The sequence below is a fragment of the Cesiribacter sp. SM1 genome (genome assembly GCF_020178975.1).
Taxonomy (GTDB): Bacteria; Bacteroidota; Bacteroidia; order Cytophagales; family Cyclobacteriaceae; genus Cesiribacter.
In genome coordinates this window covers 57,672-115,342 of sequence record NZ_JAHXBU010000040.1, presented here as the reverse complement: position 1 = coordinate 115,342, position 57,671 = coordinate 57,672, and the positions used below count along the sequence as shown (strand labels likewise).

Here is a 57,671-nt window from a genome sequence, read left to right as displayed (position 1 = left end):
AAATACTTTTTTAGCTGTCTGTACGTCTGATGGGTTCTGCTGCATTTTAGGACCAAAGTTCTTCTCTACAAAGTCGCAGTCAACATTCACCATTTTAATCAGGAGATTGTCCACAATGCCTTTGTACTTATCAATAGTCTCTGCCTGCTCAGGCTGTGCCTGCAGTGCATTATCAAGCGCTTTCATCACGATATCGTACTGATCAAGCACCTGCTCGTCTGTAAGCGCATTAGGATTGGCCGCTTTGTAACGCTGCATGGCTACCATATAACCTACCGCGTTGGCAAACGACATTTTTTCCTGGTTCAGCTCTGCAGTACGCTTCAGTGTATTATATAGTACCGGCAGGCGATCTTTATCTGCAGCAAAGTATTTGTAAGCATAGTATGCTTTACGCTCCATATTCTCTGCTTCGTTGCAGTAGTGCTTAATGCGCAGATCGTAGAGGGTAAGTACTGAGTCCTGGTACACCTTCTGCTTTGCAGGATCTTTCTCAGCGTTAGCTAACTCATCGTATATAGTAACGCCATTGATGTAAATAGCAGGGTTGAAGGTTGGTGCGTTTTTGAGTAACCAGTGTAGCGCAGTTGCGGCAGCACGGTAGTTACCAAGCTTCATTTCATCGTTATACCTGGCATTTTTTTCTGAAGCAGTTTTCTTGTCTTCAGGGTAATTCCAGGTTGTTGCAGGATCGCCGCATGGCTCCTGAGGGGACTGCTGAGCGTTAACGGTACCTATAGCACCTACGAAGAACGCTAATCCCAAAAGTGCATTTTTCATCTTCATCTTTCTTGTTTTTCTTAATCGTACTTATACCTTTCAAACCAACGCTCGTTAAGGGTAACCCCTAAACCAATCCGGAAATAGCGCTCCCGAATCAAATCATTGTCGGTTTTGCCCCGTTGCCCCAGCGAAAAGCTGGTATGCACACCAGAAGCACCTACAGGAAAGGTAAAGCCAAAATTTATGCCAAACTCGTTAATTTCTTCACCATTTATTAAAAAAGGCGTTTTTTCTACCTGAACCCCCGTACGATACGTCACCCTGTTGAAATAGTTTCTGGAGACATAATTAGGGGTCCATTCACCGCCTGCAGAAACCCTGTAGCTGTTTCCCAGGCCACTTTCGGCCCCGGACTCAAAATTGCTGTAACGGCTCCAGTCCTGCATTCGTACATCGGCACCTACAGTGTAGTGGTATAAGCGGCCAAAAGATGCACCAACACCTATAGCAGCAGGTAAAATTAATGATCCTTTGTAATTATTAGCCAAGGTATCATTTACTAAAATCCCACCACTACTTAGGGGCTGCGTGCGTGATCTGTTAAAAGTAAGCGTGGCATTTACATCGGTTTCTAAATCATAGGTGAAACCGGCCATGATATAAGTTTGTTTTTCCCTGTTCAACTCTTTTCTGTAGGCAAGGCCACCGCTGATCAGGATGTCGGAATAATTGCTTCTCTCGTTAAAAACCGTGGTGTAACCAGGGGCACTAACCGAGTCGCTGGAAAAGGTAGTAGAAATTTGCTCGCTAATGCTACCAAAGAGGTAAGATACCCTTACACCAGCACTAATACCTTTATATAAATTGATACCTGTGGCAGCATAGGCCTGCGTGATACCGCCACTACCTTCGTATAAGGCAGTAGACATGCTGTTAGGCAAGCCCTGAACAGGATCGGTAGCCAGCAAACTATAACTAACAGTGCTATAGGGTGCCAGGCCAATATTAAAACCAATTTTATTTCTCAAGAGTGGAAAAGACACCGACAGATAATCGAAGCCTCCGCTGCTGAGCCTGTCCTGGGTTTCGGTTGTAGCCAGGCGCCTCGATTCTACACTTAAGCCGGCAAGGGCTGTGGTATAGTAAGCATTGTATGCCAGTAGGGCCGGGTTCTGGATGGAAAGAAAAAGTGGGTGTGTGTTCCCTATACCTACACCACCCATGCCTGCTGTGCGGGCGGTAGCCAGGTTATTAATACTTCCAATACCACGAACGGTGTATGGTGACTGCCCTACCTGTGCCGTTGCGCCAGTGGCAGCAATGAGGCTAAACAGCAGGAGCAGAACTTTTCTTCTGCAAAACATTGTATCGTAAAATCTCATTGAGCCCGAATAGCACCAATTCTGAAACCACAAAGATGCTTCCTTTTAATTTGTTTTCAAAAGTTTTAGCATCTCCCCCACAAAGAATTACACTCAAATGAGGAGAGATTTTTCTATAACGCAGTATTGTGCTTTCTATTTCACCAAGCATACCCCAATATGCTCCGCTCTGTAAACATTCCGCAGTGCTCTGCCCGGTTATGGGTGGTTCTTCTCCCTGCTCAAGTGCTATCAGTGGTAAACGAGCCGTAAAACTGTGCATTGCCCGGAGCCGCATGTGCAAACCGGGAGAAATTGCTCCCCCTAAATAATTTCCTTCCTGTGTAACAAACTCATGGGTAAGGCAGGTTCCGGCATCAAACACCAGCACTGGCTTACCGGCACAGTAGGCAGCGCCTCCCACGGCTGCAGCTATTCTGTCGGCCCCAAGTGTTTGCGGTGTTTTATACGCTACCTGAATGGGCAGGGGGAGGCCTGGCTGCAACAGCAGTGTTTGCAAAAATGGACTAAGCGAAGCGACCACCGGCTCGGGCGAGACCCCTACTGACGCCACAATAGCATATTGAGCCTGCTGCCGGCGGCACCAGTCTGTAATGGCGCTAATTTCCAGCCCGCTTTCCAGCCGAACAAGCTTTGTATCTTCAAACAGGGCAACTTTTGCCCTTGTGTTCCCTAAATCTATGGCGATGCTCCGCATATTGAACTAATGAAAAGGGGTTAACATATAGGTGGCGGTATACAGTTTTGGCACAAACACTCTCCTCAGCAAGCCGTTGTGCGTAAAGCTGCAAAGGTATAATTTAATGCAGGGATCGCGCCTAAACGCCTACTGCCATAAAAATAACTTATCTTTGTGCAATTCTAACAGGGTTCAGCGCAGATCATTCATCGTGAGGCTCGTTAACAGTAGTTTTACTCACGGGATTAAAGACTGGGTAATGATAGCAGCCGGATGTGTGCAATTTCACCTGGATCTACCCGCCCTGTTATAGCGTAAAATACTAAATACCTTATACGTTGTACTGTACTTGTTAATTGCAATGGCGTTTAATCAAGAAATCAAAGTGGGTGTACTGGGCGGCGGCCAGCTGGGACGTATGCTCATACAATCGGCAGTAGATTATAACCTGGAGCTGCACATGCTCGATCCCGACCCACAGGCTCCCTGCCACCAGCTGGCAAGCTCTTTTACACAGGGCTCCCTTACCGATTACAATACTGTTCTGGAATGGGGCAAACAGTTTGACCTGCTAACCATAGAAATCGAAAATGTAAATGTAGAAGCACTCAAAGCCCTGCAGCAGCTGGGCAAACAGGTATTCCCACAACCGGAGGTGATAGCGCTGATTCAGGATAAGCGTACCCAAAAGCAGTTCTTCACGGATAAGGGCATCCCTACTGCAGATTTTATTCTTACAGAAAACCGGCAGGAGGTTAGCAAGCACCTCGATTTTTTGCCGGCAATGCACAAACTGGGCAGGGAGGGTTACGATGGCCGCGGGGTACAAAGACTCAATGATGCCCTGGATCTGGAAAAAGCTTTCGATAAGCCCGGTTTGCTGGAAAAGCTGGTCCAGTTCCAGACAGAGATTTCAGTGATTGTTGCACGTAATACCCTGGGTGAGGAAAAAGCCTTTCCTGCCGTAGAAATGGTGTTCCACCCCGAACATAACCTGGTGGAGTACCTTTTTGCGCCTGCCCGCCTGGCAGCCGGGGTGGTTCAGGAAGCAGAACAAATAGCGCTGAAAGTAGCCCGTGAACTGAATATTGTTGGCTTACTGGCAGTAGAAATGTTTGTTACCACCGATGGCGCTGTGCTGGTGAACGAAGTGGCCCCGCGTCCGCACAACAGCGGACACCAGACCATAGAAGCAAATTTAACTTCGCAGTATGAGCAGCACCTGCGGGCCATTCTGGGTCTGCCACTGGGCGATACTGCAGCTAAAATACCTTCGGCCATGGTAAACCTGCTGGGAGAGGCTGGTTACAGCGGTACGGCACGCTATACCGGCATGGAAGAAGTACTGCAGCTAAGCGGTGTGCATGTGCATTTGTACGGTAAGAAATTAACCAAGCCATTCCGCAAAATGGGCCATGTTACCATTGTTGATACCGACCTGGACCGCCTGCGGGAAAAAGCAACTTTTGTAAAAGACACTTTAAAAATTATAGCATGAGCAAGAGTACTCCAATAGTTGGCATTATCATGGGCAGCCAGTCCGATATGCCTGTAATGCATGAAGCTGCCCAGATGCTCGAGCAGTTTGATATTCCCTATGAGATGAGCATTGTATCAGCTCACCGTACTCCTTTGCGCATGATCGAATATGCACAGCAGGCAAGGGAACGCGGAATAAAAGTAATTGTAGCCGGCGCCGGCGGTGCAGCCCACCTGCCAGGTATGGTCGCAAGCTTAACTTCCCTGCCCGTTATTGGCGTGCCGGTAAAGAGCAGCAACTCTATAGATGGCTGGGACTCAGTATTAAGCATTCTGCAAATGCCGGGTGGTGTACCGGTGGCTACCGTGGCCCTTAACGGGGCAAAAAACGCCGGTATTCTGGCTGCCCAGATTGTTGGCTCCAGCAATAAAGAAGTAGCCAAGCGCCTGGATGAGTATAAAGAAGAGCTGCGCCAGAAGGTAGAAGAAATGGCCGCTAAAGTTGAGAGCCAGAACTACAAAGGTGGCAAAATAGGCTTTACCCACAGTTAGTTTTACCTCTGCTAAACTTTGGGCAAGTTAACATTGCCTCTTTAACAGAAGGGCCTGCTAATAAAGCAGGCCCTTCTGCTTTTTAGCAGACTACTAAAATATAATATACCGGTTTGGCTAAAGTTGGTTGTGCCGAACCCCCGCCTGGCTTACTCTGCCCTGCTCCGGAAGCTGTCTCTTTTCCTATTTTGTACTTTAGAGGAAAAACATCACTACACCTGTAAAAAGGTAAACAAACATTTCGGCCCCACTAACTGCCCTACAACCTGCCTGTAAGTAGTATAAATACCTTGTTCAGGTGTATTTGAGCAGGAATTATTAAAGTAACACTTTATCATCAGCACCTAAAATGCTGTTAATAAATTGGTTATTCTATCTCTTTATCACAGCAATTTTTGCTTTTAACTTACCTCTGCCCCCTGTTTTTATAATAAACTACTCATTAATAGTAATATTGCAGTAAATCTTAAAACATGAAAGGCTCAGCTAAGTACTTATCAATATTGATGCTTGCATTGCTCTGCAACACCCTAAGTTTTGCCACAGACACCACTCATGTAGCAGCTCAGTTCAAAAGTGGTAAGCTTAGCCTGTATGGTAAACTGCTGCTGCCTGTTAAAAACGAAAGAGTACCGGTTGTAATATTACTGGTTGGTTCGGGGGCAAATTCGTCGTACCGTACAAATTATAAAGAGTGGGGGCAGGAAAACTTAGAAGATTTACTGCTTCCCGAGGGCATTGCTGTTTTCTACTTTGATAAGCGGGGCATTGGCTCTTCTGAAGGAAGCTGGTTTAAGGCAGATTTTAACGACCGTACAGCAGATGCAAAGGCGGCAATTGATTTCTTAAAGCAGCATCCTGCCATAGATTCGAGCCGCATTGGTGTGGTTGGGCACAGCCAGGGAGGATGGATTGCGCAGCTGGTTGCCAGCCGCTACCCCTATGATGTTGCTTTTGCCGTTAGCCTGGCCGGACCAACCTTTGGTGTTAGAAAGCAATTGCTCAACGATCATATGGGCAACCTGATGTGCAAACAGTACGACCCTATTGAGGCACTGCAAACAGCCGAAAGAAAAACCAATAATATCCTTTTGTTTACCTCTGTTTTTCCCCTGAAAGAAAACTGGAAGCAACTAAGGCGCATCAGGAAGTTTGAACCCGCTGCTGATATCAGAAATATACAAGTACCCTTCCTTTTCCTGTTTGCTGAAAATGATAAGCTCGTAAATCCTGAATGGAGCGAACAGGCGCTGTCTGAAATTTTTCCCGATGGCATTCCTCCGCATATTCAGCATCAGACAATACCTGAGGCAGACCACAGCTTTAGAAAGCTACCTTTCTGCTACGATGACAGCCTGGAAGACATTCCCTATTCAGAAGTTTATCAGCAGGCATTTAAAGATTGGGTGGTTAATGCCATACAGGTAGGGACACAAGTAGCAGAGGAATAGATAAGCCCTTAAAATTATTTGCCTGTAACAGGCGGGCTAATGTACAATGTATAACTAAAGGCAGAACCTATTCGGGCTCTGCCTTTAGTTTATACCGAACAATGCTGCTTCATAATTATACCAGCATCCTGAATACTTCCTCCAGCTTGCTAACGGCATGCACTTTGATCTGGTAATCTTTTATGTTCAGACCTTTTTTGTTGAATTTACTGATGTAGATTTCTTGGAAACCCAGCTTTTCGGCTTCGCTGATGCGGCTTTCAATCCTGTTTACCGCCCGCACCTCTCCTCCCAGGCCTACCTCTGCAGCAAAAGCAACACGTCCGCTGATGGACACATCCTTTAAGGAAGAGATGAGCGATGAACATACTGCCAGGTCTATAGCAGGATCTTCTACTTTTAAACCACCGGCAATGTTCAGGAATACATCATGCACGCCAAGCCGAAAGCCCCCTCTCTTCTCCAGCACTGCCAGTAACATTTGTAACCTCTTGTTATCGTAGCCTGTACTGCTACGCTGTGGGGTACCGTAGGTAGCGGGGCTCACCAGGCTCTGAATTTCTATCATGAGCGGGCGGTTGCCTTCCAGCATAGCGCCAATGGTTACGCCGGCAAGATCTTCTTCTCTTTGCGAGATCAGGATCTCGGATGGGTTGCTTACTTCCCGAAGCCCATCGCCTGTCATTTCGTAAATGCCCAGCTCAGAGGTAGAGCCAAAGCGGTTTTTGATGGTGCGCAATATACGGTAACTCATATGCCGGTCGCCCTCAAACTGTAGCACGGTATCTACCATATGCTCCAGCACCTTTGGTCCGGCCAGTGAGCCTTCTTTGGTAATATGGCCTATTAAAAACACCGGCACATGACTTTCTTTCGCAAAGCGCATCAGCTCCCCGGTACATTCCCGCACCTGCGATACACTGCCCGCAGCCGATTCTGCCCTTGCCGTCTGCAGGGTCTGAATAGAGTCCACGATCAGCAGATCCGGTTTCATTTCCTCTATCTGCACAAAGAGGTTCTCCAGGTTTGTTTCTGAAAGAATATAGCAGTTGGGGCTGTTGCGCTGCATGCGGTCTGCCCGCATTTTAATTTGCTGCTCGCTTTCCTCCCCGCTCACATACAGCACCTTTAACTGTTTCATGGAGGTGGCTATCTGGAGCATAAGCGTAGATTTACCAATGCCTGGTTCGCCACCGATGAGCACAAGGGAGCCCGGTACTATGCCGCTTCCCAGCACCCGGTTTAATTCTGCATCTGCTGTTTCAAACCTTTCTTCTGCGCGGGGCTCAATAGCCGTAATGGCCATAGGCTGGTTTAGGCGCGAATAGCTTCCGGTTCCTTCTTTAGCTGGCCGCCAGCTTTTGGTGGTCTTATCTTCTTTTTGTAGGATTTCTTCTACGTAGGTATTCCATTGTCCGCAGGCCGGGCATTTCCCCAGCCATTTGGGCGACTGAGCTCCACAGTTCTGGCAGAAATAGCTAGATTTTAATTTTGCCACTGATTATAGGTTAAGGCTAAAAACATATCTTTTTTTCCCTTATAAAACAATTTTCAGGCTCTATAAGTGCAAAAAAAGGCACCTTCTGCTACTGCAAAAGGTGCCTTGCTTTTAAATTTTATATATCAATTATTCATTGATTAGTGGCCAGCAGCTCATCGAAGCGCTGCATCTGCTTTTGGTCGTGGCTATAAATATCCTTGGCAAAGGTTACGCGTCCGTCGTCATCAACCCATGCGGTACGGTAATCCAGAATAACTGGTATTTTTTCATTTAGCTTTACATTTTCAGGTTCGGGAAGGTGCATGGATTGCTCAACCCTGGCTGTAGTCCAGCTTGGGTCGTCCAGCAGGTACACTGCAAGATCTACAGGCCGCTCTACCCTGATACAGCCATGGCTGAAATCACGTTCTGCTTTCTTAAAGAGATAGTCTGCCGGAGTATCGTGCAGGTATATGTCCAGATCGTTCGGGAACATAAACTTAATATGGCCTAAAGCATTATGATCTCCAGGTTGCTGTACAATCCTGTATGGGAAGTTATCGGCCGATACTTTGTTCCAGTTAATAGATTCTGCATTCAATTCTGCAGCATCTTCATCCCAGCCCTCATATAATTTAAAGTTGTTCTTACTCAGGTACGACGGATCGTTTTTGAGCTTTGGCAACATTTCTTCTGTGGCAATGCTGTTTGGCACCGTCCAGGTTGGGCTAAAGACAATGTACTCCAGCGTATCGTTAAACAGCGGTGTTCCCGACTTGTAGGCTTCTCCTACAATAACTTTCATATCCATGGCCTTTTTATTACCCTCATAAATATAGAGCATGTACTGCGGTACATTTACCAGCAGATAGCGTCCTTCGGGCCTTTCGCCACTCCAGCGCATACGCTCCAGGTTTAATTGTATCTGAGTAATGCGCTGTTTCAGTGTAGTATTGAACATCTCTAAGGTTTTTCCGCCTACTACACCATCTGGTTCCAGGCCATTTTTTGTCTGGTAAAGCATAACCGCTTTTACAAGCGTGCTGTCATATACCTGCTTAATACTATCAGGCTCAGGGGAATCAAAATAACCATCGGCAGCAAGGCGCTCACGCAGCGTTGCCACATACTGGGTACTGTCTCCTGCTTTAATTGTAAGGTCAGCAGGCAGTTGTGGCCACTCTCCTTTTTCTTCCAGAAGTTTCTTATACTTGGCATAAGCCTGCTTCAGGGCATCATACTGAGGATCCTGTGGCTGGAGTTGCTGAAGCGATGCTTCTATATTACCTTGCTGCAGCGCATTTTGCAGGTGTGCTGCCAGGTCTTTTTCTCTGGGATCTGATCTCCACTGTGCATCCAGCCGCTCCGGATTTACACGTCCGCTTAGTTTGTGGCTGGCAAATTTCAGGTAAGCAGCCGTTAGCTCTTTATCGAGCTTGGTAATGTCTTCTACTGCTGTTTCTTTACCATCTTCTACCTTTTTCTTAAGGTGATAGAGATACTGCAGCTTATAGTCTTCGCTGTTAAGCCCATCCTGGCCTGCCTGCTCAATGGCAGCCAGCAGTTCTTCAGCTTCATCATTTAATCCCCTTTTTTCTACCCAGGCGGTCTGGTAATTACGCTTACTGTAAAAATCTGCAAAGCTTTCCTGCAGGTCTTTTGGCAATTCAAGCTCTTTCAGGTTCCTAAGCATTGCCGTACTGTCAGAGAGTTCATCAGACATGGCAAGATTGATTTCTTCCACATCAAAGCCGCCGCCAAACAAGCCTGCGAACATTCCTCTCTGGCTTCCGGAGCCAGAGTTGCAACTGATCCCCATCAGGGTAATGGATATCAGCAGCAGTGTAAATACATTATTATTAATTCTTACTTTCATTTTTCTCCTTCTATAATAAAAATTTTGCGCACAGCTTATCAATTACCCTTTGCAGGGTAGCATACATAACTGAATAAAATTTTAGGATTTTGGCTGTTAGGGAGTAAAGGCTTATACGGAAGCTTTATAAAAAAGTTATAGAAGAAGAAGGAACAGACACTGTAGTATTATAAGACCGTCTATCAGGCCTGTATAGTACCAGTAAGGGCGGGTATCATGAGCCCCAGTCAATAGCAGAATTGTAAGGGCACACAGCAATATTGTTGCTGCTACGGTTGCGGTAAACCACAGCCCCATGAGCAGTGTATACAGTACCATCAATGCAATAGAAAGCCAGCGGGTTTGTTTAATTCCTATCAGGCCGGGAATCGTAAGCAGTTCGTTCTTTTCATCTCTCCAGTAATCGCGAATATCGAAAGGCAGTGTAATGGCTGTGATGAAAAGCATCTGCACTATAAATAACCGTACTGCATCGGCCAGCGCTATCTGTAGCATTAGTGCCGGCAGCCAGCTGCCTATCGCCGCCCACACATAAGCAATCAGAAAAACCTTGATGAGCGGAATACTTCTGATGGAGCGGTAGTGTTGATGGATGTACTTATCGGGCACATTGTACAGAAGCGACACAATGCCCAGGTGAGCAAAAAAAATGATAACACTAAAAGGCACGAACCAGAGCGAAAGCAGCAGTAGAATCAATGCGCCTGCCAGCAGCGGGTACATGATGTAATTCCAGCGCTTAAACCACTGCACCCTGGTAGTAGCAGTGGTACGGGCAGTGCGTAGTTCTACCAGAAAAATACTAAGGTTATAAATCAGGAAAGTAGCACTGCCTACAATGGCAATTACAGCAGGAAGCCGTTCATCAGCAGCAGCACTGTTCAATATATGATAGCCTGTTAGTACAATGGCCATTGCACAAAGAGCAATAAAAATATTGCTCTTTATTAAAAAGGCAGATATGTACTTTAGGTACTTCATGCATGAAAAAAGCCCGTATGAGGTACATACGGGCTTGTATTATTTTTGAGCAGAGAAGTTTTAGATTTATCCGTTACTAAGTGCTTCGGCACCACCCACAATCTCAAGAATTTCCTTGGTAATAGCAGCCTGGCGGGTACGGTTGTAAGTAAGCTTAAGCTCCTTAAGCAGCTCACCGGCATTGTCAGTTGCTTTATCCATGGCTGTCATCCGGGCACCTTCTTCAGAAGCCCTTGAGTCCAGCAGCATCTTATAAAACTGTATTTTGATAGACTTCGGGATCAGCTCGGTTACAATTTCTTCTTTTGTAGGCTCGAAAATGTAATCGATATTGGCTGCGGCGGTGTTGGTTGCAGGTTCTGCAGGCAGCAGCGGTAACAGCTGTTCTACCCGTACAATTTGTGTAGCAACGTTTTTAAATTCGTTATACACAACTAAAACCTTATCGTAGCGCTTTTCCAGGAAGCCATCCATGGCATACTCTGCCGTACGGCGTGCCTCATCGAAGCTAAGGTTTGGCCACAGACCACTAAACGTAGTATTTGACTTTACATCACGGCGCCTATAGTATTCAAGGCCTTTCTTACCGATAGGCATCACCTCAAGGGTACCCTGTGCCTGGTAGCCACGAAGCTCCTCATCAAGCAATATTCTTATCCTTCTGAAGATATTAGCATTGAATGCGCCACTCAAACCACGATCAGAGGTAACCGCAATCAGGAGCACCCGCTGAACATCCCGCTGCTCTGCAAAAGGGGTTTCAACCTGGGCAGTAGATACATTCTGCAGGATTTCATTCAGCTTTTGCGCATAAGGGCGCATTTGCGTAATTGCCTCCTGCGCCCTGCGCAATTTCGCTGCCGCCACCATTTTCATGGCTTTGGTGATCTGCTGAGTAGAGGTAACAGAAACAATCCGGTTTTTTACTTCCTTTAAGTTAGGCATGCTTGCAGTTTTAAAGAATCCACTCCGGGAAGCACTTGCTTCCCGGAACAGACTATATCAAGCTATTTTAAGCTGTGTAACGCTTCGTTAATTCACGGGCTACCTTTGTGAGCACATCGGTAATTTCATCTGTGTAGGCTCCGGCTCTAAGCTTATCCAGCACACCACGATGCTGTGCACGCAGCAGACCAATGAATTCTTTCTCAAACTCCTTCACACGATCAACAGGTACCTTATCCACCAAACCTTTGGTAGTGGCAAAGATAATAGCCACCTGCTCTTCTACCGGTACCGGAGAGAACTGCGCCTGCTTCAGGATTTCCAGGTTAGCACGGCCACGGTCAATAGTACGCTTGGTAGCAGGGTCAAGGTCGGAGCCGAACTTGGCAAATGCCTCCAGCTCGCGGAACTGGGCCTGATCCAGCTTAAGGGTACCAGCTACCTTTTTCATTGACTTGATCTGTGCTGAACCACCTACGCGTGATACCGAAATACCTACGTTGATGGCCGGACGGATACCTGCGTTGAAAAGGTTGGTCTCCAGGAATATCTGACCATCGGTAATGGAGATTACGTTAGTCGGGATATAAGCCGATACGTCACCGGCCTGTGTTTCAATGATTGGAAGTGCCGTAAGCGATCCGCCACCTTTCACCAGCGGACGGATAGACTCCGGAAGATCGTTCATTTGCTTTGCAAGCTCATCGGAGCTGTTGATCTTCGCAGCACGCTCCAGCAAACGGCTGTGCAGGTAAAATACGTCACCTGGGTAAGCCTCACGTCCCGGAGGGCGGCGCAGCAGCAGCGACACCTCGCGGTATGCTACGGCCTGCTTGGAAAGGTCGTCATAAATAACAAGTGCAGGACGGCCTGTATCGCGGAAGAACTCACCAATGGCAGCACCGGTAAATGGTGCAAAGAACTGCATTGGAGATGGATCGGCTGCCGAAGCTGAAACTACCACGGTATAATCCATGGCGCCACCTTTTTCAAGGGCTGCCACAATACCGGCTACGGTAGATGCTTTCTGGCCACAGGCCACATAAATACAGAACACAGGCTCACCTTTTTCAAAGAACTCGCGCTGGTTCAGGATGGTATCAATTACTACAGCGGTTTTACCAGTCTGGCGGTCACCGATGATCAGCTCGCGCTGTCCGCGGCCAATAGGAATCATGGCATCGATAGCCTTGATACCTGTCTGAAGCGGCTCGTTTACCGGCTGACGATAAATTACACCCGGTGCTTTACGCTCCAGTGGCATTTCGTACAGCGGACCCTGGATAGGGCCTTTGCCATCAATTGGTAAACCAAGTGTATCTACTACACGGCCAACCATGCCCTCGCCTACATTGATAGAGGCAATGCGGTTGGTACGCTTTACAGTATCACCCTCTTTAATGTTGCTGTAGTCACCCAGTAACACAGCACCCACATTATCTTCTTCAAGGTTTAGCACCATGCCAATGATACCGCCCGGAAACTCCAGCAGCTCACCCGATTGTGCACTTGAAAGTCCATATATACGGGCAACACCGTCACCTACCTGCAGTACGGTGCCTACCTCTTCAAGCTCTGCCTCTGTTCTGAATCCCGACAGTTGCTCTCTTAATATTGCCGAAACCTCGTCTGGTCTTACTTCTGCCATTTTGTAGGTTTTTAATCTGGTTTATGATAGACGCCCCTTTGCAGGAGCACCTTTTTAAAATTGTTTTACGTAAGGATTGTGTTTGAACTCTGCTTCGAGTTCTTCCAGCTTAGTACGAATACTTTCGTCTATCTGCTTATCACCAATGCGTAGCACATAGCCGCCAATAAGTGTAGGATCAATCTTTTCTATCAGCTCTACCGTACCACCTGCAATTTCAACAACAGTGGCAATAAAACGTTCACGCAGCTCGGGTGTAAGCGGAAAAGTGGTTACTACCTCTGCCCTGGTGATCCCTTTCACAGACCTGTACTGCCTCAGGAATTCAGTAGCAATTGCCGGAACATAATTCTCACGGCTTTTGCTGCTGATGATTTCCAGGAACTTGCCTGTCATCATGTGGATCTTATTGGTGAACAGGGCACGCAATATTGCCTTCTTCTTTTCACTCTTTACTATCGGATTTCTAAGCAACAACTCAAACTCCCGATTATCTTTGATCGTTTTGTTCAGGAGCGACATATCCTGATACACAGCCTCTAAAACGCCTTTTTCCACTGCCAGGTCCAGCAGGGATTTAGCGTATCGTGAGGCTACTCTTGCTTCTGCTGCCATAATTACTGAACGTTCAGATTGCTAACATAATCCTGCACCAGTGCTTTCTGGGCACTTTCGTTGCTTAGTTCGCGGCGCAGCAGTTTTTCGGCAATCTCCAGCGAAAGCTGGGCCACCTGCCTTTTTACATCAGCAAGTGCAGCCTGTTTTTCTGTATTGATGGCAATGCGCGCTTCATCCAGCTGGCGCTGTGCCTGCTTTTGTGCTTCGCCTTTTGCCTCTTCAATAAGATTCTTGGCTGCCACATTAGCTTCACGAATTATTCTTTCACGCTCAGCACGGGCTTCATCCAGCAGGCGCTCGTTTTCTGCCCTAAGGTTGGCCATTTCTGCTTTGGCATTCTCAGCAGCACGAATAGATTCATCTATAAAATCTTCACGCTGACGCAGGCCTTCCATGATTGGATTCCAGGCAAACTTGCGCAGCAACAGCAACACAATGATGAATGTAATGGCGGTCCAGATAATTAAACCTATGCCGGGATTTACTAATTCCATTTTTTAAACAACTTTTAGGTGTTACTCCTCAATCACAATTAAAAAGAGAAAAACCGGCCCCGCCCTAATGGCAGTGGCCGGTTCTTTTTCTTACTGGGCTATTACTTCAGCACCAATACCAGCTACGTTCAGGGCAATCAGCAGACATACTACCACACCGAAAAGGGCAACACCCTCAATAAGTGCAGCAGCAATAATCATGGCAGTTTGGATACGACCACCAGCCTCAGGCTGACGAGCGATTGATTCCATGGCCTGACCACCGATACGACCGATACCAAGACCTGCGCCTAACGCTACAAGACCGGCACCAATACCAGCACCCATCACGGCTAAGCCTACGTTTAACAATAGAGCGAGTAACATAGGTAATTGTTATTTATTAAAATATAGAAATGGTTTCTTATACAAGTGCTTTATCAACCTGAGCTTCTTCTACTTTTTCATGCTCCTCGTGATGGTGCTCTTCTACCGCACCGCCAAAGTACATGGCCGCCAGCAGCGTGAAAATATACGCCTGCAGCAGGGCAACAAATAGTTCCAGGAAGTACATGAAGGTAGCAAACGCCACGCTGATTGGACTTACTGCAACACTCTGGAAGATAAAGATCAGAGAGAAAAGACTAAGAATGATAATGTGGCCCGCCGTTATGTTCGCAAACAAACGAACCATCAGAGAGAAAGGCTTTGTAAAAATACCGATAAATTCTACAATCGGCATGATTGGCAGCACAGTTTTCAACCACCAGGGCACACCAGGTGTATTAAAGATGTGGCCCCAGTACTCTTTGGTACCGCTAAAGGTTGTAATGATAAACACAATGGCCGCCAGCACAAGGGTTACTGCAATATTTCCCGTTACGTTTGCTGCACCGGGCAACAAGCCTAAAATGTTGTTGATCCAGATAAAGAAGAACAGGGTAAGCAGGAATGGCATAAAGCGGCGGTACTTATGACCAATATTAGGCCTGGCTATATCGTCGCGTATGAATACAATAATTGGCTCCAGGAAAGACTGCAGGCCTTTAGGAGCCGAAACAGCACCTTTTTTATAGCGGCTGGCAATGCTTGAGAAAATGATGAGCATCAGAACCGCACTTAGCAGCATGGAAGCCACATTCTTGGTTATGGACAAGTCCAGCACATCGCCACCACCCACACGCTCAATGTGGCCATGATTGATCTGGTAACCATTATAAGATACCAGCTCATGATTATCGTTGTAAAACCTGGAAGACATGAAAGCCTCCAGGCCACGATCCTGAGAATAAAGTATTACAGGAAGATAAAGCGTTCCGTAAGGTCCATCCCAAAAATGCCACTCATGGGCATCAGAAATGTGGTGCAGAATCATATCACCTGCACTAAAGGGCTCTCCTTCGCTTGAAGCAGCTGACACCTTAGCGGTGTTCAAACCCAGCAACAGAACAACTAAAAGACTGATTTTAAGAACTTTACAGAGATATTGAGCCGTTTCAGATACTTTCATCTTGGGGGTTTTCCAAATGCGCCCGCAAGTTAGTCACAAGTGATGTAATTTCAAACACCTGAAAACACAAATACAGCACAAAGAAGTTGGCCACAAACAGCAGAACTGCCTGTATTCCTGCCACTACCGCCACTGTAATAAAGATTACGCTGGCAAAAAAACGAATGATCATGGCTGTAAAGAAAAAGGCTGTAAAGCTCTTTTTGAACTTTCTGGCACCCCACAGCACAAAAATACCGGTCAATAAAGTAAGTACTGCAAAGAATAAAAGTACCCACCACACCAGCTCGTGTATAGCCTGCGGAGCCGCTGTTCCAATTGCCCACACCAAAAGGGCAAGCCCTGCGACCATAAAGAATAGGCGCAGGGCATGCTGTTTATATAAATTCATTTAGTAACAGATCTCTTCAGTAGTTTGTAGCCCTCCCCGATCAATACTGCCTTAGCGCAAAGCCGGGACAGACGAACAGGATTAAGTACAAAGTAAATGAATATTAAATTCATTATTTACAGACTACCTGCCATTCCGTATAGGAATCATTCTTTTGGCAGGCTTTTGATGGTGATAACGAGCGTTGCCGCCACAGACATAAGGGTGAGCGTTACCAGGCATACCGGAAAGCGCATACCAAGCCATGCATCCAGCTTCATGCCCCCCCAAACTGCCAGGCCAATAACGGCCATCATCTGAAAGGCCAGGCCCGAGTACCTCAGGTAGCTGTTAAGCTGACTTTGCTTTTGCTGATTGCTGGATTCGCTCTTCTTCTTTGGCTGATCCATCCAAGCTGGTGTTTATTTTGATTTCTTTTGCCTTTGCCTGGTCACCTACATTACAGCTTGCGGTAAACACAGCACCGGCTTCCACTACAATTTTATTGGTGATAATATCACCATTGATCTTGGCAGTTGGCTTTAGAATAAGCAACTCTGCAACCTCTACACGACCAGTCACTTCGCCTTCAATTTCAGCATTCTGTGCAAGAATGTTACCATCTATTACAGAAGTACTCCCCAGAACAAGCTTATTTTTGGTGGTAATGTTTCCCTTCACTTTACCATCTATGCGAATGCTGCCAAAGGTTTCCACATCACCAACAATGCTGGTACCGTTGCTGATACTGTTATTGCTGTTGGCTAATTGCTCTACTGCTACTTTTTTCTCCTGCTTGTTAAACATAACACCACTTATTTTAGAATGAAACAAATTCTTCTGGATTAACCGGATTACCGTTGTACCACAATTCGAAATGCAGATGAGGGCCGGTGGTAAGTTCTCCTGTATTGCCAATGATAGCTACTATTTCACCCGCCCGCACAAAATCTCCTGCTTCTTTCAGCAGGGCAGAATTATGTTTGTATAAGGTAACTACATTTGCACGGTGCTGAATTGCCAGCACATATCCTTCCTTCTGAGTCCAGGAAGCAAACAAAACAGTTCCGTCTGCAGCAGCCTTAATGGGCTCGTTCTGCTTAGATACAATATCAATTCCCAAATGCTTTATTTTTGCATTATAGGCAGATGTAACCAGGCCGCTGCCAATAGGAGCTATAAAATACAACTCCTGCAGCTCGCTTGATGAGTTCCCCATGAGCAGCCGCTCATCTACCCCGGTTCCTTCAAACTCTGCCCGCAGTACAGAATCTACCGTGGCCAGGTTATACAGTTCGTCTTCATCTGCCTTGGATTCTGCTATTTCCACTTCCTGCTCCCGGATGAGTGTATCGTTGGCAACCGCACCCGTGGTAAGCTTCTGAAAAGACTCTATAAACGCATTTTTACGGTTCACTTCTGTTTCCAGAGAATCTACGGCAAGCGTTAGCTCAATAAGCTGGCGGTTAGCCTCCACCTCTACATGCCGGGGGTCGAGCCAGGCTGCCAGCAGGGTAGTTACTAAATACAAGCTAACCAGTAGCATAATGAGAAAAATGGCAACTAAAAAAAGTATACCTTTGGCATAGGTAAAACTTAAAGTAGTACGCTCGGCAAAGTTTTCCTCATTGCGCAAGATCAGCAAATAACGGTTAGACAACCACTCTGATAATGTTTTGCGATTCCTCAAGAGCGCATTAATTTAGAATTACTAAAATTACAGCAAAAGTACCGGATTCGCATAATTGCATTAAAGCGATGTACTAAAAATCCGGAGATTGTCGTTTTATTGGATTAAAAAGATATTTGTCTTGCTAAAGGTTCATATTCATATAATTAAACTGCTATCTCTGGCGGTTGGGCTAATTGTAATAGTAAGTGCTTGTTCTCCGGAAGGAACAGGCTTTATGAGCAAGAACTGGCATAACACCACAGCCCACTACAATGCCTATTTTCTGGCCGATCAGAAGTTAAAGGAAATTGAACAACAGATTGAAGATGCTCACCAGCGTAACTTCAACGACCTGCTCTATATTGAGCCGCCGCTCGATACTATAATGGCCCAGCAATATGCCGAGCCCCTGGAGGAAGCTATGAAAATGGCCTCTTTGGCCATTGAAAGACACAAAAACAGCAAATGGGTAGATGACAGCTACCTGCTTGTAGGCAAAGCAAGGTTCTACGGCCGTGAGCTTGAGCACGCCATAGAAACCTTTAAATATGTTAATACCAAAAGCAAGGACGATAACGTACGGCACAAGGCGCTCATACACCTGATGCACACCTTTATGGACGATACCGCGCTGAACAATGCAAAGGGTGTTGCTGATTTTTTACGAAAAGAAAACCTGAACAAGGAAAATACCCGGGACTACAACCTGGCACTTGCCTCGCTGTACCGCCACCGCCAGGAATGGGATCAGATGGCTGCCGTACTGGAAAATGCAGTAGCCGATACCAAGAAGAAAGATGGCCGGGCCAAATTACACTTCATCCTGGGCCAGCTGTACCAGAGAATGGAGAACCAGGAAGAAGCCTATAAAAACTTCAGGCAGGTGCTTCGCAGCAATCCTGACTATGAACTTAGCTTTTTTGCCCGCCTGCACATGGCCCAGGTAGCCAATCTCACCGAAGAAGGTGATGAAAAACAAATACGCCGGTATTTCAGCAAGCTGCTCCGGGACCGTAAAAACAAGGAGTACCGCGATAAGATCTATTACGAAATGGGCAATTTTGAGATGCGGCATGGCAATATCAAAGAGGCCATTGATAATTATAAAAAATCCGTTGCAGTAAGCACCAATAACCCCCGCCAGAAAAGCTACGCCTACCGCAAGCTTGCAGAGTTTTACTATACTGAAGGCAGGTACAAACTCTCCAAAGCTTATTACGACAGTACTGCAACCACTACACCCCAGGACGAAACCGACTATGCCTTTCTGCAGAACAGGCAGCGTATTATGGCAGACCTGGTAGAGCAGATTACGGTGATTGAACAACAGGACAGCCTGCTACGGCTGGCCAGCATGGACCCTGCTGCCCTGGATGCTTATATAGAAGATGTAGTAAAGCAGGAGGAGCAGGCCAGGGAGCTGGCCCTGCGTAAAGGAGCCGAAAAGATAAACCAGGTAAATGTACGCACAGGCTTCAACACCATACAGGATAAGTTTGGTACTACACAGGAAGATGGCAGCGGTGTCTGGTATTTTTACAACACCTCGCTTGTAAGCATTGGGCAAACAGAGTTTGTGAAGCGCTGGGGCAACCGCCCTCTGGAAGATAACTGGCGGCGCAGTGACCGCGGCCGCGAAAGTACAGGTGTTACAACCCAGGCGCAGGCGCGCGAAGAGTTTGAAGATCTGGCTGAAGATGCCATAAGCAATGAAGAACGCATTGCCGCACGCCGCTCGCAAATGATTGAAAACCTACCCATGGCGCCCGAGCAGCAGGCAGAAGCGCGCCTGCAGATAGAAACAGCCTACTACAACCTGGGAAGAATCCTCAACTACGACCTGAAAGAGTTTTTACCCACAGTAGATGCCTATACCACATTGCTCAGCCGGTTTCAGGAATCGGAGTACCGGCCGGAAGTGCTCTATAACCTCTACCTGCTGTACCTGCCAAGCGACGAGGCAAAGGCAGCACAGTACCGGGATGAACTGATCAGGATGTACCCTGAAAGCACTTTTGCCCGTACCCTGATCAATCCAAATTACCAGCGCGAAGAAGACCAGGCTACAGCACAGCTGAAGCAACTCTACTCACGGGCTTATTCGCTTTATCAGCGCCAGGCTTATGCCCGTGCAGACAGTGTTCTGGCACAGGGACAGCAACTATACCCCAATAATACTTTTCAGAGCCATCTGGACCTGCTGCGCATACTCATTATGGGACAAACCGATGATGTGCAGCGTTACCAGTCGTCGCTGGAGCAGTTTATACAGGCTAACGAAAACGAAGAGCTAGACCGCTATGCCACTGAGCTGCTGCAGGCAAGCCATAAGTTTTCTGCTGATAGCACATTATCTCAGGGCACTGTTTACGAGGAAAACTTCAATCAGCCTCATTACTTTATAGCCCTCTACAACTCAGGCCAGACAAAGGCAAATGAACTTATACGCATTATAGATCAGTACAATGCCAAGCAGGAGGCAGGCCGCAGGCTAAAAGCAACTACCATAATTCTGAATGACAGAAAATCGATGGTTTTTGTAAGCCAGTTTCCTGATAAAACCGCTGCAATGCAGTATTTTAGAGCCCTGGAAAGAAAAACTCCTTTTGGAAGTGATTTTGAGAACGCTGATCTGGAATACTTTGTTATTTCTAAAGATAATTTCGGCATCTTGTATAATACTAAAGATGTGGGAAGATATTCAGCCTTCTTCCAGAAGTTCTACTATTAAATCAGCGATCATTTAACACGAATAAAACTGTATGGCCACTACTGAGAAGCCTGCCAAGAAAAAGAAAAAGAAAGCCACGAGTGGAACCAAGCAAAAAGTACTTAAAGGAATTGTAATTGCCCTGTGGGTGATGTTCTTTGGTGTTGTTGTTGGCTTGCCGCTCTACATTTATACGGTTAGCATTAACTTTCTTGGTCTCTATGGGGGCATGCCTGGCTTCAGCAGCCTCGAAAACCCCGAAAACGACCTGTCAAGTGAGCTTTACAGTTCCGATGGGGTACAGTTGGGCAAGTACTACCGCAAAAACAGGGTTAACGCAACCTACGAAGAGCTCTCGCCAAACCTGGTAAAAGCCTTAATTGCCATTGAAGATGTACGCTTCGAGGGCCACTCCGGCATTGACCCCGAAAGTATGGGGCGTGTTGCCTTTGGTGTTGTAAAGTATGCTGTTACCGGTAATAAAGGTAACCTGGAAGGCGGCGGCAGTACCCTTTCGCAGCAGCTGGCTAAAAACCTCTTTAGCCTTCGCAGCGACGAAAGATACGAAGGCAAGCTCTATGGCATTAGCCGCAACATTGATATGCTCTTTAATAAAACCAAGGAGTGGATCACTGCAGTGCGGCTGGAGCGTTCTTATACCAAAAAGGAAATCCTGGCCATGTACCTCAACACGGTTGAGTTTGGCAGCAACTCTTATGGTATTAAAACAGCCTCTCAAACCTTTTATGGTAAAAACCCTAATGAGCTCGATGTGCAGGAAGCTGCAACCCTGGCCGGTATTGTACAGGCACCTTCACGCCTAAGCCCTATTTACCATCCCGATGCAGCCCAGCTTAAGCGTAACACTGTAATTCTGAAAATGGCAGAGCATGATTACATCAGCCAGGCTACTGCCGATAGCTTAGTGCAGCAGCCTTTAGCCCTGAAGTACAGTGTAGAGAGCCATAACCAGGGCGTAGCGCCTTACTTCCGCTCTGTAATTAAAGACTTTTTAACCAGCTGGGCCCGTGAGCATGGTTATGATATTTATGAAGATGGCCTGAAAATATACACTACCATCGACAGCCGCCTGCAGAAATATGCCGAAGAAGCCGTTTCCGGCCATATGAATAAACTGCAGACCAAATTCGAAAAAGAATGGTCTGGCAGAAATCCCTGGGTAGACGAAAGCAACCGCGAGATAAAAGGCTTTATTGAGCAGGAAGCAACAAAGTCTGAGCACTACAGGAAACTGGTGCGCAAGTACGGCAAAGGTGCTGATTCTGTTGCTATAGTAATGAATGCCAAGCGCCCTATGCGTATTTTCTCTTACAAAGGAGAAATAGATACGCTGATGTCGCCAATGGACTCTGTTCGCTACTATAAGCGCTTTTTACATACCGGCTTTATGGCCATGGACCCTTATTCCGGCGCTATCAGGGCCTGGGTAGGTGGCATAGACTTCAAGCACTTTAAGTTCGACCACGTAATGCAGGGTAAGCGCCAGCCAGGCTCTACCTTTAAGCCTTTTGTATATGCTACCGCTATAGAAAACGGTTACTCACCCTGCTATACTGTTTATGATGTACCCCGCAGTTACCCAACCGGAGGAGATCCCCCAAGCTGGTCACCTTCAAACTCAGATGGCAAGTTTACCAACCAGCCTATGAGCCTTCGGGAGGCCATGGCCCAGTCCATCAACTCTGTAACTGCCGATATCATGTATAAGATGAAGCCCGAGAACGTAATTTCTCTGGCAAGGCGCATGGGCATTAAGAGCGATCTGGAGCCTGTACTGGCACTGGCACTTGGCACCAGCGATGTATCGGTATATGAAATGGTAGGTGCCTACAGCACCTTTGTAAACAAAGGAGTGTACACCCAGCCTTTCTTTATTACCCGCATTGAAGATAAAAACGGAAACGTGCTTTTCCAGCCACAGCCTAAAACCGTAGAAGCCCTTAACGAAGAAACTGCCTACCTGATGGTGCACATGCTTAAAGGTGGTACAGAACTGGGCGGCGGTACAGCACTTGGCCTGAGTCGTGAACTGCGCCACAATATTGAGATTGGTGCAAAAACAGGTACTACTCAGAATGCTTCTGATGGCTGGTTTATGGGTATTACCCCTGAGCTGGTTGCAGGTGCCTGGGTTGGCGGCGATAACCGCAGTATTCGTTTCCGCAGCTGGCTTTCCGGCCAGGGTGCCCGTACGGCCATGCCTATCTGGGAAGACTTTATGCTGAAAGCCTATAACGCCCCGGAGCTGGATATTGACCAAACCAGCTTTGAAACGCCACGTGAACCACTTAGCATCGAAATTAACTGCGCGCAGTATAACCAGAACTATGGCGGAACCCCTACGAGTGAACCAGACACTTCTGGTATCAACACACAGGCGCCTATAGATCCGGGTGATATATTTTAAATAACTTTTAAAGCGTATTTTAGTAAACTTTTACAGCTGGTTACCTGCCAGCTGTAAAAGTTTTTCTTTTTTTAGGCTTCTGTATGCAAGCATCTTACTACACCCCCGACCAGATTGGCCTGCTGCCTCTAGAGCCGGGCATTTATAAATACTATGATGAAGACCGCCGGCTTATTTATGTAGGTAAAGCCAAAAGCCTGAAAAAGCGGGTTAGCAGTTATTTCTCTAAACAAACCGGTGTAGACCGGAAAACGCGCAAGCTGGTATCAGAAATACGCTTCATCGAGTTCACCATAGTGAACAACGAGTTTGAGGCGCTGCTGCTCGAAAACACACTTATCAAGGAAAACCAGCCCAAGTACAACATTTTGCTGCGCGATGATAAAAGCTACCCCTACATCTGCGTAACTAGCGAGCGTTTTCCGCGCATTATAGCCATCAGAAGGTTTGAACCTGGCCTCGGCACCTACTACGGCCCCTTTGCCTCTGTAAAGGCCATGAATAATGTATTTTACCTGCTCCGGAGCCTCTATCATATCCGTACCTGCAGCCTTAACCTTTCAGAAGACAATATCCGGAAAGGAAAATTTAAAGTATGTCTGGAGTACCACATTGGCAATTGTAAAGGCCCCTGCGAAAACCTGGTTTCGGAAGAAGAGTATAACAGAGATATAGAGCAGGCCGAGTACATTTTAAAAGGCCACCTGTCGCAGCCCCGCCAGTACTTTAAAGAGCGTATGCAGGAGGCTGCCAGCCAGCTTGAGTTTGAGCAGGCCCAGCGCTACAAAGAAAAGTATGAGCTGCTGGAAAAGTACCAGGCTAAATCGCTGGTGGTAAATCCTAACATTGCCGATGTAGATGTTTTTGCCATTACTTCTGATGAGAAATGTGCCTTTATCAATTACCTCAAGGTAATTAACGGTGCCATAACGGTAACCAAAACCGTGGAGGTTAAGAAAAAGCTGGAAGAAACAGATGCAGATATTCTGGCCCTGATCATGGTAGAGATGCGCAGCCGCTACAACAGCAATACCCGTGAGATCATTACCAACATACCACTGGAAATAGAGGTGCAGGACCTCCATATATCGGTACCTAAAATAGGCGATAAGCGCAAGCTTGTAGAGCTTTCGCTCAAGAACGTAATGTACTTTAAGAAGGAGCGCATGAGCACCCTGGAGGATCAGCGCAATAAGCCTCACCGCGTTGTACTGCAGCTCCAGAAAGACTTATCGCTGAAGAACGCTCCGCTGCGGATTGAGTGTTTCGATAACTCTAACATACAGGGCACCAACCCGGTAGCTGCTATGGTGTGCTTTATTAACGGTAAGCCCGCTAAAAAAGAATACAGGCACTACAACATTAAAACTGTAATAGGCCCCAACGATTTTGCCTCCATGCACGAGGTGGTTGGGCGCCGGTACAGAAAGCTGGTAGAGGAAGAAATGCCCCTGCCCGATCTTATAGTTATTGACGGTGGCAAAGGCCAGCTCAGTGCAGCAACAGATGCCCTGAAGGAGATTGGTGTTTACGGGCAGATACCCATTATAGGCATTGCAAAAAGGCTGGAGGAACTGTACTTCCCCGAAGACCAGTACCCCCTTCACATTGATAAAAAGTCTGAATCGCTTATGCTGTTACAGCGCATACGCGACGAAGCACACCGCTTTGCCATTACGCACCACCGCCAGAAAAGGAGCAAAGCTGCCTTTACCAGCCAGCTGGAGAGTATATCAGGCATAGGCGAAACAACTGTTACCCGGCTGCTGCAGCATTTCCGCACCGTACAGCATATACGCGAGGCCCCTTTTGAAGAAGTAAGCAAGATTGTTGGCAAAGATAAAGCCCAGCGTGTAAAAGATGCATTAACACAAGCACCCGGTGAGGTGCCATCCGAAGACAGTAAATAATACCCTACTTTAATGTAATGTGCGTTAAGGATTAGCATCAGCGTTAATTGCTCCTTAATCGTCATCCCCGCGCAGGCGGGGATCTGTCAGATAAAACAGGAATGGTGGTGATTTCACCTAAAGCAAACTTTGCATTAACTACAAAAAAAAGAGCCACCAATATGGTGGCTCTTTCTGATAGATGTTATGAATGTGCATTAAAATTCCCAAAGTTCGTGCTCCATTTCCAGGAGCTGCATCTCTATCCACTGGGAGGCCATCAGACCTTTACCTTCGTAGATATCGATTAGCTGTGAGTCATCAGGGTTAGCCACCTTAATGATTCTACCATTAAACAGGCGTAATGTAAAAGCGTCGGCAAGGTTCATATGAGCGGCGCTGTTATGCGGGTTAAACCAGATGGCTTCGCCCGGCATGCTGCGGAATAACGCTTCCACATCTTTATACTTGAATACAGCCACCTCGCGTAATAAGCCTGTTTCAAATTCAGAAGCAGGAATTACAAGCTTAACAGCTAAAACATCCCAGTATAAACGGCTGCGGCGTTTATCGAAGATCATATCTTCCATAAGCTCAAGAACCGTAATCTGGCGTGGCAGGAACTCATTAGCAGCAGGCGCTGCAGGAGCTGCAGTTCCAGTACCAGCATTGGCATTATTGTTAGCATTGGCTGCACCATTGTTACCCCAGCCGCTGTTTGTATCCCAGCCGCTGTTTGTTTCCTGGCTAAAGCCCATTGCTTTTTCTTCCTCTGTTAACCCGCCACCTGTATCAGGCATTTGCAGGTTTGCAATGAAGTCTTCGCGCGACATACGTGTCTTCAGCGAGTCATTCTGATAAGGCGTCAGAACACCAGCCTTTACAGCTTCAATCAAAATCTTGCTGATCTCGTTATTGAAGGCAAAGAAAGGCTTATTCTGCTTTTCTTTTAAGTCGATGCGACGCCATACCCGTTTTTTCAGCAGGATATCCGATTCGCGGATAGGACGTACGGAGTTCTCATTGTACTCCATGCTCCTTTCCTGTGCTACTACGGGGCTGGTAACTGCCAGGAAGAGCGCAAATGCACCTATGTACCAAAATCTTTTCATATACACCTATTTAACAAAAATCATTAGTCGTTTATCGGAATGGTGAAGGTTTTAGTACCCATTGGTACATCCAGAACTTCTTTCTTGAAGTTCATACGCTTCACATCATTCACTTCAATTACAATCCTGTCTCCACCTTTAGCTTTTGCAGCCCACTGACGAAGGTTTACTTCAGGACCACTTACTTTTTGCTGTTCAACAGGACGGTTACCACGTGCCAGGTATACTGTATAACCTGTTACACGGAAGTTAGCGTCATTAGGTAAGAACTCTTTAAAGCTGGCGTCAGCATCGGCTCTCATTACCAGACGGCCTAACTGCGAAGCTTTGATACCAGTTTTCTGGTCAAGCTCACGGCCACCATCTGTTGGGATGATCTCTGGCTTAGGCACCAGACGTACGCTGAAGTTTTCGCTGCCAATGAAAGTACCGCCGCTGCTAACGTTTAGTTTAACGTTTTTAGAGTTTGGTACCACTACAACTACACCACGCTTGTTGCCTTCAATTGCTGTTGCACCTTCTGCAGTAAAGTTTGGCTGGTAGTTGTTACCCAGCGCTGGTACCTGAACGTTAAGTTCGTTACCGCACTGCAGGTAAAGCGCCTGTACTGATGCAGACTGCACCTGAATTACCGGCTTCGCTACAAAATACTCAATGTTGTTGGTATATGTAGTATCCTTACCACCAGGAAGGGTTACTTTAATCTCTGCTTTGTAAGTTTGCTTAGACAAACCTTCTGCATCGTAGTTGCTGGCTGTAGCCGGGAACTCAACTTTACCGAAACCATCTGCTACCGGTACTTTTTTACCGTTCACAAACATATCGGGGTTGATGCTGGAAGAAGAAGCGGCGATAAACATGTCTGCTACATATTTAGTACCAGCTGCTACTACTTTAGCTTCCGGACGTACCATTGGCACAATTTTGTCGAACTTCACGTCCTGTGCACCTACACTGCGGGCCAGTTCGTCAAGCACTACCTGCTCACGCATCAGTACTTCAGTTTCGAATTGTGTGATGGTTGCCAGACCAGCTACAAGTGGCGTTTGCGCGAAGTTAAGCTCAGCAAAGCTCTTGTTGTTCTGGTTAGGGTTGTTTGCAAAGATTGGGTGTTCAGAACCGCTGTAAGCGATTGGATCTACCTTTACACCAGCCTTTTGCTGAAGAAAAGCTGCATAATCATTCAGCATGCTTTTCAGCTCTTCGCCTTTTCCTTTATTGATCATCAGGTTGGCAAGGTATTCCTCGTCACTGATGTTCTTTGGAGATACACCGTCTTCGTCTACGCCACCAGTTCCTTCAACAATTTGTGTTTTAAGCTCGTTTAGTTCTGCAATCACTTTTTGAGTGCGCTCGCGAACTTCACGGGCTTTATCTAAAACTGCTACGTCGGCTTTACGGTTTCCCTGTTCGTCTACCTGTTTCTGAATTCGGGCTACTACCTGAGAGTTTCCTGAATTTGATTCGGCAACTGTGCTTTCCAGGCTTCGGTTAATGAAGATGAACTTCTCGAGTACTGTGTTGCTCACCTGCAAGGCGAGCAGGGCTGTCAGCACCAGGTACATCATGCCGATCATCTTCTGCCTGGGTGTTTCTTTTCCTCCTGCCATTTTTCTTTTTTTAAGGTTTTAGGTACCTGCTAAATTGATTAAGGAGAGAATTAGCGGGCTTGCTGTCCGCCACCACCACGCATAGCAGTCAGCATACTGCCATATACATTGTTCAGTGAGCTTAGGTTAGTAGTAAGGGCTGAAAGCTCTTTCTTGAACTGCTCACTTTCTTTGCTAGCCTGCGACATGTTATCCATAGCGCTGGAAATGCTTGCATAGAACTTGTTCATTGCCTTAACGTGGCTGTTGGCATCCTGAAGTTCCATTTCGTACACTGCATTAAGTGCACCAAGGTTCTTGGTAACGCTTTGTACCTGGTTGTGGTATTCTTTGGCATCTTTGCTGGCGCTTGCCATGGCAGACATTGCCTCAACAGTAGCTCCGTAAGATTTGTTCATTTCTACCAGCGACTTAGAAGCGCCACGTACATTGTTAGCATACTCTTCGGTAGCAACAGCTGCATTACCAAGGTTAGCCATTTGTTTGGCATTAACAGCCAGCTGCTGCATACCCTGACCAAGGCTTTGGATAAGCTCTGGACCAATTTTGTTGCTTTCCAGCATTTGGTCTAGCTTTTTAGTAACAGAACCATTGCCACTGTTATTTTGTACAGCCAGACGACCTGCAGGCTCACCATCCCAGTCTTCAGCCAGCTCAGGATAAACGCGTGACCAGTCAGGGTCGTTATGCTTAGGTTCAAAAGCACTAAGGAAGAATATGATCGCTTCTGTTAAGAGACCTACAAACAACATTTCGTTCGCACCTTCTAAGTGAAGGATTTTGAAGAGTGCACCAATGATTACTACTGCGGCACCAATGCCGTAAACTTTGGGCATGATAGAACCATAGAGGAGGTTCATGAATCCACCTTTCTTTCTGCTCATTTTAGTATGGGTTAGGGTTTTATGATGAAGCTTTTTTAGAAATCTTGTCTTGAACGGCCAATGTGAGTCATGGCACAACGGAAGCCAATGTAAGAGCGGGCCGAATCCTGGTACTCAAAGCTGCGAGTACCTGTTTGCAGGAAGTAAGACACGTCTTTCCAGGAACCGCCACGAATTACTTTACGTGGTTCAGTTTCGTCGAAATAGGTAGGGTTAAGGTCCCATACCAGGGGTACTGATGCTGGGTTGAAGGCATCTTCGCACCATTCAGATACGTTACCGGCCATATCGTAAAGGCCAAAGTCGTTAGCGAAGTAAGACTGCACCGGAGAGGTATAGGCGAAACCATCGTCGTAATAGTTACCGCGGCCTGGCTTAAAGTTTGCCAGCATACAGCCTTTGGCGTTACGGATGTAAGGGTTACCCCAGGGGTAGGTTGCCATATCGCGGCCGCCACGTGCGGCATATTCCCATTCAGCTTCAGATGGTAGGCGGAAGCTTGGCATTACAAACTCACCCTGGCTTACACGGTAAGCGTTCAGGTAATCGGTACGCCACTGAGAGAAGGTTTTTGCTGCAACCCAGTCAACACCAACAACAGGATAGTCGTCGAACGCAGGATGCAAATAGTAATATTCTGTAAGCGGATCGCCCATGTGGTGGGTAAAGTCTTTCATCCACACGGTTGTATCAGGATACAATTCATTAAAGATGAAATCTTCGCCAAGCGTGCTCACAGAGTCCTCGATCATGGACATGATGAACTGACGATACTCATTGTTTGTAATTTCGGTATCGTCCATGTAGAAGCTGCCGATAGTGATCTGCTTGTTGAAGTTAATCTGCGTAGCGGCAATGTCTTCTTCGGCCTGTCCCATGTGGAACGTACCAGCTGGCACAACCACCATTCCGTAAGGAACGGTCATTACCCAGCCTTCGCGGCCTTGAACACCCACCAGCTCGCCGTAATCTTCTCCGGCTCCACCACCGAACAGGCCGCAGCTTTGCACTGTAGCTGCTGTAGCTATTAACATACAGTAGGTAATAGCTTTCCTGAGGGATAGCACTTTAATCATAACACCTTTTTTGTTTAACATCTATTTAGCACCTGTAGACCCAAAATTATGCGGTCTACTTATTCTATACCTGTCAATACCAGTCAAAATCTGTAGCTTGTAATATTTAACCGGAATTGTAGAAAAATTAACACACCTGTCTATTCTTATCTTTTATAACGCAACAACCTGACTGTTATTGGCTTATTCGTGCCTAAATCTTGGATCACGAATAATTTTTTTTCTGTTAGGCTTAGCCTGAGGCATTGTATAGGTTATCAATGCTTCATGCGAACCCGCGCCTGATTTTGCATCCCGTCCTTTTACCACATAATCAAAAGAGTAGCCAAAACGTAATGATTTGTCTTTTAGTACGCTATAACCCGTAATTATGTTTATAGATTCCCCCTGCCTGAAAGATAATCCTGCCCAATATTTATCATCAATGTTACCTATCGCGGAAAGGGTAAAGTTATATGTATTAAAATCAGACTGCACCAGTAAGGATGGAGTAATGATCACTTTACGGCCGTACTCGTAGTCATAACCAAACAACACATACATATGGTTCTCAAGCGGGTTGGTGGCAAGATCATTTGCATATTGAAATTCACTTTTCACCAGGTGACTAAACGAAACCCCTCCAAATATTTTAGAAGACTGTACATACACACCTGCACCAAAGTCTGGCTGTATTTCGTAAGCCTGGCCTAACTTTAACAGCGGATCATCAATATCGTTTGGTTCAAACCGTCCTTCGTCTATAGATTTTGCTACAGCACCAAAACGGGCACCAAAGCTCAGCTTGGTTCTAAGCTCTTTTAAATGGAGATGATAAGCATAAGAACCCTGCAGCTGCAAGGTAGACACCGGCCCCGCCCTGTCTTGCACAAAGTGAGTACCAAAGCCACTGCTCAAGCGGTATATAGGGGTTGTAAAGCTCACCACCTGCGAAATAGGATTACCATAACCATAGTTTGCCCACTGGGTGCGGTGCACGGCTGTGATTTTGGTTAACCCCTCAACACCTGCATAGGCAGGGTTATAATACAGAGGGTTGAAAGTATATTGCGTAAACTGAGCTTCCTGCTGAGCCAGCAATTCTCCGCCACCCAAAGAAAAAATGGCAATCAGGAAATAGTATATCTTGCGCATAGGCCTAATGATCTGCATTTAATATAAACGAAAAATCCGGAAAAACCGGATTTATTGCAATTTAAAAATGTGCAGAATATTTACCTTAAGAATGTAATATTTCCTATTTTATTTTATTAGCCTTCTTAATATAGAGCTCCAGCGCTCCCGTCATGGAAGGTGCATTTGGTTGCGGAGCCTCAATATCAAGGTGTAGGCCTGCATCCCGCACTGCTTTTGCCGTTGTTGGACCAAATGCAGCAATTCGGGTTTCTTTCTGCTTGAAATCAGGAAAATTCACAAATAGCGAATTAATTCCCGATGGGCTGAAAAAAGCAATGATATCATAGTTTACATCGGCCAGGTCTGAAAGATTGCTGGCAACGGTGCGGTATATGATCGCCTCAGTATAGGCAATATTGTTGGCTTCCATAAACTCTGGTATATCTTCTTTGCGAATATCAGAGCATGGGAAAAGGTATTTCTCGTTTTTATGCTTTTTAATGATCTCAATAAGATCATTTGCTGTTTTAAAGCCGGTAAATACCTTACGCTTACGCACTACAATGTATTTCTGCAGGTAATTGGAGGTTTGCTCCGATATGCAAAAATATTTCATATCTGCCGGTATCTCTACTTTACTCTCCTGAGCCAGGCGAAAGAAGTGATCCACAGCATTACGGCTGGTAAAAATAACGGCAGTGTGCGCCAGTATATCAACCTTTTGTTTGCGGAAGTCTTTCAGGTCTGCAGGCTCTATCTGAATGAAGGGTCTAAAGTCTACCTTTAGATTATACTTCTCTGCCAGCTGGTAGTAGGGAGATTTACTGTCGCTGGGCTTAGGCTGAGATACGAGAATGCTCCGGACTTCTTTTAGTTTAGGCTCTTTTTCCTTGTTTGTCATACAGTTTAAGCTGTTTGCTCAGAAAGAATGGCTAGTCTATTAATAGTTTAAGACCAACCAAAAGCGGCAGTATTTCTGTGGCGCAAAGGTACGAAAATAAATAGGTTTTTCTAAACTCGGCTAATTGCATTAGCTTAAAAAAGATCAGCCCAATACGCAGTAACGCAAATACTAACAGCACTTTTAGCAGAATTTCGGCACCCACAGATATCTGCAGGGGCAGGCTTAGAAAAACAACCGCCACCGCAGCCAGCAGAACCGAGAAAAACATTTGGGATACACGCAGAAAATCGAAATAGTGAACAGCGGCAAATCCCTGAAAGTTGAATACACCTGCTGTTATCTGCAGCATAAAATATTTTACCAGCTGCAGCAGCAATACAAGACCGGTTAACCGCAGCCAGGTCCAGAAATAGGTTCCAAAGCTGGCCTCCGGACCTAACCAGCCTAACTCCGGCCAGTAACCTGCAGCATTCAGCAGCACCATCAGCAAAAAGCCAAAAAGCCCACTGTAAAGCACTATAAAGAACAGTTGCCCGGGCCCGCCCAGCTTATAGGCAAAAGCAGAATTGAATGAAGGCCTTGTGGTAAGCACTTCTCCCAGGTTATAATAGCTTTGAAAGACCCGCGGAAAGAGGTTGCGCATTACCGCCAGGCCTGCCATCAGCACAATAAGCACCAGCACAAAAAAGTCATCGAAACTGCGCGAGGGGCGCTCCTGCACTCGAAGGAACTGTTCCCCTACGTGACTTTCCACAACAGGCAGGGTTTGCTGCCCCACCACAGCAATTTGCGCCTCGTCTAGCGACAGGGGCTGCCGGTAGAGCGTAACAAGGCAACTATCGCCATATAGGGTGCGCAGGCTATCCATGGCATATACCCATGATCCTGCCTTATCATAATGCGCTACTACATTTTGATTGATCAGCAGAGAAGATCCCTCGGAAGCGCCAACCAGCAATAAATAACTCTGGTACTGGCGCAGCGGCAGCCAGAAATTTGCAGCATTGGAGGGAAAAGGAGTACCCCTTACATAGGGCAGGTAGGTTTCGTAATCATCATCGTACACCAGCAAATCTGCCTTTAGGTTATGCACAAGTGCATACTGGCGCCCCTGCACCTGCAGCAACTGGGCCAATGCCGGAACCGACAACAATAAAAACAATAGTAAAAGTCTTGCGCTACGCTTTAGCATACACTTTAGCTTCCCCTCTGCCAAACACTTCCAATAAAATACTGATAGACACCGCCAGTCCTACTTGGGTTAACAGCAGCACTGTGCTGCCCCACTCAGAAAACAGAATAGTTATCACAATCATCCCCATGTTCATCATCAGCATAAGCGTTACCACCATGATCTGCGGCAGCCCCAGGGCCAGGAAGCGGTGGTGCAGGTGATTCTTATCCGGAGAAAAAGGCGAACGGCCCCGGCTGATGCGTATGGCAAACACACGCAGGGTATCGAATACCGGAATGAATAAAACAGCAACTGCAGTGGCGGGCGCAGCAGGTACCGCCTGTATTTCCATAAACTTTATAGAGAGCACCGCTATCACAAAGCCGGAAAGCAGCGAACCGGTATCGCCCATAAAGATACGGGCCTTGTACATATTATAACGCAGAAAGCCCAGGATACCACCGGCAAGACAAAAAGCCACAAAGGCATACTCTATGCTGTAGAAATAGAAGAAGGTTCCAAAGCAAAGCGATATAGCCAGTATGATGGTACCGGCCAACCCGTCGAGCCCGTCGATAAGGTTAATAGCATTGGTAATGCCCACAATTACCAGGAATGTAAAAGCATAGCTGATGCCCAGCTCAAGCTCATACACCCCCATAAAGCCCTGAAGGCTGGTAATGCGGATGTCGCCCATGAACATAACAATAAAAGTGGCTACGATCTGACCGAAGAATTTCTTAAAGGCAGATACCGTGATGATATCATCTTTGATGCCTATAAAAAACATAACGATACAGCCAGCCAGCAACTGTTGAACACCATCGCCAAATTTACCAAAAATGGTAACGGCAGACATAAAGCCTGCAAAGATGGCAAGCCCTCCCAAACGAGGCGTTAGCATCTCGTGGATGGTACGGTGGTTTGGTTCATCAAGAAGCTTTTTTGTATGGCTGATGTGTATAACTGAAGGAACGGTAAATAGCGAAACAATCAGGGCCCACACGAATGCGATCAGCAGACTCAGGTACATAGAGGTGGCTTTGTTGCAAGATCAAAAATAGTACTAATTTCCCTCATCACAAAACATATCAGAAGCGACTAGTGTATCCAAAATGCACTTGTGAGTTTTTTAATGAAATTGTCTGATTTTGCTGATGCCCAAGGGCATACACCAGACTAAACTGGCCGGTTCCGGCCTGCAGACTTAGCCCTGCACCGGCACCCATGGGCCAGTCGCGGTAGCTTGTAGCAGGCAGCTTGTACTGCAGCAGTCCAAGGTCATAAAACAGAAAAACATAAGAAGAGTTTCCAAGCTGCTGCCTGATTTCTGTCTGAAGCAACGCATATTTACTGGCAAAAAGTGATTTTTCCCGAAAGCCCCTGACAGACTGCAGCCCACCCAGGCGATAAAGGTCGGGCAGGAACAGGTTTTCATCGTACAGCAACGCCCCATTTGCCTTTAAGGCAAGTACTGTTCTGGCAGCCAGCGGCCAGTAGCTTTGAGCATCCAGTGCAGCGGTTAGCTGCAGATTGGTACCCAGATTATCGGTACTGCCATCGGCCATGCGCGAGATATGCTTGGGCCCTGCCAGCACCCCCGCCCCCAACACAACTCCCTGCCGGGGCAGCAGGTGGTTATCCAGTTTTTTGTACTCTCCCCTGATGCCGTACTTATGCACCCTGAAACTGGCAAGGTTTGCACCCCTGGCATCATCCAGCAGGCGTGTATCTTTAAACTGGTACTCCAGGCTAAGCAGTAAACCAGCTTTTTGCCGGGCCTGCAATGCCACCCTTGCACTTCTGTTCAGGAACTGCTCCTGTTCTTTCAAAAGATTGCCCTCCAGCACAAGTGTTACAGGAGAGCTTAGCAGGTAAGGGTGCCTATAGGCCAGATCCAGCTGTTGCGACTCCTCATTTAGCCGCTGCCAGTTAACGGCAATGGTTTTGCCGCCGCCAAAAGGGTTCTGCAAAAACAAGTCGAGCTGGCCGGTAAGTAAAATACCGCCGGTGGGCCTGCTTTGCATGCCCAGGATCCCGTCGATGCGGTTAGCCGGTTGCCGTCTTAGATTAAGCAGCAGCCTTGCCTGGCGGTTCTGGAAACTTAAAGCCGGGGCATCGCTAAGCCTGATGTAAGGAAGCTCCTCTAAATGCTGCAGGGCCTCTTCTATGCGCTGCTGGCTAAAAGGAGCTCCCGGTATAACACCCAGGTGAGCTGCCAGAAAGCGCTGTTTTATACGTACCTCGCCCTGTATCTGAAGCGAATCGAATGTGATGTAGGGCCCCGGTTCATAATAGAGTGCTGCAGCTATGCTGTTTTCACTGATCTGCAGGGAATCGAGCCGTACCAGCGCAAAAGGATATCCTTTATTTTCAGACAGCTGCACCAGGCGCTGCATCAGGCGGGCCACCTGTTTGTAGGAGAAAGGCTTTTGCCTGTAAAAGCGCTCCCGGTAGCCGGCCTCCTGCAACAGGCGCTCCTCTACATTTCCCCTGTTTAAGCTCAGCCAGCTATAGGGCTCAGCTGCTGCTATGCTCACCAATGTGCTATCGGAGCCTTGCTGTAAACTTGTAAAGCGGGCCAGTAAGTAACCATCGGCATAGAGCTGCTGCAGCAAAAGGTGAGCTTCCTGCAGGGCTGCCAGCGAATCTGGCTGCTGGCGCTGGTACCGGTACCTGGCAAGTATCGGAGCATCTGCCGGGGCAAAGGGCTTTATTTGCAGCACATGCTGGCCACAAACAGGGAGTGCAGCCAGGAGTAAGAGGCTAAATGCTATCGTTGCTAATATTTTCACTGCCCCTAATTAACAAATTTTGCGGCAACCCTTTATAAACAGCAAAGGCGCACTTCTATTGTGCGCCTTTGTTTGGGGTGTAGTATAAATTTATTGTTTAAGGTGTATGGCTCAAAAAATGCAGAGTTGTAGTGCTCAATTATGATACCATAAGCCTTGTACAATGTATAAAATTAATGGGCCATGGCCTGCTCATTGCCACTTTTCAGGTTAATGGTGCGGGTAACCGGGTTATAAGGGCTTTGCACCAGGTTTCCATTTTCATCCAGCAGCTCTAGCTTAATAGTAGTCTCTCCCATTGGTAAACCTGTAATGTGGTATGGCTTCCAGTCGGTGATCATAAACTCCTGGCCGTTAATGGTAGCACGCACTTTCTTTCCATTCTCCGACAGCTCGGTGTTTACCAGGTAAAAGTCCAGCATAATTCTTTCGGTATCTTTACCTGTATAATCGCCTTTAGGGCGGCTGTAGAACATATGCGGTGCATTCAGGTCTATTTGCTCGCTTTGCGGAGCATTACCTACTGTAAACTGCCTTAACACATATGCCTCGGGTGTTTTGATACTTTCATGATAAGAGCGGCTCAGGAAAGAAAGCTCCACATGATGACCATCGCTCAGTTCTTTCTGGTAGGTTGTTTCATAGAGCGCATCATAAGGCTCATTATCAACAATCAGGTGTATGTGCTGACCTTTTTCTGAATTGGCAAGCATGTTGGCATGCTCGCTTTCTGTCATTTTAGTGAGTTCGTAGTTTTTGATGTTATACTGAAATGTTACAGGGCCCGAGGGTAGCTTTGCACCATTCTCTGGCTGAGTCTGCTCCAGCATGGCATCCGGAAATTCAGGCGAGTTTTCTGCTTTCTCCAGACCTATGGAACCGGTTGTACCTGCTTGCCCTGTAGTGTTGGTAGTGGCTGTAGTATCGGCGGTATTTTCAGCTCCCTGGTTGGAGCCGGAATCGCAGGCTGTAAACATGGCTCCTGCCACCAGGCAGGAAAATAATAACGTCTTTTTCATAACTGTCCTTTGGTTGAATACTTATACTCTTTAGCAAAAGTAATTAAAATCAAATTTGTTTGAAAAATTAGTACTTTGCAGCACTGATCTTAATTAGGGAAAGAAACGAGAAGAAATTTATGAGTCAGGTATTGTACGATGAGGTACCTTCGCTGGACCTCGCAGATTTTTTAAGCGGAGATCCTGCACGGAAACAACGCTTTGTACAGGAGCTGGGCAAAGCCTATCAGAGCATTGGTTTTGTGGCCATCAAAAACCACGGCCTGAGTGATGCACTGACCGAGCGGCTCTACAGCACCATCAAGAAGTTTTTTGCCTTGCCAGACGAGGTAAAAATGAAGTACCACCGCCCTGAGCTGGCAGGCCAGCGGGGCTATACCCCAAAAGGTAAGGAGCATGCCAAGGGCCGCAATACCGGCGACCTGAAGGAGTTCTACCACGTGGGTCAGGAGGTAGAAGGCGAGGATACCGTTCGCAGCCAATACCCCGATAACGTTTGGCCAGCCGAAGTACCGGAAATGGAAGAGGTGTGTGTTACCGCCTACAAAACCCTGGAGAAAGCCGGCAAGCACATGCTGCAGGCCATTGCCCTGTTCCTGGAGCTCGATGAGCATTACTTTGAAGATAAGGTACGTAACGGTAACAGCATTTTACGCCCCATCCACTACTACCCTATTGAAAACCCCGATGAGGTACCATCTGATGCCGTGCGTGCTGCCGAGCATGGCGACATTAACCTGATTACCCTGCTGATGGGTGCCAGTGCAGACGGACTGCAGGTATTGCGCCGCGATGGCCAGTGGATACCCATTACCGCACTGCCAGAGCAGGTAGTAGTAAACGTGGGCGATATGCTTGCCCGCCATACCAACGACCGCCTCAAGAGCACCATTCACCGGGTAGTAAATCCGCCACGGGAAAAAATGAATACCAGCCGCTTTTCTATACCTTTCTTTATGCACCCACGCTCCGAAATGGACCTAACGGTGCTGCCGAACTGTATAGATGCCAGCAACCCCAAGCAGTACGAAGATATTACTGCCGGTGAGTTCCTGGATCAGCGCCTGGCCGAAATCGGACTTCGTAAAAAGTAATTGCTTAGCCTATGCCACAGCGCGGGCATCAACGGTATAGCTTATGTATAATGCCTGAAGGTTCAGTCTTATGAGCCTCAGGCATTATATTTTTCTAAAAGACGTATTCTTTTTTGCCTTAAGTGCATTTGGCGGACCTCAGGCACATTTTGCCATGATGTTCGATATTTTTGTGCGCAAAAGGCGCTACCTCAGCGAGCAGGAGCTTATTGAGCTTAATGCGCTCTGCCAGATCCTTCCCGGCCCTACATCTACCCAAACCATTACCGCCATTGGCTTTCGGCTGGGGGGACCAAACCTGGCCTACCTTACCCTGCTGGTGTGGGTATTGCCGGGTGTTACCTTCATGACCTGTGCTGCCATTGCCATTCACTTACTGGAACAGCACAATATCTCACTCGAGTTTACCAAATACATTCGTCCCATTGCCGTTGGCTTTGTTGCTTTTGCTGCTTACCGCATCAGCTTTAAAGTAATACACTCCAAGATCAGCCTGTTTTTGATGGTGGTGGCAGCGGTGGTTTCATTCTTTATAAGAACTCCCTATGTTTTTCCTGCCCTGCTGCTGGCAGCGGGCTGCGTAACCGCTTTCGATTATAAAAAGCATCCCAAGCAGGAGAAAGATCCTTTCCAGGTAAACTGGTCTAACTTTCTGCTCTGGGCCGGGGTGCTTATTACGGCTGCGGTACTGGGTGGCCTTACCAATTCACTGCCTGTACGATTGTTTGAAAACTTTTACCGGAACGGCAGCCTTATTTTTGGCGGAGGCCAGGTGCTGGTACCCCTGCTGTATACAGAGTTTGTAGAGTTCAAGCGTTATTTAACTTCAGAAGAGTTCCTGACAGGCTATGGCATAGCCCAATCGCTGCCGGGTCCCACTTTTTCTTTTGCTGCCTACATAGGTGCCATGAGCATGCAGAATGGCGGCATCAGCAGGCAGCTGCTGGGAGCTTTTGTAGCCGCTGCCGGTATTTTTTTACCGGGCACCTTCCTGATTTTCTTTGTGATTCGCTTCTGGAACAGGCTAAAGCAGTACAGGCCTGTGAAGGCCTCCCTCGATGGTATCAATGCTGCCAGTGCCGGCCTAGTAATAGGCGCAGCCATTCTGCTGTTTGAGCCCATCCAAAACACTCCGGTAAACATAGGCTGCATTCTTGTTACCTTTGGTTTGTTGCTGTTAACCAAGGTACCATCTGCCGTGATTGTGCTGGTGGGTTTACTGGCAGGCTGGTTATTTTAGTAGGTGTGGGGTATTAGGCGGTCAGGGGAGGGCGCCTGGGCAGGCCGTTTTGGGTAAGGCTTTACTTACATTAAAAATCACTGTGCCTTACCAAGCTTAAAACCACCTGTACTGCTTGCAGAGCATAGGCCAATGTTTTTATCTTAACGTTTAACAGGCATATGCACCCCGTGCACACCCGCCCTGCCACAACAGATTATTCGCTGATCTCTTAATTATATTAACACAATGGCCCTATTAAAATTAACCAGAACAGACTCGGAAAATCCTGATTTCAGGCGGCTTGTTCTCCTGCTCGATCAGGAACTGGCAGAAAGAGACGGTGATGAACATGCCTTTTTTGCCCAGTTCAATAAGATAGACAAAATTCAACATGTGGTGGTAGCCTATCACAACGACTTTGCCATAGGCTGTGGCGCCATCAAAGAATATGAAAACCGTGTTGCCGAAGTAAAAAGAATGTTTGTACAGAGCAGCTATCGCGGGCAGGGTATCGCAGGCCTTATTCTGCAGGAGTTAGAGCGTTGGGCATCAGCATTAAACTACCACACCTTAATACTGGAAACCGGCAAAAAACAGCCCGAGGCCATTGCCCTCTATAAAAAAAGCAACTATCACCTGATCCCTAACTACGGGCAATATGCCGGGGTGGATAACAGCGTGTGCATGAAAAAGACACTAAAGCAGGAACAGGCTGATCAGGCACCGGCACTTTAATAAACCCTTAGCCACAGCCATGCTACAATTCCTGCGCATCTCTTTATGAAACTACTCCTCAAGCTCTTCATCAGCCTGCTGGCATCTCTTATTGGTGTTATTATACTATATATAGTAGTAGCGCTGCTGCTCTCCTGTATACCCGCAAACAGGAATGCCACACAAGCCACAGAAGGTGTTGAAATCTACATTACCACCAATGGTGTACATGCAGATTTTACCGTTCCCGTTATTACCCCCACCATCGACTGGCGCAATCACCTACCCCTGCGGGATTACCCCGGGGCCAATAGTGGCTTTCAATATGTTGCTTTTGGATGGGGTGATAAAGGCTTTTACCTGCACACACCACAATGGAGCGACCTTACCTTATCTACTGCCGCAAATGCCATTCTCTGGCCCAGCCCCACAGCCATGCACGTAACTTATTACAGAAGGCCCCCGGTGCCTGGCAATAACAGTAGAAGGTTAGTTCTTAGCCCGGAGCAGTACCAGCAGCTGGCCCGGTATATACAGGAAAGTTTTGAAAGAACAGAAGATGGCAGATTTATCCTTATCAAAAATGCCGGTTACTCCGCCTTCGATAACTTTTATGAAGCCAGGGGCAGCTACAGCTTTCTGTACACCTGCAACAACTGGGTAAATGAAGGTTTGAAAGAAGTAGGGGTAAAAACTTCCCTCTGGACTCCCTTCGACAAAGGCATTATGTATCACCTGGATCAGGAGTGAGTAGTAGGTATCGTGTATTGAGTACCTGGCAAAAGGTTTAAGGATCTCTATTGGCACAAAAGCTAATTCTCCGTAGTAAGACCTATTCACTCATTTAAAATAACTGGCACAGGGTCGGAAGATTTCTTAACTTCGTTGTTTAAAGCGCAATTAGCTCATTATGGCTGTTAACCTGCAAGCAATAAAAGACGAGATTTTAGGCTATACTGTATCTACTGAAGAAGACCTGGAACAATTCCGGAGACAGTACATTGGCCGTAATAATATGATAGCAGCACTTTTTGCTGAAATGAAAAATCTGCCTGCCGAAGAGCGCAAAGCCTATGGCCAGCAGATCAATGAGCTAAAAGATGCAGCAACTGAAAAATTCAGTGCCCTGATTGCCCAGCTGGAGGCGAACGGACAGCAGCAACAGGAAGAACATCCCGATCTTACCCTGCCCCCAAGGCCAGATGCGCTGGGTGGCATTCATCCTATTACCGCTACCAGGCGGCAGATCATCCGTATTTTTGAACGGGTAGGCTTTAACGTATCCGAAGGACCGGAGATAGAAGATGACTGGCACAACTTCTCTGCCCTTAACTTCCCCGAGAATCACCCGGCCCGCGAAATGCAGGATACCTTCTTCATTGAAAAGAAGCCCGATATAGCCCTGCGCACCCACACCTCATCGGTGCAGGTACGGGTTATGGAAGGTCAGAAGCCTCCTATCCGCACCCTCTCTCCAGGCAGGGTGTACCGCAACGAGGCTATCTCGGCACGGGCACACTGTGTTTTTCACCAGGTAGAGGGCCTGTTTATAGATAAGGGTGTAAGCTTTGCCGACCTTAAGCAAACACTTTATTATTTTGCCAAGGAAATGTTCGGGCAGAATATTAAGGTGCGGTTCAGACCTTCCTATTTCCCTTTCACAGAGCCCAGCGCAGAAATGGACATCAGCTGCCTTATTTGCGGAGGCACAGGCTGCAACGTCTGCAAACACTCAGGTTGGGTTGAAATTTTGGGATCGGGCATGGTAGATCCCGCCGTGCTGCAAAATTGTGGCATAGACCCCGAAGAATACAGCGGCTTTGCCTTTGGTATGGGCATAGAGCGTATTACCATGCTCAAATACGGAATAAAAGACCTGCGATTATTTACTGAAAACGATGTGCGCTTTTTGCGCCAGTTCCGTTCGTTGATTTAGGAGTATGAGGCATGAGGCAGCCAGCCGTATTTTAGGTCAGGCCATAAAGGATCATGTAATACGAATATTTATAACGACAGGCATACGCTCCTGATGTTAGCGCAATGCACTGAAGACATACAAGTTTGTCTATTGTCTATTGTCTCCAATACTTAATTCTGCTCATATAAACATTTTTTATGCAGTTAAAAAATATTAAAACGGTAGGTATAGTGGGCGCAGGCACTATGGGGCTCGGTATTGCCCAGGTATGTGCACTGGCTGGCTACACCACCCTTATTTTTGATGCACGGCAGGAAGCGGTTGCCGCTGCCATGAGAAAAATAGAGGAAAACCTCGACAAAGGAATTGAGAAGAAAAAGCTGACCAGAAAGCAAAAAGACAAAGCCCTTAGCCGGCTGGAGCCAGTGGTGCACATCAAGGGCATGAAGGCAGATCTTATTATCGAAGCCGTGGTGGAGCGACTGGATGTAAAGCACCAGATCTTTGAATTCCTGGAAAAAAACAATGGACCGGAAACCATCCTGGCCACCAATACTTCTTCCATACCCATTACCCGCATTGCCGCTTCTCTGAAACACCCTGAGCGGGTGGTGGGCATGCATTTTTTCAATCCTGCCCATATCATGAAGCTGGTTGAGATCATTGCCGGAGCAGAAACCAGCGACAAAGTGGTAAAGCTTAGCAAGGCCTTTGCAGAAAAGCTTGGAAAAACTGCCATACTTGCAAAAGATGCGCCAGGCTTTATCGTTAACAGGGTAGCACGCCACTATTATGTGGAAAGCCTGCTTCTGGCTGAAGAGAACACTGCCGATTTTGCCGCCATTGACGACCTGCTGGAGTCCAGTGGCTTTAAGATGGGGCCGTTCAGGCTTATGGACCTGATAGGGGTAGACACTAACTTTTCTGTGACCACCTCTATGTATGATGCCTTCTGGCAGGCACCAAAATTCAGGCCCAGCCGATTACAGCAGCTGAAAGTAGATGCCGGCCACCTGGGCCGTAAAAGTGGGCGTGGGTTTTATACGTATGAAGAAGATAAAGATTAACCTCCTTGTTCTGTGCTCTTTTCTGCTGCTGATAGCGGCTGGCTGCTCCTCAGAAGACGAACCACGTACAGAGATTCCCTTTGTAACGGTAGACGTTGAGTTTAACCTGCAGGACCTGCGCTACCAGGAGCTACACACCAACGGCTGGATATACATGAACGGAGGGGTGCGCGGGCTCATTATCATAAAGGACAGCAACAACCGCTACCTGGCCTTTGAGCGCACCTGCCCCTACCACCCCCAGGAAAGCTGCGCCCAGGTAGAGGTACACAGCTCCGGCTTCTACATGATAGATGACTGCTGCGGCTCCCGCTTCGATAAAGCGGGTAATGTTACCACCGGCCCCGCCCAACAGCCCCTGCTCCAGTACACCACCTACCAGAACGGAAACTACCTGATCATCAGAAATTAGCCTTGCCTGCTTTTTGTTGACTGCCTGTTTCCCTGCTTTAGGTGTAACAATTTTGTTTGCTGAAGGGTATCTATAGCTGTAAGCAAACTAGTTCAGCTATGACAAAAGACCACGGCAACCAGATTAAAAACGATAAGCAGTACGAAGCGCTGCGCAACCAGGGATACAGCAAAGAAAAGTCTGCCCGTATTGCCAATTCAGATTCTCATGAAACAGGCAAAAAGGGAGGCAAAAGCGAAAAGTATGAAGACAGGACTAAAGAGGAGCTTTACCAGAAAGCAAAAGAAGTAGGAATAGAAGGACGTTCAAATATGAGCAAAGATGAGCTCATTGATGCCTTGAGAAATCATTAATCTTTAGAGCGATAAGCCTGCTAGGGCTTTTTTAGCCGCAGGCAACACCTTGCCCTCAAATACCTCGGGCCATGGGTTCCGTTTATTGTTATTTACCATCAGCTCCATCTCCTGCAAACACAGTACCGGCACACGCTTTCTGCCAAATTTCAGTTCACGAAGCTCTCCGTCAATCAGGTGCTTGGCCTTGGTAGGCGACACATCAAAAAACAGGCTGATGGTTTCCAGGCCACTCAGTAAAATAACCTTTGGCTGTGCAAGTGCAACCTCTGCCTCCAGCCATGGCAGGCTCTTTTCGCCCCATTCTTTGAAATTGAATTCGTCAGGCGCCACCTTAAAGTTGCCCAGCTTATTGTACTTGATTACATCCTTGCTGCTGAAGAGATACACCTTTATCAGGGTTGTGATCCAGCTATTGCTCCGCTGCAGGCCAAGCTTTTCCAGCACCTCATCCAGGTACTCGCTCCCCCCTATGCGGCGAATCTCACGACCATCAAAATAACGCTCATCTGAGTAAGGAAAATCTGCACTGTACAGGGGTACATCTTTCTGATCTTTTATTTCGTAGGTTTTAGCAGGCGGATAAAAGCCTACCACCATAGCCCCGCCAACAGCTGTTTCTGCAGGCACCACAACCTCTACAGGATTTCCCCACAGGTAGCTACGCTCTGCCGGATACCCAATACTCTTTTTGTACTGGCGATAACATTTCTTCTGGTAAGCTTGAATTTCCATAGTGCTAATTAAAAAATAGTGACCGGAAAAGAAGAAACAGACCCACAGACAGCAACACCAGGAGAAATTTCAATAACCAGCCCCACACTTCAACCAAATTGTAAAAAAGGGCATTTACAGCAAACGCTCAATGATGCTGTCAACCGTATAACCCTCGGCATCAGCCTTAAAGTTCCGCACCACCCTGTGGCGCAAAATTGGCTTTGCAACAGCCTGAACATCCTCAATATCAGGGGAGTACTTGCCATTGAGCAGGGCATTACACTTAGCAGCAAGCACCATATTCTGCGATGCGCGGGGGCCGGCGCCCCACTCAAGGTACTGATTGGTTAGCTCGTGTGCACCTGGTCTTCCCGGCCGGGTTTTGTGTACCAGTTTCACAGCATATTCTATTACATTATCGGCAATTGGCACCTGCCTTACCAGCTGCTGGTAAAATAAAATTTCTTCGGCCGTAAGTATCTGGTTTACCGTAGCCTGGCTGGCGGTGGTAGTGCTCTTTACAATCTCTACCTCCGACTGGTAAGCCGGGTAATCAAGCAGCACATTAAACATAAAACGGTCCAGCTGGGCTTCCGGCAGGGGGTATGTACCCTCCTGCTCAATGGGGTTTTGGGTTGCCAGCACAAAAAATGGACGTTCCAGCTTAAACTCCTGTCCTGCTATTGTTACAGAATACTCCTGCATACTCTCCAGCAGGGCTGCCTGTGTTTTGGGCGGGGTACGGTTTATCTCATCTGCCAGAATAATATTGGCAAACACAGGACCTTTGATGAACTTAAAATTCCGATCTTTATCCAGCGTTTCTGAGCCCAGGATATCGGAGGGCATCAGGTCTGGTGTAAACTGTATACGGTTGTAGCTTAGGTGCAGTGTAGCCGCCAGTGTCTGGATAAGGCGCGTTTTTGCCAAACCAGGTACCCCAATAAGCAAGCTGTGGCCCTGGCAGAAAATAGAGGTAAGCAGTAGTCTTACTACTTCGTCCTGCCCGATAATTACTTTTTGAACTTCCCGCTGCAGTCGCTTATAAGCTTCATGCAGGCCATCGGCGGCCTCTACCTCAGATGCAAAACGTTTCTCCATGTGTGAGTATTGGGTATTGGGTATTGAGTACTGGGTACTAAAGTAAAGACTTTCAATGAAGAAAGAGTTTTAATACCCAATACGCTATATCCAATATTAGTTAGCGATGTTACAATAATCGTATTCAGGATCAATATCAATAAATACCTCTCCTACTGCTTCATTAAACCAGCGCGCAACAATCCTGTTTTTCTTCTCGTTCAGGGCTGCTGCCTGTATCTTCTGATAATCATCTTTCAGGTTTGCCTCATGCGGTCCTACCTTAGACTTATAATAGACGATCCTAACGGCTGATTTGCCATCTGCAGTACGGTACGGAATAGGCTTGGTAATGTTCCCTACCTGCATGGTATCAATCACAAAATAAAGAGATGGGTCGATGTCTTCTACAGAAGTTCTTTGCGAGCCATCAGCATCCACAAAATATCCTCCGCTGGATTGTGTTACTTTATCTTCTGAATACTCTTTGGCAGCTTTGGAGAAGCTAATCTTTCCGCTTTCAATAACAGTACGAAGGCTGTCCAGGTACTGCTCGGCCATCCGGATATCTGCTTCGCTGGAATTTGGCTTCATCAGAATATGGCGGCTGTTATAGGTATTACCTCTGCGCTCAATTAACTGAATAATGTGGAAACCAAATTCTGTTTCTACAGGCGCCGAAATTTCGCCCGGCTTCATGCGCAGGGCAGTAGCCTCAAACTGTGGCGCAAGCTCACCCCTTTTCCAGAAGCCAAGTTCGCCGCCGTTGGCTGCAGAACCCGGGTCTTCAGAAAACTCTCTGGCCATTTCTGCAAAAGTTACCTCGTTAGAGAGAATGCGCTGGCGAATACCCTCCAGCTGCTCACGTACTTTAGCCTTCTGTTCTTTGCTGATAACCGGCAGCTTAACAATGTGGCCTACGGTAACCTCGGTTGAAAAATAAGGTAAGCTATCTGCCGGAATCTTACTAAAGAACCTGCGCACCTCTGCTGGAGTAACGGTTACATCCTGCGTAATATGCTCCTGCATACGCTGTACCAGCAGCTGCTCCTTCATACGGCCGCGCAGCTCTGCTTTAAACTGGCTTAGAGGCTTATTATAGTATTGTTCTATTTCTTCTTCGCCCCCTAGTTGCTGCACCATGTACTGCATACGGCGCTCCAGCTCGCGGTTAACCTCTGCATCGGTTACAGTAATAGAGTCAATTTCTGCTTTGGCAAGCATCAGCTTGTTTTGCACCAGGTTGCGCAGTACATCACACTTATTTACCGAACCAAACTGTTCGCGTGACTGCAGATCAAGGTAAGTAAGGTCAAGCTCAGACCTAAGGGCAATGTAGTTATCTACTTTAGCCACAATTTTATCTACTACCTGCCTGTTTGGCTGCGATGCTGCAGACTGCGCACTGGCAGCCAGGGAGCTCAGGCCAAAAACAGCCAGGAGCAGTGCTTTACAGCTATTTTTCATATACCTCAAAAGCATTGTTCTTACGTGCATTTTCATATATCTCTTCTTCCAGTCTGGAAGCCAGCTCGGTTTTTCGCCTGCTGACAATAATAGTTTCTATCTGGTCCCGAACAAACTCTAACGGAGAAATTTCGTCGGTTATTTTATAATCCTGAATTTTCAGGAAGTAAACGTACTCCTCGTCAGCCGTTTCTGCATACTTATTATTCTTTAACCATTGTACCTTGTTAGGAATTCCGGCCAAAGGCGTATTCATGATAAGCTCATCAAAATTTACCCACACCCCGTCGTCGAGCATATAATCCGTTGCAAAGCGATAGGCATAAGATTTTACCTTTTCCCTGTCGCCAGCCTTGTTCAGGGGCATAAACTCACGTAAGTTACTGAGCTTGGGAGCATTTAAAGGCACTTTCACAAACAAACCACGAATGATGTTCTGCTTCAGCTGAAAGTTATCTTTGTTGTTTTCGTAATACTGCTGCACTTCCTCTTCGGAAACGCTGCGATCCAGGTGCTTGCCTACATACTGCTTTTCATACTCATAGATCATGAGTGAGTAGCGGTAATCCTGCACCTTTCGCTCCAGCTCCTGCTGGTCTAGTTCTATTTTACGGGCTGCTTCGGAGATAAGCAATTGCTTGCGTACCCAGCTGCGTATATAACGGTCTGCCATGCGGCTGCTATCATCGGCATTAATGCCCTGGGGCAGCAGCTCCGCCAGGTCATTTAAATAAAGGTACTGGTCGTGCACCCGTGCCACAACCTTTTCACCATCGGCAGCGCTGTCTGTCTTGGGGCGAAAAAAATCGCAACCTGCCAAAAACAGCACTAACACAATAACCAGGTACTTATCTACTCTCCCCAACTTGATCCAACAGTTTTTGTAGCTCCTTTTTATTAACGCGCACTTCGTACTTATCGCGCAGGCGTGCCACCCATTGTTGCTCCAGGTAGGTCTGATAATCAGAAACAACCTGCCCGCGTACATCATCAAGCTTCTTAGGTCCTGCCGGCAGCACTTCGTTTACCACCACCAGGTATTGCCGCCCATCCTGCGTTAACCTGTAACGCCCCTTCTCCCATTTCACTACATCCACAACCGGATGATCGGCACGCTCAAAAGGCCCCTCTATTACCTGCAGGCTAAGGGGATTTTGGGTACTGAATATTTGCTCCAGCGCCGATGGCGACTCGCTTACCAGCCGTAGCATAACTGGTTGTTTTGCGCCTATCTTTTTAACTTCGTAACGCTCTTTTGCCAGGCCTGCCTGCTGCAGCTGCTCGCTAAACAGCGCTCCGGTTGCCTGCGGAGCCTCAATTTGCAGTTTGTACTCCGGCCTGTACTGCATGGCTGCTAACATTTGCCCCAGCTCCTGCTGGCTTTTTGAGCTAAGCTTTCCTTTTTCTGCCACAGGTTCGGGCAGTGCCCTGTTTGATACCGGGTAGGGCGCCTGATCGAGCATTGCCTCTGCTCTTTTCAGTACATCATCATTTGCGGCATTCAGTACCAGGCCATCCACCCGCTCCTGCCACTGGTATTTATCCTGGTTTTGCTGAAAGAACTGTTGCAGGCCTGTGGTATCCTCTATGGCTTTTGCCCAAACATTTTCTTCCATCAGCTGAAAGAGCAGTATGCCATCATGATATTCCTGCACCAGCATGCGGTAGTCTTCATACTTTTCGTCCAGGTGTGCTTCTTCGTAATCAATGAGCTGTTCTTTTTGCCAATCTTTGTAGAGGCGCTCCAGCAGGCTTTGCGGCGCTACTGCCTGGGGCGGGTAAGACAGATCATTTACCCACGCGACAAATCTACTTACGGTATAAGTACTATCTCCTATAGAAAAAAGGGTTTGGCTGGCCAATGCAGCTGGTTTGTAGCTCCAGCGGCCGGCAGTAAGGCTGGAATCTGCCTTCTGATAGAGGTTTTGAACTACAGACTTGTTTTCTGTAAAGCTGTTCTCTTTTTTCAGGCGTGCAATCAGGGCCTCTTCCTGCAGCTGTGAGCGGCTGTCGCGGCTTACGCGGGCCTCCAGCTCTCCCTGCAGTTCCTCAAACGGAGCCAGCGACTCCCGGTCCAGTAATTTAATGATATGCCAGCCGTAAGGTGTTTTTACAGGTTCTGATATGCTTCCCTTATCTTTAAGAGCAAAGGCCGACTTTTCAAACTCCGGTATCATCTGCCCGGTACCAAAGGGGGGCAGTTCGCCGCCTTTGGAGGCTGTTGCCTTATCTTCGGAGAATTGCCGCACCAGGGCATCCCACGACTCGCCCTGGACCAGCTGCTGGTAAATAGCATCAACACGTGCCTTTGCTGCAGCAAGCTCTTCTTCAGACATATCGGAGTGGGTACGGATCATTAGGTGGGCAACTTTGGCTTTTCCCTGCGAAGGCCGCTTATCGTGCACCTTTATCACATGGTAGCCGAAACGGGTACGTACCGGTGCCGAAACAGCACCAACCGCAGTATTATAAGCTGCGTTCTCGAAAGGGTAAACCATTTGCAGGGCTGTAAAATAGCCCAGGTTACCCCTGTTGCTTTGTGCTGAGGGATCGTCTGAAAAGCGGCGGGCCAGATCGCCAAAATCGGCACCGGCCTGTGCTTTCTGCCTTATTTCCTGTGCTTTTTGCCAGGCTGCCAGGGTATCTGAGGGTGAGGCTCCCTCTGGCAAAGCAAGCAATATGTGCGAAGCATTCACTTCGGTGCCCATGCGGTCGTAGGCTTCCTGCACCAGCTGTTCGGTAACGCTGCTTTCGGTAAGATATGGGCGGGCCAGCTGCTCTTTATAAGTAGAGAGCTCTTCCTGAAATGACTCCTGCTGGTGCAGTCCCATTTCACGGGCCTCCCGCACTTTCAGCTTAAAGTTAATGTAAAGGTCGAGGTATTCGCGCAGATCGGCATCGGCGGCAACTGTTGCAGTATCGCGGCCAACGCTGTTTTTGCGATATACATACAAAAACTCCTGTTCGCTCACCGGATCGCCGGCTATGGAGAAAATTGTAGTTTGGGAAGGGGTGTTGCCTGCACTATTGTTTTGCTGTGACTTGCATGCAAACAGCAGCAAACCACAAAGGGCCGGCAGATAAATATTCTTCATGTAGTTCAGCAGCCTATCACGCTCAAAATCAACCGCAAGTTTAACGAAAAAATGCGTCACAACCATATAGCACTATAAATGAAAAAAGCCCGTAAACGGGCAAATAAGCTTTAAGTGCTAAAAATGATAGTACTGCATTGGCAGAATAGCTCAGGCTACCGGCACTTGCATTTTCTTTACCATGCGACATACATTTGTATGATCCTTGGTTTTGAACTCAACATCATCCATAATCCGGCGAACCAGCATTAGGCCCAAACCACCTTTACGACGGGTTTTCACCAGATCTTCCAGCCTGGGCTCGCGGTAATTGCTGAAATCAAAGCCGTGGTCTTTCTGGTCAATTACTTCAAAAACAATAGTATTTTTTCTTACTAATATATTGAGCACAATGCATTCGTCAGACATTTTATCGTCCATGTCGGCATGTACAATCAGGTTAGCGCAGACTTCGTCTACTGCCAACACCAGCATATTTAAATCAACATCAGATAAAACATATTGTCCCAGGGTCTCATCAACAAAAGACCGGATGGTCTTCAGTTTCGATTTACAACATGGAACTTTTATACTATACTTCATCGCTCACTCGCATTAGGGCCTCCTCTCTCGTTTTGACTATGGTCAATAATTGATCGAGGCCAAGAATCTCAAAAACACCAGCGACACGCTCGCTTAGGCCAAACAACACAAACTGGGAGTCACTATTCTCAAAATCTTGAATGTAGGACATAAACACACCAAGTCCGGCAGAGGAGATATATTCAAGTTCGGTGCAGTCAATCAAAATCTTTTTCTGCCCCCGGGTTAATGCATCGCCAATGGCTTTATCCAGATAAATGGAAGAAGCAGCATCTACATCACCCTCAACTTTTATGATGTGTACGTTTTCCTCTGATTCTTTTGTGATGTTTATCATCCTACAATACGCTTTAAGGGCTCTGATGTTACGACTTGTTAAATAAATATTAAAGTTACAACCGTAAGTATAACATTTTCTTCTGAAAAAGTGTTTGCTTTTGATACTTCATCAGAAGAACCGCTGTCTGATTATACTTTTCTCACTTTTGGGCTTATCTAATGCAGTGATAGTGAATCAATAGCGTTATTAACTGAATTTAAGCACCAAAGTTGTAAAGTCATCCTGTAATTCTTTTGTTCCGGCATAGGCATGCAACTCTTCCATAAGCAGCGTGCAAACTACCTCTGCACTGCTGCCCTTTTGCCCTGCATACTTCTCAAAACTGGCGGTTAGCCGCTCCTGTCCATACTCCTCTCCCGCTCCATTGCGGCATTCTATTATTCCATCGGTGTATAACAAGAGCGCGTCTCCTTCCCCATAGCAAATGGTTTGTTCCTCTATGTGCTCCTGGTAAGCGCTATTTCTAAGCAAGCCAAGGCCCATTCCTTTGCCATGGTAGGCTTCTACTCTGTTTTTTTCCCTGTTGTAATGAAGCACCGGGCAATGCCCTGCACGTACAAACGTAAAGGTCTTACTTGTGCAATCCAACACCCCATATACCAGTGTAACAAAGGTAGTACGCCCCAGCCCACGGCTAAGCGCACTGTTTGCCTGCACCAGAAAATCGCGGCAGCCCAGGCCCTGGGGCACCAGGCTGTGAAACACTCCTTTTAACTGCGACATGGTAAAAGCCGCAGAGGTTCCGTGTCCCGATACATCTGCTACTACCAGTGCCACCCGGCTGCTATCCAGCCTGTAAGCATCGTAGTAATCCCCGCCGACATCATCGGCAGATTCTGAACATACGAAAAGGCCGCAATCTGTGTTACAACAAATTTCGCGGGGCAGCAAACTTTCTTTTACCCTGCGCGCAATGGAAAGCTCTTCCTGGTAACGTTCAAGCCTTATGGCCTCATCGAGCAGCTGAAGATTTTCTATGGAAAGGCAGGTTTGTTCGGCATATAGGCGGGCTATGCCTATGGCATCTTTATTAAAGCCACTGGGTACATTTTTAAGCAAGGTAAGATAGCCACTTAGGCTATCCTGCGCCCGCAGGGGAATTACCAGGGCCGATTTGTAGAGCGGGTGCTGCACCGGCGATAAGTGAAAAGCCCGGCGACGGCCCGGTATGCGGCCTGCCATCAGGCCATCTTTTACACGGGTGTTGGTAAAATTGCTAAGCAGTGCGTTTACCGACAGGCGGGGAAGCTCAACAGACTGAACTATCTTTTCGCCTCCCTGGTGGTGCTTCACCCATATCCAGCCATACTGGGCATCGGTAGCTTTCAGGGCATTCTCCAGCAGCAGCTGGTAGAGATCTTCTTCACTCTGCTTTTTTCGCAGGCTTTGCTGCAGTTGTTTTATGCCGTTCAAATCCTCGAGTTTTTTTTCAAAAACTGAAGAGGTGGGCAGGTTAAAGAATATTACCAGCACCGAAAGCCCTGTGCAAAAAAGCGAAAAAGAGAGAAGCACCAGCAGCAGCATATTATCTTCTGCATAATAGAGCAGCTGCGTATCTGATGAATAGAAGTAGAGAAACCAGGTAAAGAAAAGCAGGCAGAGCAGCTGCACCAGCATAAGACCCAGCGCCTGCAGCTTTTGCCTGAAATCGAGATAGCCTACCCACTTAAGGTTTACTGAGAGCAGCACTCCCAGCCCGGTAAGGGCAATAAAAATAAGGTTATAGAAAAAGGTATTGAACTGTATATTAAAGAGGCTAAGAATGGTGGTGGTTACGAGCCCATATTCAAACAAACGCCAGGAAACCACCAGAAGCCTGGTTTTTTCAAACAGCATTAATCGTTTAAAGCCTACCAGCAGGGTACTTAACACCACACCACCTGCCAGTATCTCCAGGGTATAGATAGCAGTAGCCACAAGCGGATTAGAAAACAGCCTGATGTGGCTGCTGAACAGATAAACCAGCGACTCCAGGAATAATATAGCAAGTATGCCCAGGCCGGTAAGGGAGCAAAGCCTGATGAGCAGCGGAAGAAAAGAGGGCCGGTCTACCGCTTTGATCTGTAAGCGGCTATAAAACACAAGCGCAATCAGTACCAGGCTAATGCTTAAATGCGGGGCCCACACCCGTACCTCAGGGGTGATAATATCATTCCTGAAGCTGATAATGATAACGAAATTAATGAGCAGCAGCACAATCCAGTTCAGGTGAGAGCCTAAACTTCGGATATCGGGTAAACTACTGGTTACGGGCTTCAAAAAATTGTTCATCTGCCAACAGCAAAAAGGCTGATTTTCAGCATCAGCCTTTTTTATATGCTACCCCTACGGGAAAGCCCTCTAAATGTTATTGTATTATTACGTTTTTTTTACCGGGTACTGTAATTAGGTGCCTCACGGGTAACTGTTACATCATGCGGGTGGCTCTCGCGTATACCGGCAGCTGTAATTTTCACAAAGCGGGCGTTTTGCAGCTCCTCAATCGTGGGCGCTCCGCAATAGCCCATGCCTGCCCTTAAGCCACCTACCAGCTGGTAAAGCACCTCTGCCACTTTACCTTTAAAAGGCACACGCCCCACAATACCTTCCGGCACCAGCTTTTTAATATCATCTTCGGCATCCTGGAAGTAACGGTCTTTGGAGCCATCTTCCATAGCTTCCAGAGAACCCATGCCGCGGTAGCTTTTAAACTTCCTGCCTTCGTATATGATCACTTCGCCGGGCGCCTCTTCTGTACCTGCCAGCAGCGAGCCTATCATCACACTGTGGGCTCCGGCTGCCAGTGCTTTTACCACATCGCCGCTAAAACGAATGCCACCATCGGCAATAATGGTTGCCCCTGTGCCTTTTGCAGCTTTAGCCCCTTCGTATACGGCCGATAGCTGCGGCATGCCCACACCTGCAATTATACGGGTAGTACAGATGGAGCCGGGGCCTACCCCTACTTTCACGGCATCGGCACCTGCCTCAATCAGCGCTTTGGTCCCCTCTGCCGTGGCTACATTGCCCACAATCAGCTCCAGTTCCGGAAACTGCTGTTTTACCTTTTTGCAGGCATCGATCACACCTTTGGAGTGTCCGTGGGCGGTATCAATGCTTACCACATCTACGCCTGCGTCTTTCAGCAACTTAATGCGGTCGAGCATATCCGGGGTTACACCTACGGCAGCACCTACCCGCAGGCGACCAAAGTCGTCTTTACAGGCATTGGGCCTGTCTTTGTTCTTAAGAATATCTTTATAGGTGATGAGGCCGGTGAGCTTACCCTCCTTATCTATGATAGGCAGCTTTTCAATCTTATGCTGCTGCAGAATATCTTCGGCTTTTTCCAGGCCTATGTTGCTATCGGCAGTTACCAGATTTTCTTTCGTCATTACCTCGGTAACCGGCACACGCATGTTTTTCTGGAAGCGCAGATCGCGGTTGGTAATAATGCCCACAAACTTGCGTCCGCCATCTATTACCGGAATTCCACCAATTTTGTGGTCGCGCATCAGCCGCACGGCATCACCCACAGTAGAATTCACATTGAGGGTAACGGGGTCGAGGATCATGCCGCTCTGGGAGCGCTTTACCATACGCACCTGCTCGGCCTGCCGCTCTGCCTTCATGTTTTTATGAATAAAACCCAAACCACCCTCCAGGGCCATGGCAATGGCCAGGTCTGACTCCGTAACGGTATCCATAGCCGCAGAAACAAGCGGAATGTTAAGCCAGATGTTACGGGTTAGTTGTGTTCGGGTGCTGGTATCGCGCGGAAGTACTTCGGAGTACGCGGGGAGAAGCAGGACGTCATCGTACGTAAGTGCTTCAAAAATGAGTTTGTCGGAATCGCCGTTCATAGCAAACAAAGCATTTCTTTATTTGCCGGTTAAAATTACAGCCAGCACCCGCTGCTTTGCAACTAATGGGTTGTATTTATTTTAGAATAGCAGGCCAGCAGTAGGCTGTCAATACCTCCTCATCTCTGGCTCCACCTCTTCGGCCCAGGCGTGAATACCGCCTGTAAGGTTGTAGAGTTCGGTATAGCCCTGTTGCTGCAGGTAATGAATGGCATACTGGCTGCGGATACCATGGTGGCAGTACACGGCTATCATTTTATCTTTAGGTATAGCCTGCTCATGCGCGGGCAAACTATTGAGTGGTGCCAGCAGTGTTTTCGCCTTATGGCTTAGGTTACAGACCTGGTACTCCTCGGGTTCGCGCACATCTAACAGAAGCCAGTCTTCGCCTTGCTCAAGGCGCTGTTTTAGTTCTTTAGGCTCTAGGTGATTCATGTTTTCAGTTATGATTATTAGCAGCTATTTTTCAAATAATATTCAGCGGAGCCTGTTACACACCCAACAGGCCCAACATCACTTTCCGGCTAGAAACGCAAATTTACCCCTAACCATAAATTCTATTGTCTATTGTCTATTGTCTATTGTCTATTGTCTATTGTCTATTGTCTATTGTCTATTGTCTATTGTCTATTGTCTATTAAAACAAATTTTGCAACTATACCAACTCTTCCTATACCTTTGGGCATTCCTGACGAGTAACAATGGAGTGGAAAGATTTTCTCGATGCAATTAGCGCCATGGGATGGATTGAAGGGGTGGCGGTGTTGCTAGCCCTGGTCTATGTAGTACTGGCAGCTGTGGAAAGCATCTGGTGCTGGCCTGCAGCCTTCATCAGCACCTCGCTCTACTTGTTACTATGTATTGAGGCTAATTTGTGGGCAGAGTCGGGGCTACAGGCTTTTTATATTGTAATGGCCGTTGTAGGCTGGGTGCAGTGGCGTAAAAGAAGGCCAGAGCATGAAACCGGTCATCCGGTATCTGACAAGAAAGGCATACCCATTATCCGCTGGTCGTGGCAGAGGCACCTGCTCATTATTGCAGCAAACGGGGCAGCTACACTACTGGTAGCCTGGCTATTGGCTACCTATACATCAGCCGCCAATCCGTACCTCGATTCTTTTACAACCGTTTTTAGTTTGTTTACAACCTGGATGGTTACTCAGAAGGTTTTAGAAAATTGGTTATATTGGGTGGCAATTGATGCGGCCTCTATTTTTTTGTATGCCAGTAGGGAATTTACATTAACGCCGTATTTGTTTGCTCTATATACACTTATTGCCATTGCCGGTTATTTACGCTGGCGCAGGCTCTATTTAAGTCAAACACTTTCTTAATGCTACGCATCGCGCTTACCGGGCCCGAATCTACAGGTAAAACTACCTTAGCCGAACAGTTGGCCCAACACTATAACACCGCCTGGGTACCCGAAAGGGCCCGCACCTACTTAACTGAGCTAGGCAAGCCCTACCAGGAAAAAGACCTGCTGAAAATTGCCCAGCAGCAGATGGCCATGGAAGATGAAATGGCCAAACAGGCAAAAGGACTCCTGTTTTGCGATACCGAACTGCTGGTGATGAAAATCTGGAGCCAGGTAAAGTACGGACGGATAGATGACTGGATACTGGAAGAGCTGGAGAAAAAACGCTACGACCATTATCTGCTGCTCTACCCCGACCTGCCCTGGACCCCCGATCCGCAACGGGAGCACCCCCACCTGCGTGAACAAATGTTCCGCCTGTACCAGGGTGAGCTCAAAAAGTTAAAAAGACCCTATACTATTATCCAGGGCGAAGGAGAAGACCGCCTGGAGGCCGCCATTAGAGCCATAGACAGGATAGTTGCCTCTTAAGCTTCGTATTATACCCGGGGTTTTCCAACCCTGGGCTAATTTACAGGCTGCTACCTCTCAATTTTCAAGAGAATTTCGCCATTACTAAAGATTTACTTAGCCCAGGGCTTTAAGTGCACCGTGCAGGCCCTGGGTACTTTTTAAACTGGCAGTATCAGGCTACTCCATCACCGCTCCCCAATGCCCCCTCATCTGTACCTTTCGCAATTAGCACATCAGCCTGTTGCCCGATTAGCACATTAACTAATTAACCGCTATCTTTGCGGTATCGAACAAGGGGTGCCTTAAAGAACAGGCTGAGATTATACCCTTTGCTCCTGGCGCAGCCGGGGCAAGCACCTGATCCGGATAATACTGGCGTAGGGAACGTTTGTACACCACACCCATTTGCTGCCCGCTTATTGCGGCAACAGGCTTTAAACCTGCTGCTGCAAGTGTATTTGTTTCATTTTTACAGCTAAAACAATGAAAAGAACACTACTACTGCTGGCAGTCCTGATGTGGATGCCACTATGCCTTTTGGCGCAGTACTCCCTGAGCGGCCTGGTACGTTCTGCCGAAACCGGCGAAGTACTTCCCGGCGCTAACGTTCACCTGCTAAGCGCCCGGCGCTTAACCGCAACCAGCACAACTGGCGAATTTCAATTTAATAACCTCAATAGCGGCACGTATACCCTGCGCATCAGCTATGTAGGCTACAAAAGCTGGGAAGAGGAGGTGCAACTGAACAGCGACCGCCACCTGGAGGTAGCGCTGCCCGACGATGGCTTTCTGGCCGATGAGGTAGTGGTAACCGCTACCCGCGCCACCGAACAGACGCCTACTACCTTTACCGAAGTAAGCAAAGATCAGCTCCGGAAGCAGAACCTCGGGCAGGATATTCCCTACCTGCTGCAGTTCACGCCTTCTGTTGTTTCCACCTCAGATGCAGGTGCAGGCGTGGGTTATACCGGAATCCGTATTCGCGGTTCAGATGCTACCCGCATCAATGTTACCATCAACGGTATTCCACTCAACGATTCCGAATCGCATGGTGTGTTTTGGGTAAACACACCTGATCTGGCCTCTTCTGTTGATAACCTGCAGATTCAGCGGGGAGTAGGTACCTCTACCAATGGAGCTGCTGCCTTTGGTGCCACCGTAAACATCCAGACTGAGCGACTCAATCCCGAACCTTATGCAGAGGTACAGGCAAGTGTAGGTTCCTTCAATACCCAGCGCTATGCTGTAAAAGCGGGCACCGGCCTGCTCAACAATCACTTTGCAGTAGATGCCCGGCTTTCATCCATATCTTCTGAAGGCTACATAGACCGCGCCTCTTCCGACCTAAAATCATTCTTTGTAAGTGGTGGTTATTACGATG

General features: G+C 47.3%; 53 protein-coding genes (2 of these 53 cut by a window edge). 17 read left to right on the top strand and 36 right to left on the bottom strand.

The window, feature by feature from the left end:
- The 3 genes in view from KWJ01_RS05610 to KWJ01_RS05600 are tightly spaced (at most 20 nt apart) and all read right to left on the bottom strand, a layout consistent with a single transcriptional unit that may run on beyond the window.
- A protein-coding gene (locus KWJ01_RS05610; RefSeq protein ID WP_224995443.1) for a hypothetical protein crosses the window boundary here: on the bottom strand, positions 1-780 show its 5' portion. It extends 558 nt beyond the left edge of the window; only the first 780 of its 1,338 coding nucleotides appear in the window; the start codon lies at positions 778-780; the stop codon falls past the left edge of the window.
- 20 nt (positions 781-800) lie between these two features.
- On the bottom strand, positions 801-2,087 hold the full coding sequence (locus KWJ01_RS05605) for a hypothetical protein (RefSeq protein WP_224995442.1): 1,287 nt from the start codon (positions 2,085-2,087) through the stop codon (positions 801-803).
- Positions 2,050-2,802 carry a type III pantothenate kinase gene (locus KWJ01_RS05600; RefSeq protein WP_224995441.1) on the bottom strand — a complete coding sequence of 251 codons (753 nt, stop codon included), beginning with the start codon at positions 2,800-2,802 and terminating at the stop codon, positions 2,050-2,052. Before KWJ01_RS05600 ends, KWJ01_RS05605 begins: the two co-directional genes overlap by 38 nt.
- A 343-nt stretch (positions 2,803-3,145) precedes the next feature.
- Here KWJ01_RS05600 and KWJ01_RS05595 point away from each other — a divergent pair, with 343 nt between their 5' ends.
- From KWJ01_RS05595 to KWJ01_RS05585, 3 genes are all read left to right on the top strand, one after another.
- Positions 3,146-4,282, top strand: a complete 1,137-nt coding sequence (locus KWJ01_RS05595; protein ID WP_224995440.1) for a 5-(carboxyamino)imidazole ribonucleotide synthase — start codon at positions 3,146-3,148, stop codon at positions 4,280-4,282.
- The gene (gene purE / locus KWJ01_RS05590) at positions 4,279-4,815 is read left to right on the top strand and encodes a 5-(carboxyamino)imidazole ribonucleotide mutase (RefSeq protein WP_224995439.1); all 537 of its coding nucleotides are present in this window, start codon (positions 4,279-4,281) and stop codon (positions 4,813-4,815) included. Before KWJ01_RS05595 ends, purE begins: the two co-directional genes overlap by 4 nt.
- Positions 4,816-5,288: 473 nt before the next feature.
- Positions 5,289-6,266: a S9 family peptidase gene (locus KWJ01_RS05585; protein ID WP_224995438.1), complete on the top strand. Its 978-nt coding sequence runs from the start codon at positions 5,289-5,291 to the stop codon at positions 6,264-6,266.
- Between the two features lie 115 nt (positions 6,267-6,381).
- Here KWJ01_RS05585 and radA read toward each other — a convergent pair whose 3' ends face one another.
- The 13 genes from radA to KWJ01_RS05520 form a co-directional block, all read right to left on the bottom strand.
- Positions 6,382-7,764 carry a DNA repair protein RadA gene (radA, locus tag KWJ01_RS05580; protein WP_224995437.1) on the bottom strand — a complete coding sequence of 461 codons (1,383 nt, stop codon included), beginning with the start codon at positions 7,762-7,764 and terminating at the stop codon, positions 6,382-6,384.
- Positions 7,765-7,897: 133 nt separating this feature from the next.
- On the bottom strand, positions 7,898-9,622 hold the full coding sequence (locus tag KWJ01_RS05575; RefSeq protein WP_224995436.1) for a murein L,D-transpeptidase: 1,725 nt from the start codon (positions 9,620-9,622) through the stop codon (positions 7,898-7,900).
- 135 nt (positions 9,623-9,757) lie between these two features.
- A complete protein-coding gene (locus KWJ01_RS05570; protein ID WP_224995435.1) occupies positions 9,758-10,537 on the bottom strand; it encodes a hypothetical protein in 780 nt (259 codons plus the stop codon).
- 132 nt (positions 10,538-10,669) lie between these two features.
- Positions 10,670-11,548, bottom strand: a complete 879-nt coding sequence (gene atpG, locus KWJ01_RS05565) for an ATP synthase F1 subunit gamma (protein WP_224995434.1) — start codon at positions 11,546-11,548, stop codon at positions 10,670-10,672.
- A 67-nt stretch (positions 11,549-11,615) separates the two neighbouring features.
- Positions 11,616-13,196, bottom strand: a complete 1,581-nt coding sequence (gene atpA, locus KWJ01_RS05560) for a F0F1 ATP synthase subunit alpha (protein WP_224995433.1) — start codon at positions 13,194-13,196, stop codon at positions 11,616-11,618.
- Between the two features lie 54 nt (positions 13,197-13,250).
- Positions 13,251-13,811, bottom strand: a complete 561-nt coding sequence (gene atpH / locus KWJ01_RS05555; protein ID WP_224995432.1) for an ATP synthase F1 subunit delta — start codon at positions 13,809-13,811, stop codon at positions 13,251-13,253.
- A 2-nt stretch (positions 13,812-13,813) separates the two neighbouring features.
- Positions 13,814-14,308: a F0F1 ATP synthase subunit B gene (gene atpF / locus KWJ01_RS05550; protein ID WP_224995431.1), complete on the bottom strand. Its 495-nt coding sequence runs from the start codon at positions 14,306-14,308 to the stop codon at positions 13,814-13,816.
- 90 nt (positions 14,309-14,398) lie between these two features.
- Positions 14,399-14,674: an ATP synthase F0 subunit C gene (gene atpE / locus KWJ01_RS05545; RefSeq protein ID WP_224995430.1), complete on the bottom strand. Its 276-nt coding sequence runs from the start codon at positions 14,672-14,674 to the stop codon at positions 14,399-14,401.
- Between the two features lie 37 nt (positions 14,675-14,711).
- Positions 14,712-15,797: a F0F1 ATP synthase subunit A gene (atpB, locus tag KWJ01_RS05540; RefSeq protein WP_224995429.1), complete on the bottom strand. Its 1,086-nt coding sequence runs from the start codon at positions 15,795-15,797 to the stop codon at positions 14,712-14,714.
- The gene (locus KWJ01_RS05535; protein ID WP_224995428.1) at positions 15,784-16,188 is read right to left on the bottom strand and encodes a hypothetical protein; all 405 of its coding nucleotides are present in this window, start codon (positions 16,186-16,188) and stop codon (positions 15,784-15,786) included. The genes atpB and KWJ01_RS05535 overlap by 14 nt, the downstream gene beginning before the upstream one ends.
- 146 nt (positions 16,189-16,334) lie before the next feature.
- Entirely contained in the window at positions 16,335-16,577 is a 243-nt protein-coding gene (locus KWJ01_RS05530; RefSeq protein WP_224995427.1) for an AtpZ/AtpI family protein, read from the bottom strand.
- Entirely contained in the window at positions 16,519-16,974 is a 456-nt protein-coding gene (locus KWJ01_RS05525; protein WP_224995426.1) for a polymer-forming cytoskeletal protein, read from the bottom strand. Before KWJ01_RS05525 ends, KWJ01_RS05530 begins: the two co-directional genes overlap by 59 nt.
- Before the next feature lie 13 nt (positions 16,975-16,987).
- Complete coding sequence (locus KWJ01_RS05520; RefSeq protein WP_224995425.1) at positions 16,988-17,857, bottom strand: M23 family metallopeptidase; 870 nt, start codon at positions 17,855-17,857, stop codon at positions 16,988-16,990.
- A 217-nt stretch (positions 17,858-18,074) separates the two neighbouring features.
- Between KWJ01_RS05520 and KWJ01_RS05515 the strand changes: the two genes are divergently transcribed.
- The 3 genes from KWJ01_RS05515 to uvrC all read left to right on the top strand — a co-directional run bounded on the left by KWJ01_RS05515 (position 18,075) and on the right by uvrC (position 24,887).
- A complete protein-coding gene (locus tag KWJ01_RS05515) occupies positions 18,075-20,570 on the top strand; it encodes a lipopolysaccharide assembly protein LapB (protein WP_224995424.1) in 2,496 nt (831 codons plus the stop codon).
- A 31-nt stretch (positions 20,571-20,601) separates the two neighbouring features.
- A complete protein-coding gene (locus KWJ01_RS05510; RefSeq protein WP_224995423.1) occupies positions 20,602-22,977 on the top strand; it encodes a penicillin-binding protein 1A in 2,376 nt (791 codons plus the stop codon).
- Positions 22,978-23,060: 83 nt separating this feature from the next.
- On the top strand, positions 23,061-24,887 hold the full coding sequence (gene uvrC / locus KWJ01_RS05505; RefSeq protein WP_224995422.1) for an excinuclease ABC subunit UvrC: 1,827 nt from the start codon (positions 23,061-23,063) through the stop codon (positions 24,885-24,887).
- 197 nt (positions 24,888-25,084) lie between these two features.
- Here the strand turns inward: uvrC and gldN are convergent, their stop codons facing one another.
- From gldN to KWJ01_RS05455, 10 genes are all read right to left on the bottom strand, one after another.
- Positions 25,085-25,978, bottom strand: a complete 894-nt coding sequence (gldN, locus tag KWJ01_RS05500; protein ID WP_224995421.1) for a gliding motility protein GldN — start codon at positions 25,976-25,978, stop codon at positions 25,085-25,087.
- A gap of 23 nt (positions 25,979-26,001) precedes the next feature.
- On the bottom strand, positions 26,002-27,588 hold the full coding sequence (gldM, locus tag KWJ01_RS05495; protein WP_224995420.1) for a gliding motility protein GldM: 1,587 nt from the start codon (positions 27,586-27,588) through the stop codon (positions 26,002-26,004).
- Between the two features lie 50 nt (positions 27,589-27,638).
- Positions 27,639-28,472: a gliding motility protein GldL gene (gene gldL / locus KWJ01_RS05490; protein ID WP_224995419.1), complete on the bottom strand. Its 834-nt coding sequence runs from the start codon at positions 28,470-28,472 to the stop codon at positions 27,639-27,641.
- Between the two features lie 35 nt (positions 28,473-28,507).
- The gene (locus KWJ01_RS05485) at positions 28,508-29,506 is read right to left on the bottom strand and encodes an SUMF1/EgtB/PvdO family nonheme iron enzyme (protein ID WP_224995418.1); all 999 of its coding nucleotides are present in this window, start codon (positions 29,504-29,506) and stop codon (positions 28,508-28,510) included.
- A 225-nt stretch (positions 29,507-29,731) separates the two neighbouring features.
- The gene (locus tag KWJ01_RS05480; RefSeq protein ID WP_224995417.1) at positions 29,732-30,682 is read right to left on the bottom strand and encodes a type IX secretion system membrane protein PorP/SprF; all 951 of its coding nucleotides are present in this window, start codon (positions 30,680-30,682) and stop codon (positions 29,732-29,734) included.
- A 103-nt stretch (positions 30,683-30,785) separates the two neighbouring features.
- Positions 30,786-31,565, bottom strand: coding sequence for a uroporphyrinogen-III synthase (locus KWJ01_RS05475; RefSeq protein WP_224995416.1), 780 nt, complete (start codon positions 31,563-31,565; stop codon positions 30,786-30,788).
- 31 nt (positions 31,566-31,596) lie between these two features.
- Positions 31,597-32,760 (bottom strand): DUF4271 domain-containing protein, encoded by a 1,164-nt coding sequence (locus KWJ01_RS05470; protein ID WP_224995415.1) that lies wholly within the window; start codon positions 32,758-32,760, stop codon positions 31,597-31,599.
- Positions 32,747-33,775, bottom strand: a complete 1,029-nt coding sequence (locus KWJ01_RS05465; RefSeq protein ID WP_224995414.1) for an MraY family glycosyltransferase — start codon at positions 33,773-33,775, stop codon at positions 32,747-32,749. The genes KWJ01_RS05470 and KWJ01_RS05465 overlap by 14 nt, the downstream gene beginning before the upstream one ends.
- Positions 33,776-33,833: 58 nt before the next feature.
- A complete protein-coding gene (locus KWJ01_RS28270) occupies positions 33,834-35,537 on the bottom strand; it encodes a BamA/TamA family outer membrane protein (RefSeq protein WP_224995413.1) in 1,704 nt (567 codons plus the stop codon).
- A gap of 173 nt (positions 35,538-35,710) precedes the next feature.
- Entirely contained in the window at positions 35,711-36,556 is an 846-nt protein-coding gene (locus KWJ01_RS05455; protein ID WP_224995412.1) for a phosphopeptide-binding protein, read from the bottom strand.
- Between the two features lie 119 nt (positions 36,557-36,675).
- On the opposite strand from KWJ01_RS05455, the gene KWJ01_RS05450 reads away from it, so the two are divergent.
- The 8 genes from KWJ01_RS05450 (at position 36,676) to KWJ01_RS05415 (ending at position 43,336) form a co-directional block, all read left to right on the top strand.
- Positions 36,676-37,650 (top strand): isopenicillin N synthase family oxygenase, encoded by a 975-nt coding sequence (locus KWJ01_RS05450; RefSeq protein WP_224995411.1) that lies wholly within the window; start codon positions 36,676-36,678, stop codon positions 37,648-37,650.
- A 70-nt stretch (positions 37,651-37,720) separates the two neighbouring features.
- Positions 37,721-38,890, top strand: coding sequence for a chromate efflux transporter (chrA, locus tag KWJ01_RS05445; RefSeq protein ID WP_224995410.1), 1,170 nt, complete (start codon positions 37,721-37,723; stop codon positions 38,888-38,890).
- 228 nt (positions 38,891-39,118) lie between these two features.
- Positions 39,119-39,607: a GNAT family N-acetyltransferase gene (locus KWJ01_RS05440; RefSeq protein ID WP_224995409.1), complete on the top strand. Its 489-nt coding sequence runs from the start codon at positions 39,119-39,121 to the stop codon at positions 39,605-39,607.
- Between the two features lie 45 nt (positions 39,608-39,652).
- A complete protein-coding gene (locus KWJ01_RS05435) occupies positions 39,653-40,336 on the top strand; it encodes a TIGR02117 family protein (protein WP_224995408.1) in 684 nt (227 codons plus the stop codon).
- A gap of 160 nt (positions 40,337-40,496) precedes the next feature.
- On the top strand, positions 40,497-41,522 hold the full coding sequence (gene pheS, locus KWJ01_RS05430; RefSeq protein WP_224995407.1) for a phenylalanine--tRNA ligase subunit alpha: 1,026 nt from the start codon (positions 40,497-40,499) through the stop codon (positions 41,520-41,522).
- A 179-nt stretch (positions 41,523-41,701) separates the two neighbouring features.
- Positions 41,702-42,571: a 3-hydroxyacyl-CoA dehydrogenase family protein gene (locus KWJ01_RS05425; protein ID WP_224995406.1), complete on the top strand. Its 870-nt coding sequence runs from the start codon at positions 41,702-41,704 to the stop codon at positions 42,569-42,571.
- On the top strand, positions 42,552-42,983 hold the full coding sequence (locus tag KWJ01_RS05420) for a hypothetical protein (RefSeq protein WP_224995405.1): 432 nt from the start codon (positions 42,552-42,554) through the stop codon (positions 42,981-42,983). Before KWJ01_RS05425 ends, KWJ01_RS05420 begins: the two co-directional genes overlap by 20 nt.
- Before the next feature lie 98 nt (positions 42,984-43,081).
- On the top strand, positions 43,082-43,336 hold the full coding sequence (locus KWJ01_RS05415) for a Rho termination factor N-terminal domain-containing protein (protein ID WP_224995404.1): 255 nt from the start codon (positions 43,082-43,084) through the stop codon (positions 43,334-43,336).
- Between the two features lie 3 nt (positions 43,337-43,339).
- Here the strand turns inward: KWJ01_RS05415 and KWJ01_RS05410 are convergent, their stop codons facing one another.
- From KWJ01_RS05410 to KWJ01_RS05365, 10 genes are all read right to left on the bottom strand, one after another.
- The gene (locus KWJ01_RS05410) at positions 43,340-44,071 is read right to left on the bottom strand and encodes a hypothetical protein (RefSeq protein WP_224995403.1); all 732 of its coding nucleotides are present in this window, start codon (positions 44,069-44,071) and stop codon (positions 43,340-43,342) included.
- Positions 44,072-44,185: 114 nt separating this feature from the next.
- Positions 44,186-45,154: a MoxR family ATPase gene (locus KWJ01_RS05405; protein WP_224995402.1), complete on the bottom strand. Its 969-nt coding sequence runs from the start codon at positions 45,152-45,154 to the stop codon at positions 44,186-44,188.
- A gap of 96 nt (positions 45,155-45,250) precedes the next feature.
- Positions 45,251-46,600 carry a peptidylprolyl isomerase gene (locus KWJ01_RS05400; RefSeq protein WP_224995401.1) on the bottom strand — a complete coding sequence of 450 codons (1,350 nt, stop codon included), beginning with the start codon at positions 46,598-46,600 and terminating at the stop codon, positions 45,251-45,253.
- Positions 46,590-47,465 (bottom strand): peptidyl-prolyl cis-trans isomerase, encoded by an 876-nt coding sequence (locus KWJ01_RS05395; protein ID WP_224995400.1) that lies wholly within the window; start codon positions 47,463-47,465, stop codon positions 46,590-46,592. Before KWJ01_RS05395 ends, KWJ01_RS05400 begins: the two co-directional genes overlap by 11 nt.
- Positions 47,449-49,695, bottom strand: coding sequence for a peptidylprolyl isomerase (locus KWJ01_RS05390; RefSeq protein WP_224995399.1), 2,247 nt, complete (start codon positions 49,693-49,695; stop codon positions 47,449-47,451). The genes KWJ01_RS05395 and KWJ01_RS05390 overlap by 17 nt, the downstream gene beginning before the upstream one ends.
- A 150-nt stretch (positions 49,696-49,845) precedes the next feature.
- Positions 49,846-50,277 (bottom strand): ATP-binding protein, encoded by a 432-nt coding sequence (locus tag KWJ01_RS05385; protein WP_224995398.1) that lies wholly within the window; start codon positions 50,275-50,277, stop codon positions 49,846-49,848.
- Entirely contained in the window at positions 50,267-50,614 is a 348-nt protein-coding gene (locus KWJ01_RS05380) for an STAS domain-containing protein (protein WP_224995397.1), read from the bottom strand. Before KWJ01_RS05380 ends, KWJ01_RS05385 begins: the two co-directional genes overlap by 11 nt.
- Positions 50,615-50,803: 189 nt before the next feature.
- Positions 50,804-52,888 (bottom strand): GAF domain-containing SpoIIE family protein phosphatase, encoded by a 2,085-nt coding sequence (locus KWJ01_RS05375; RefSeq protein ID WP_224995396.1) that lies wholly within the window; start codon positions 52,886-52,888, stop codon positions 50,804-50,806.
- A 98-nt stretch (positions 52,889-52,986) separates the two neighbouring features.
- Positions 52,987-54,459 (bottom strand): IMP dehydrogenase, encoded by a 1,473-nt coding sequence (guaB, locus tag KWJ01_RS05370; protein WP_224995395.1) that lies wholly within the window; start codon positions 54,457-54,459, stop codon positions 52,987-52,989.
- A 108-nt stretch (positions 54,460-54,567) separates the two neighbouring features.
- A complete protein-coding gene (locus KWJ01_RS05365) occupies positions 54,568-54,894 on the bottom strand; it encodes a rhodanese-like domain-containing protein (RefSeq protein ID WP_224995394.1) in 327 nt (108 codons plus the stop codon).
- Positions 54,895-55,160: 266 nt separating this feature from the next.
- Here KWJ01_RS05365 and pnuC point away from each other — a divergent pair, with 266 nt between their 5' ends.
- The 3 genes from pnuC to KWJ01_RS05350 form a co-directional block, all read left to right on the top strand.
- Complete coding sequence (gene pnuC / locus KWJ01_RS05360) at positions 55,161-55,793, top strand: nicotinamide riboside transporter PnuC (RefSeq protein WP_224995393.1); 633 nt, start codon at positions 55,161-55,163, stop codon at positions 55,791-55,793.
- A complete protein-coding gene (locus tag KWJ01_RS05355; protein ID WP_224995392.1) occupies positions 55,793-56,308 on the top strand; it encodes an AAA family ATPase in 516 nt (171 codons plus the stop codon). The genes pnuC and KWJ01_RS05355 overlap by 1 nt, the downstream gene beginning before the upstream one ends.
- Positions 56,309-56,773: 465 nt before the next feature.
- On the top strand, positions 56,774-57,671 hold the start of the coding sequence (locus KWJ01_RS05350) for a TonB-dependent receptor (RefSeq protein ID WP_224995391.1). It continues 1,556 nt past the right edge of the window; 898 of the gene's 2,454 nt are visible here — the first part of the coding sequence; it begins with the start codon at positions 56,774-56,776; the stop codon falls past the right edge of the window.

What these genes read in the sequence shown, in the direction of transcription:
- KWJ01_RS05605 (WP_224995442.1), bottom strand. Translation starts at nt 2,087, where the DNA reads ATGTTTTGCAGAAGAAAAGTTCTGCTCCTGCTGTTTAGCCTCATTGCT.
- KWJ01_RS05600 (WP_224995441.1), bottom strand. Translation starts at nt 2,802, where the DNA reads ATGCGGAGCATCGCCATAGATTTAGGGAACACAAGGGCAAAAGTTGCC.
- KWJ01_RS05595 (WP_224995440.1), top strand. Translation starts at nt 3,146, where the DNA reads ATGGCGTTTAATCAAGAAATCAAAGTGGGTGTACTGGGCGGCGGCCAG.
- purE (WP_224995439.1), top strand. Translation starts at nt 4,279, where the DNA reads ATGAGCAAGAGTACTCCAATAGTTGGCATTATCATGGGCAGCCAGTCC.
- KWJ01_RS05585 (WP_224995438.1), top strand. Translation starts at nt 5,289, where the DNA reads ATGAAAGGCTCAGCTAAGTACTTATCAATATTGATGCTTGCATTGCTC.
- KWJ01_RS05575 (WP_224995436.1), bottom strand. Translation starts at nt 9,622, where the DNA reads ATGAAAGTAAGAATTAATAATAATGTATTTACACTGCTGCTGATATCC.
- KWJ01_RS05570 (WP_224995435.1), bottom strand. Translation starts at nt 10,537, where the DNA reads ATGGCCATTGTACTAACAGGCTATCATATATTGAACAGTGCTGCTGCT.
- atpG (WP_224995434.1), bottom strand. Translation starts at nt 11,548, where the DNA reads ATGCCTAACTTAAAGGAAGTAAAAAACCGGATTGTTTCTGTTACCTCT.
- atpA (WP_224995433.1), bottom strand. Translation starts at nt 13,196, where the DNA reads ATGGCAGAAGTAAGACCAGACGAGGTTTCGGCAATATTAAGAGAGCAA.
- atpH (WP_224995432.1), bottom strand. Translation starts at nt 13,811, where the DNA reads ATGGCAGCAGAAGCAAGAGTAGCCTCACGATACGCTAAATCCCTGCTG.
- atpF (WP_224995431.1), bottom strand. Translation starts at nt 14,308, where the DNA reads ATGGAATTAGTAAATCCCGGCATAGGTTTAATTATCTGGACCGCCATT.
- atpE (WP_224995430.1), bottom strand. Translation starts at nt 14,674, where the DNA reads ATGTTACTCGCTCTATTGTTAAACGTAGGCTTAGCCGTGATGGGTGCT.
- atpB (WP_224995429.1), bottom strand. Translation starts at nt 15,797, where the DNA reads ATGAAAGTATCTGAAACGGCTCAATATCTCTGTAAAGTTCTTAAAATC.
- KWJ01_RS05535 (WP_224995428.1), bottom strand. Translation starts at nt 16,188, where the DNA reads ATGAATTTATATAAACAGCATGCCCTGCGCCTATTCTTTATGGTCGCA.
- KWJ01_RS05530 (WP_224995427.1), bottom strand. Translation starts at nt 16,577, where the DNA reads ATGGATCAGCCAAAGAAGAAGAGCGAATCCAGCAATCAGCAAAAGCAA.
- KWJ01_RS05525 (WP_224995426.1), bottom strand. Translation starts at nt 16,974, where the DNA reads ATGTTTAACAAGCAGGAGAAAAAAGTAGCAGTAGAGCAATTAGCCAAC.
- KWJ01_RS05515 (WP_224995424.1), top strand. Translation starts at nt 18,075, where the DNA reads ATGAGCAAGAACTGGCATAACACCACAGCCCACTACAATGCCTATTTT.
- KWJ01_RS05510 (WP_224995423.1), top strand. Translation starts at nt 20,602, where the DNA reads ATGGCCACTACTGAGAAGCCTGCCAAGAAAAAGAAAAAGAAAGCCACG.
- uvrC (WP_224995422.1), top strand. Translation starts at nt 23,061, where the DNA reads ATGCAAGCATCTTACTACACCCCCGACCAGATTGGCCTGCTGCCTCTA.
- gldN (WP_224995421.1), bottom strand. Translation starts at nt 25,978, where the DNA reads ATGAAAAGATTTTGGTACATAGGTGCATTTGCGCTCTTCCTGGCAGTT.
- gldM (WP_224995420.1), bottom strand. Translation starts at nt 27,588, where the DNA reads ATGGCAGGAGGAAAAGAAACACCCAGGCAGAAGATGATCGGCATGATG.
- gldL (WP_224995419.1), bottom strand. Translation starts at nt 28,472, where the DNA reads ATGAGCAGAAAGAAAGGTGGATTCATGAACCTCCTCTATGGTTCTATC.
- KWJ01_RS05485 (WP_224995418.1), bottom strand. Translation starts at nt 29,506, where the DNA reads ATGTTAATAGCTACAGCAGCTACAGTGCAAAGCTGCGGCCTGTTCGGT.
- KWJ01_RS05480 (WP_224995417.1), bottom strand. Translation starts at nt 30,682, where the DNA reads ATGCGCAAGATATACTATTTCCTGATTGCCATTTTTTCTTTGGGTGGC.
- KWJ01_RS05475 (WP_224995416.1), bottom strand. Translation starts at nt 31,565, where the DNA reads ATGACAAACAAGGAAAAAGAGCCTAAACTAAAAGAAGTCCGGAGCATT.
- KWJ01_RS05470 (WP_224995415.1), bottom strand. Translation starts at nt 32,760, where the DNA reads ATGCTAAAGCGTAGCGCAAGACTTTTACTATTGTTTTTATTGTTGTCG.
- KWJ01_RS05465 (WP_224995414.1), bottom strand. Translation starts at nt 33,775, where the DNA reads ATGTACCTGAGTCTGCTGATCGCATTCGTGTGGGCCCTGATTGTTTCG.
- KWJ01_RS05455 (WP_224995412.1), bottom strand. Translation starts at nt 36,556, where the DNA reads ATGAAAAAGACGTTATTATTTTCCTGCCTGGTGGCAGGAGCCATGTTT.
- KWJ01_RS05450 (WP_224995411.1), top strand. Translation starts at nt 36,676, where the DNA reads ATGAGTCAGGTATTGTACGATGAGGTACCTTCGCTGGACCTCGCAGAT.
- chrA (WP_224995410.1), top strand. Translation starts at nt 37,721, where the DNA reads ATGAGCCTCAGGCATTATATTTTTCTAAAAGACGTATTCTTTTTTGCC.
- KWJ01_RS05440 (WP_224995409.1), top strand. Translation starts at nt 39,119, where the DNA reads ATGGCCCTATTAAAATTAACCAGAACAGACTCGGAAAATCCTGATTTC.
- KWJ01_RS05435 (WP_224995408.1), top strand. Translation starts at nt 39,653, where the DNA reads ATGAAACTACTCCTCAAGCTCTTCATCAGCCTGCTGGCATCTCTTATT.
- pheS (WP_224995407.1), top strand. Translation starts at nt 40,497, where the DNA reads ATGGCTGTTAACCTGCAAGCAATAAAAGACGAGATTTTAGGCTATACT.
- KWJ01_RS05425 (WP_224995406.1), top strand. Translation starts at nt 41,702, where the DNA reads ATGCAGTTAAAAAATATTAAAACGGTAGGTATAGTGGGCGCAGGCACT.
- KWJ01_RS05420 (WP_224995405.1), top strand. Translation starts at nt 42,552, where the DNA reads ATGAAGAAGATAAAGATTAACCTCCTTGTTCTGTGCTCTTTTCTGCTG.
- KWJ01_RS05415 (WP_224995404.1), top strand. Translation starts at nt 43,082, where the DNA reads ATGACAAAAGACCACGGCAACCAGATTAAAAACGATAAGCAGTACGAA.
- KWJ01_RS05410 (WP_224995403.1), bottom strand. Translation starts at nt 44,071, where the DNA reads ATGGAAATTCAAGCTTACCAGAAGAAATGTTATCGCCAGTACAAAAAG.
- KWJ01_RS05405 (WP_224995402.1), bottom strand. Translation starts at nt 45,154, where the DNA reads ATGGAGAAACGTTTTGCATCTGAGGTAGAGGCCGCCGATGGCCTGCAT.
- KWJ01_RS05400 (WP_224995401.1), bottom strand. Translation starts at nt 46,600, where the DNA reads ATGAAAAATAGCTGTAAAGCACTGCTCCTGGCTGTTTTTGGCCTGAGC.
- KWJ01_RS05390 (WP_224995399.1), bottom strand. Translation starts at nt 49,695, where the DNA reads ATGAAGAATATTTATCTGCCGGCCCTTTGTGGTTTGCTGCTGTTTGCA.
- KWJ01_RS05385 (WP_224995398.1), bottom strand. Translation starts at nt 50,277, where the DNA reads ATGAAGTATAGTATAAAAGTTCCATGTTGTAAATCGAAACTGAAGACC.
- KWJ01_RS05380 (WP_224995397.1), bottom strand. Translation starts at nt 50,614, where the DNA reads ATGATAAACATCACAAAAGAATCAGAGGAAAACGTACACATCATAAAA.
- KWJ01_RS05375 (WP_224995396.1), bottom strand. Translation starts at nt 52,888, where the DNA reads ATGAACAATTTTTTGAAGCCCGTAACCAGTAGTTTACCCGATATCCGA.
- guaB (WP_224995395.1), bottom strand. Translation starts at nt 54,459, where the DNA reads ATGAACGGCGATTCCGACAAACTCATTTTTGAAGCACTTACGTACGAT.
- KWJ01_RS05365 (WP_224995394.1), bottom strand. Translation starts at nt 54,894, where the DNA reads ATGAATCACCTAGAGCCTAAAGAACTAAAACAGCGCCTTGAGCAAGGC.
- pnuC (WP_224995393.1), top strand. Translation starts at nt 55,161, where the DNA reads ATGGAGTGGAAAGATTTTCTCGATGCAATTAGCGCCATGGGATGGATT.
- KWJ01_RS05355 (WP_224995392.1), top strand. Translation starts at nt 55,793, where the DNA reads ATGCTACGCATCGCGCTTACCGGGCCCGAATCTACAGGTAAAACTACC.